The sequence below is a fragment of the Enterococcus sp. AMC1251 genome, assembly GCF_058216535.1.
In genome coordinates this window covers 2766817-2824487 of record NZ_CM177098.1, presented here as the reverse complement: position 1 = coordinate 2824487, position 57671 = coordinate 2766817, and the positions used below count along the sequence as shown (strand labels likewise).

General features: G+C 36.1%; 52 protein-coding genes, 2 tRNA genes, 3 rRNA genes and 3 pseudogenes (2 of these 60 only partly in view). 54 read left to right on the top strand and 6 right to left on the bottom strand.

Translation table 11 applies throughout. The annotated features are described in order from the left end of the window. Together AC4BBR_RS13320 and AC4BBR_RS13315 are read left to right on the top strand one after the other, a co-directional pair. Positions 1-186, top strand: the 3' end of a protein-coding gene (locus tag AC4BBR_RS13320) for a polyprenyl synthetase family protein (RefSeq protein WP_490459993.1). It extends 705 nt beyond the left edge of the window; 186 of the gene's 891 nt are visible here — the last part of the coding sequence; the start codon falls outside the window, past its left edge; its stop codon occupies positions 184-186. A 13-nt stretch (positions 187-199) separates the two neighbouring features. Then, positions 200-1015, top strand: a complete 816-nt coding sequence (locus AC4BBR_RS13315; RefSeq protein ID WP_490459992.1) for a TlyA family RNA methyltransferase — start codon at positions 200-202, stop codon at positions 1013-1015. A gap of 1031 nt (positions 1016-2046) precedes the next feature. Here the strand turns inward: AC4BBR_RS13315 and AC4BBR_RS13310 are convergent. Continuing rightward, a complete protein-coding gene (locus tag AC4BBR_RS13310; RefSeq protein ID WP_490459991.1) occupies positions 2047-2760 on the bottom strand; it encodes a hypothetical protein in 714 nt (237 codons plus the stop codon). 461 nt (positions 2761-3221) lie between these two features. Between AC4BBR_RS13310 and AC4BBR_RS13305 the strand changes: the two genes are divergently transcribed. The 7 genes and pseudogenes from AC4BBR_RS13305 (at position 3222) to AC4BBR_RS13275 (ending at position 10794) form a co-directional block, all read left to right on the top strand. Further along, positions 3222-3542, top strand: a complete 321-nt coding sequence (locus AC4BBR_RS13305; protein ID WP_490459990.1) for a PTS sugar transporter subunit IIB — start codon at positions 3222-3224, stop codon at positions 3540-3542. Beyond that, positions 3542-3868, top strand: coding sequence for a PTS lactose/cellobiose transporter subunit IIA (locus tag AC4BBR_RS13300; protein ID WP_490459989.1), 327 nt, complete (start codon positions 3542-3544; stop codon positions 3866-3868). The genes AC4BBR_RS13305 and AC4BBR_RS13300 overlap by 1 nt, the downstream gene beginning before the upstream one ends. A 4-nt stretch (positions 3869-3872) precedes the next feature. Further along, positions 3873-5117 carry a PTS sugar transporter subunit IIC gene (locus AC4BBR_RS13295; protein WP_490459988.1) on the top strand — a complete coding sequence of 415 codons (1245 nt, stop codon included), beginning with the start codon at positions 3873-3875 and terminating at the stop codon, positions 5115-5117. 2 nt (positions 5118-5119) lie between these two features. Then, positions 5120-6568 (top strand): annotated as a pseudogene (locus AC4BBR_RS13290) (glycoside hydrolase family 1 protein); the annotation flags it as partial. Between the two features lie 21 nt (positions 6569-6589). Further along, entirely contained in the window at positions 6590-8527 is a 1938-nt protein-coding gene (locus AC4BBR_RS13285; protein WP_490462125.1) for a BglG family transcription antiterminator, read from the top strand. 415 nt (positions 8528-8942) lie between these two features. After that, positions 8943-9662 (top strand): potassium channel family protein, encoded by a 720-nt coding sequence (locus tag AC4BBR_RS13280; protein WP_490459987.1) that lies wholly within the window; start codon positions 8943-8945, stop codon positions 9660-9662. 259 nt (positions 9663-9921) lie between these two features. Further along, positions 9922-10794 (top strand): hypothetical protein, encoded by an 873-nt coding sequence (locus tag AC4BBR_RS13275; protein ID WP_490459986.1) that lies wholly within the window; start codon positions 9922-9924, stop codon positions 10792-10794. A 796-nt stretch (positions 10795-11590) separates the two neighbouring features. Here AC4BBR_RS13275 and AC4BBR_RS13270 read toward each other — a convergent pair. Next, entirely contained in the window at positions 11591-12097 is a 507-nt protein-coding gene (locus AC4BBR_RS13270; RefSeq protein ID WP_490459985.1) for a phosphatidylglycerophosphatase A family protein, read from the bottom strand. A gap of 86 nt (positions 12098-12183) precedes the next feature. Here AC4BBR_RS13270 and AC4BBR_RS13265 point away from each other — a divergent pair, with 86 nt between their 5' ends. Then, positions 12184-12426 carry a DUF1450 domain-containing protein gene (locus AC4BBR_RS13265; RefSeq protein WP_490459984.1) on the top strand — a complete coding sequence of 81 codons (243 nt, stop codon included), beginning with the start codon at positions 12184-12186 and terminating at the stop codon, positions 12424-12426. Positions 12427-12467: 41 nt separating this feature from the next. Here the strand turns inward: AC4BBR_RS13265 and AC4BBR_RS13260 are convergent, their stop codons facing one another. Then, positions 12468-13481: an NAD(P)/FAD-dependent oxidoreductase gene (locus AC4BBR_RS13260; protein ID WP_490459983.1), complete on the bottom strand. Its 1014-nt coding sequence runs from the start codon at positions 13479-13481 to the stop codon at positions 12468-12470. A 226-nt stretch (positions 13482-13707) separates the two neighbouring features. On the opposite strand from AC4BBR_RS13260, the gene AC4BBR_RS13255 reads away from it, so the two are divergent. Then, positions 13708-14295 carry a peptidylprolyl isomerase gene (locus tag AC4BBR_RS13255; protein ID WP_490459982.1) on the top strand — a complete coding sequence of 196 codons (588 nt, stop codon included), beginning with the start codon at positions 13708-13710 and terminating at the stop codon, positions 14293-14295. A 121-nt stretch (positions 14296-14416) separates the two neighbouring features. On the opposite strand, the gene AC4BBR_RS13250 is transcribed toward AC4BBR_RS13255, so the two are convergent. After that, entirely contained in the window at positions 14417-15583 is a 1167-nt protein-coding gene (locus tag AC4BBR_RS13250; protein WP_490459981.1) for a MalY/PatB family protein, read from the bottom strand. Between the two features lie 207 nt (positions 15584-15790). Here AC4BBR_RS13250 and AC4BBR_RS13245 point away from each other — a divergent pair, with 207 nt between their 5' ends. From AC4BBR_RS13245 to AC4BBR_RS13080, 34 genes and pseudogenes are all read left to right on the top strand, one after another. Further along, positions 15791-16159, top strand: a complete 369-nt coding sequence (locus tag AC4BBR_RS13245; RefSeq protein WP_490459980.1) for a CvfD/Ygs/GSP13 family RNA-binding post-transcriptional regulator — start codon at positions 15791-15793, stop codon at positions 16157-16159. 64 nt (positions 16160-16223) lie between these two features. Beyond that, positions 16224-16595: a hypothetical protein gene (locus AC4BBR_RS13240; RefSeq protein WP_490459979.1), complete on the top strand. Its 372-nt coding sequence runs from the start codon at positions 16224-16226 to the stop codon at positions 16593-16595. Positions 16596-16727: 132 nt separating this feature from the next. Further along, positions 16728-17234: a GNAT family N-acetyltransferase gene (locus tag AC4BBR_RS13235; protein WP_490459978.1), complete on the top strand. Its 507-nt coding sequence runs from the start codon at positions 16728-16730 to the stop codon at positions 17232-17234. Positions 17235-17791: 557 nt separating this feature from the next. Then, positions 17792-19352: ribosomal RNA gene (locus tag AC4BBR_RS13230) — 16S ribosomal RNA — on the top strand. Between the two features lie 82 nt (positions 19353-19434). Beyond that, positions 19435-19507, top strand: a tRNA-Ala gene (locus AC4BBR_RS13225). A 178-nt stretch (positions 19508-19685) separates the two neighbouring features. Beyond that, positions 19686-22597: ribosomal RNA gene (locus AC4BBR_RS13220) — 23S ribosomal RNA — on the top strand. A gap of 98 nt (positions 22598-22695) precedes the next feature. Further along, positions 22696-22811 (top strand): 5S ribosomal RNA (gene rrf, locus AC4BBR_RS13215). Together the 16S, 23S and 5S rRNA genes with 2 tRNA genes alongside form the textbook arrangement of a ribosomal RNA operon. Positions 22812-22818: 7 nt before the next feature. Beyond that, positions 22819-22892, top strand: a tRNA-Asn gene (locus AC4BBR_RS13210). 264 nt (positions 22893-23156) lie between these two features. Continuing rightward, positions 23157-24170: an LTA glycolipid anchor biosynthesis glycosyltransferase, IagA/BgsA family gene (locus AC4BBR_RS13205; RefSeq protein WP_490459977.1), complete on the top strand. Its 1014-nt coding sequence runs from the start codon at positions 23157-23159 to the stop codon at positions 24168-24170. A gap of 47 nt (positions 24171-24217) precedes the next feature. Next, positions 24218-25441, top strand: a complete 1224-nt coding sequence (locus AC4BBR_RS13200) for a glycosyltransferase family 4 protein (RefSeq protein WP_490459976.1) — start codon at positions 24218-24220, stop codon at positions 25439-25441. Between the two features lie 31 nt (positions 25442-25472). Continuing rightward, positions 25473-26363: an NAD(P)-dependent oxidoreductase gene (locus AC4BBR_RS13195; protein WP_490459975.1), complete on the top strand. Its 891-nt coding sequence runs from the start codon at positions 25473-25475 to the stop codon at positions 26361-26363. Between the two features lie 100 nt (positions 26364-26463). Beyond that, complete coding sequence (locus AC4BBR_RS13190; RefSeq protein ID WP_010760442.1) at positions 26464-26694, top strand: YkuJ family protein; 231 nt, start codon at positions 26464-26466, stop codon at positions 26692-26694. Between the two features lie 426 nt (positions 26695-27120). Beyond that, positions 27121-27561: a fatty acid biosynthesis transcriptional regulator FabT gene (gene fabT, locus AC4BBR_RS13185; protein WP_010773373.1), complete on the top strand. Its 441-nt coding sequence runs from the start codon at positions 27121-27123 to the stop codon at positions 27559-27561. Between the two features lie 14 nt (positions 27562-27575). Further along, complete coding sequence (locus tag AC4BBR_RS13180; RefSeq protein ID WP_490459974.1) at positions 27576-28535, top strand: beta-ketoacyl-ACP synthase III; 960 nt, start codon at positions 27576-27578, stop codon at positions 28533-28535. A gap of 50 nt (positions 28536-28585) precedes the next feature. Then, positions 28586-28810: an acyl carrier protein gene (locus tag AC4BBR_RS13175; protein WP_010760445.1), complete on the top strand. Its 225-nt coding sequence runs from the start codon at positions 28586-28588 to the stop codon at positions 28808-28810. Between the two features lie 186 nt (positions 28811-28996). Then, the gene (fabK, locus tag AC4BBR_RS13170; RefSeq protein WP_490459973.1) at positions 28997-29953 is read left to right on the top strand and encodes an enoyl-[acyl-carrier-protein] reductase FabK; all 957 of its coding nucleotides are present in this window, start codon (positions 28997-28999) and stop codon (positions 29951-29953) included. 108 nt (positions 29954-30061) lie between these two features. Beyond that, positions 30062-30991, top strand: a complete 930-nt coding sequence (fabD, locus tag AC4BBR_RS13165; protein ID WP_490459972.1) for an ACP S-malonyltransferase — start codon at positions 30062-30064, stop codon at positions 30989-30991. 3 nt (positions 30992-30994) lie between these two features. Next, positions 30995-31732, top strand: coding sequence for a 3-oxoacyl-[acyl-carrier-protein] reductase (gene fabG, locus AC4BBR_RS13160; protein ID WP_490459971.1), 738 nt, complete (start codon positions 30995-30997; stop codon positions 31730-31732). A gap of 27 nt (positions 31733-31759) precedes the next feature. Continuing rightward, positions 31760-32995: a beta-ketoacyl-ACP synthase II gene (fabF, locus tag AC4BBR_RS13155; RefSeq protein ID WP_490459970.1), complete on the top strand. Its 1236-nt coding sequence runs from the start codon at positions 31760-31762 to the stop codon at positions 32993-32995. A gap of 1 nt (position 32996) precedes the next feature. Continuing rightward, positions 32997-33485 (top strand): acetyl-CoA carboxylase biotin carboxyl carrier protein, encoded by a 489-nt coding sequence (accB, locus tag AC4BBR_RS13150; RefSeq protein WP_490459969.1) that lies wholly within the window; start codon positions 32997-32999, stop codon positions 33483-33485. A 2-nt stretch (positions 33486-33487) separates the two neighbouring features. Continuing rightward, positions 33488-33907, top strand: coding sequence for a 3-hydroxyacyl-ACP dehydratase FabZ (gene fabZ, locus AC4BBR_RS13145; protein ID WP_490459968.1), 420 nt, complete (start codon positions 33488-33490; stop codon positions 33905-33907). A 7-nt stretch (positions 33908-33914) separates the two neighbouring features. Next, positions 33915-35285 (top strand): acetyl-CoA carboxylase biotin carboxylase subunit, encoded by a 1371-nt coding sequence (locus AC4BBR_RS13140; protein WP_490459967.1) that lies wholly within the window; start codon positions 33915-33917, stop codon positions 35283-35285. A gap of 14 nt (positions 35286-35299) precedes the next feature. Next, entirely contained in the window at positions 35300-36166 is an 867-nt protein-coding gene (accD, locus tag AC4BBR_RS13135; RefSeq protein ID WP_490459966.1) for an acetyl-CoA carboxylase, carboxyltransferase subunit beta, read from the top strand. A 2-nt stretch (positions 36167-36168) separates the two neighbouring features. Beyond that, a complete protein-coding gene (locus AC4BBR_RS13130; protein ID WP_490459965.1) occupies positions 36169-36954 on the top strand; it encodes an acetyl-CoA carboxylase carboxyl transferase subunit alpha in 786 nt (261 codons plus the stop codon). Between the two features lie 372 nt (positions 36955-37326). Beyond that, positions 37327-37854 (top strand): YqeG family HAD IIIA-type phosphatase, encoded by a 528-nt coding sequence (locus AC4BBR_RS13125; RefSeq protein WP_490459964.1) that lies wholly within the window; start codon positions 37327-37329, stop codon positions 37852-37854. Next, positions 37851-38966, top strand: coding sequence for a ribosome biogenesis GTPase YqeH (yqeH, locus tag AC4BBR_RS13120; protein WP_490459963.1), 1116 nt, complete (start codon positions 37851-37853; stop codon positions 38964-38966). Before AC4BBR_RS13125 ends, yqeH begins: the two co-directional genes overlap by 4 nt. 31 nt (positions 38967-38997) lie before the next feature. After that, the gene (yhbY, locus tag AC4BBR_RS13115) at positions 38998-39309 is read left to right on the top strand and encodes a ribosome assembly RNA-binding protein YhbY (RefSeq protein ID WP_086278671.1); all 312 of its coding nucleotides are present in this window, start codon (positions 38998-39000) and stop codon (positions 39307-39309) included. Between the two features lie 18 nt (positions 39310-39327). Beyond that, the gene (locus tag AC4BBR_RS13110) at positions 39328-39972 is read left to right on the top strand and encodes a nicotinate-nucleotide adenylyltransferase (protein WP_490459962.1); all 645 of its coding nucleotides are present in this window, start codon (positions 39328-39330) and stop codon (positions 39970-39972) included. Next, on the top strand, positions 39962-40555 hold the full coding sequence (gene yqeK / locus AC4BBR_RS13105; RefSeq protein WP_490459961.1) for a bis(5'-nucleosyl)-tetraphosphatase (symmetrical) YqeK: 594 nt from the start codon (positions 39962-39964) through the stop codon (positions 40553-40555). Before AC4BBR_RS13110 ends, yqeK begins: the two co-directional genes overlap by 11 nt. A 147-nt stretch (positions 40556-40702) precedes the next feature. Next, positions 40703-41041, top strand: a complete 339-nt coding sequence (gene rsfS / locus AC4BBR_RS13100; protein ID WP_490462124.1) for a ribosome silencing factor — start codon at positions 40703-40705, stop codon at positions 41039-41041. A 1-nt stretch (position 41042) separates the two neighbouring features. Continuing rightward, a complete protein-coding gene (locus AC4BBR_RS13095) occupies positions 41043-41780 on the top strand; it encodes a class I SAM-dependent DNA methyltransferase (protein ID WP_490459960.1) in 738 nt (245 codons plus the stop codon). 126 nt (positions 41781-41906) lie between these two features. Continuing rightward, positions 41907-43076: a nucleotidyltransferase gene (locus tag AC4BBR_RS13090; protein WP_490459959.1), complete on the top strand. Its 1170-nt coding sequence runs from the start codon at positions 41907-41909 to the stop codon at positions 43074-43076. A gap of 93 nt (positions 43077-43169) precedes the next feature. Then, positions 43170-43889, top strand: coding sequence for a YebC/PmpR family DNA-binding transcriptional regulator (locus tag AC4BBR_RS13085; protein ID WP_490459958.1), 720 nt, complete (start codon positions 43170-43172; stop codon positions 43887-43889). Positions 43890-44040: 151 nt separating this feature from the next. After that, a pseudogene (locus AC4BBR_RS13080) lies at positions 44041-45085 on the top strand (type I restriction endonuclease). A 498-nt stretch (positions 45086-45583) separates the two neighbouring features. On the opposite strand, the pseudogene AC4BBR_RS13075 reads toward AC4BBR_RS13080, so the two are convergent. Further along, positions 45584-45699: pseudogene (locus AC4BBR_RS13075) on the bottom strand (IS3 family transposase); the annotation flags it as partial. Positions 45700-46360: 661 nt separating this feature from the next. On the opposite strand from AC4BBR_RS13075, the gene AC4BBR_RS13070 reads away from it, so the two are divergent. The 3 genes from AC4BBR_RS13070 (at position 46361) to AC4BBR_RS13060 (ending at position 50565) form a co-directional block, all read left to right on the top strand. Further along, a complete protein-coding gene (locus tag AC4BBR_RS13070) occupies positions 46361-48565 on the top strand; it encodes a hypothetical protein (RefSeq protein WP_490459957.1) in 2205 nt (734 codons plus the stop codon). 62 nt (positions 48566-48627) lie between these two features. Then, on the top strand, positions 48628-49365 hold the full coding sequence (locus AC4BBR_RS13065) for a WxL domain-containing protein (RefSeq protein ID WP_490459956.1): 738 nt from the start codon (positions 48628-48630) through the stop codon (positions 49363-49365). A 120-nt stretch (positions 49366-49485) separates the two neighbouring features. Next, complete coding sequence (locus tag AC4BBR_RS13060) at positions 49486-50565, top strand: WxLIP family cell surface protein (RefSeq protein WP_490459955.1); 1080 nt, start codon at positions 49486-49488, stop codon at positions 50563-50565. A gap of 276 nt (positions 50566-50841) precedes the next feature. On the opposite strand, the gene AC4BBR_RS13055 is transcribed toward AC4BBR_RS13060, so the two are convergent. Then, positions 50842-51423 carry a YdcF family protein gene (locus AC4BBR_RS13055; protein WP_490459954.1) on the bottom strand — a complete coding sequence of 194 codons (582 nt, stop codon included), beginning with the start codon at positions 51421-51423 and terminating at the stop codon, positions 50842-50844. Positions 51424-51581: 158 nt separating this feature from the next. Between AC4BBR_RS13055 and AC4BBR_RS13050 the strand changes: the two genes are divergently transcribed. The 6 genes from AC4BBR_RS13050 to AC4BBR_RS13025 all read left to right on the top strand — a co-directional run. After that, entirely contained in the window at positions 51582-52433 is an 852-nt protein-coding gene (locus AC4BBR_RS13050; RefSeq protein ID WP_490459953.1) for an aminoglycoside 6-adenylyltransferase, read from the top strand. 413 nt (positions 52434-52846) lie between these two features. After that, positions 52847-54319: a L,D-transpeptidase gene (locus tag AC4BBR_RS13045; RefSeq protein ID WP_490459952.1), complete on the top strand. Its 1473-nt coding sequence runs from the start codon at positions 52847-52849 to the stop codon at positions 54317-54319. Positions 54320-54572: 253 nt separating this feature from the next. Beyond that, positions 54573-54740, top strand: coding sequence for an NUDIX domain-containing protein (locus AC4BBR_RS13040; protein WP_490462123.1), 168 nt, complete (start codon positions 54573-54575; stop codon positions 54738-54740). A gap of 256 nt (positions 54741-54996) precedes the next feature. Next, a complete protein-coding gene (thmT, locus tag AC4BBR_RS13035) occupies positions 54997-55176 on the top strand; it encodes a 2-hydroxymuconate tautomerase (protein WP_490459951.1) in 180 nt (59 codons plus the stop codon). 357 nt (positions 55177-55533) lie between these two features. Then, positions 55534-57474, top strand: coding sequence for a threonine--tRNA ligase (thrS, locus tag AC4BBR_RS13030; protein ID WP_490459950.1), 1941 nt, complete (start codon positions 55534-55536; stop codon positions 57472-57474). A gap of 151 nt (positions 57475-57625) precedes the next feature. Beyond that, positions 57626-57671, top strand: the start of a protein-coding gene (locus AC4BBR_RS13025; protein WP_490459949.1) for a penicillin-binding transpeptidase domain-containing protein. The gene runs 2075 nt beyond the window's last position; only the first 46 of its 2121 coding nucleotides appear in the window; its start codon is at positions 57626-57628; the stop codon falls past the right edge of the window.

Here is a 57671-nt window from a genome sequence, read left to right as displayed (position 1 = left end):
GTTGGACGTGATGAAGCCTTAAACAAAAGCACGTACCCAAGTTTGCTGGGATTAGAAGGTGCCAGAGAAGCGCTAAATGAACAATTAACAATAGGCAGCGATACGTTAGCTACAATTAAAAAAAACAGTTCGGAATTTCATTCTGAATTATTACAAGAATTCTTAGAACAATTGCGGTTAGGATAGAAAGAGGGCACTTATGAAAAAAGAGCGCGTCGATATTTTAGCGTTTACTCAAGGATTATTTGAAACAAGAGAAAAGGCCAAACGAGCAGTGATGGCAGGACTTGTTTATAACGATAAAAATGAGCGATTAGATAAACCTGGCGAGAAAATTTTGATTGAAACACCACTTCAAGTAAAAGGCCAAACATTGCCGTATGTTTCTCGTGGCGGGTTGAAACTGGAAAAAGCATTGGATGTATTTGAATTAGATGTGACGGACAAAATCATGTTGGATATTGGTTCCTCTACGGGAGGATTTACTGATGTGGCTTTACAAAATGGCGTACGCTTGAGCTATGCTTTGGATGTTGGCTACAATCAATTAGCATGGAAAATTCGTCAAGATGAACGAGTCGTTGTGATGGAACGGACGAATTTCAGATATAGCACACCAGAAGACTTTAAAGAAGGTATTCCAGATATGGCCACTATTGATGTATCATTTATCTCTTTGAAATTGATTTTACCTCCCTTGCATAAAATTTTGAAATCAGATGGTAAAGTGGTTGCATTGATCAAACCCCAATTTGAAGCTGGCAAAGAACTAGTAGGAAAAAAAGGGATTGTTCGTGAACCTGAAACACATGAATTTGTTTTAAATGATATCCTTTCATTTGCTAAAGAACATGGATATTCAGTTAGTGGCTTAGATTATTCGCCTATTACTGGTGGAGAAGGAAACATTGAATTTTTAGCTTACTTGACTTCAACAGATGGTAAAGGAATTAGTGAAGATGTAGTTGATATCGAAAAAATTGTGAAAACTGCGCATCAACAATTAAAAAAATAAAAAAATGGCTCTGTGTCAACTAATGTTGGTGAACAAACTCCAAATAATTAAATCGAATAGCTATGAATGGAAGCGTAGAGGGAAAATTCATCTACGCTTCTTTGTTTATCTGAAAAAGCACTATTCTCTAATGCGTTCAAGATGAGCTTGGAATGGAAAAATAAAGTAAGCAAGTTGGTAGAAGAACCAAAAAACAGTTTCACTTATTACAACAAGCTATTCAACCTGTACCAGATGCATTTTCTGAGAGTGAGGCCCAGCCATTTGATTCCTTAAAAAATCAGGAAAAAATGATGTGGTTGATCTATTAGTCCGAGATCGCATGAAAGAAGTTTGTAATTTGACAATATCATTTCCCAATATGCATTGTTAGTCAAGTTTAATATTTAAAATGGATGAAGCGGTTTCAAAAGCGTTAAATGTCATCGTTTTTCATAGTTTTATCATTCGTCTGATAAAGAAGAATATGGAAAAGAATACTAGTATGCAGGGAAATGAGATAAATAAAATTATAAAAAACAATTCATTATGAGTATTTAGGGTCAAATTAAGATTGCTCATAAAATCTGAAATAAATTTGTTAACAATTTTTCTTCCAATGACAGCAGAAAGAGGTAAGAGTAAACTCAAGCAAATGACAGGTTGAATGGCAAATTCAAAACTCAATGTAGGAAAAGAAATTCCAATAAAACTCATTGTTAGAATATCATTTTTTTGAATTAAGAAAAATGACCGAAACGTATTTTTAGTATATAAAATTAAAAAAGTAAATAGGGTACAAAAAATAATAGCTATTAAGAACTGAAAAATATTTATAGGAATCAAAGCGATAAAATTTTTTTCGTCTGCTAATAAGATTTTCCAAGAATGAAAAAAGTTTAATAAATAATAACTGGTAAAAATAAAACAACCAATTAAGAAAATTATAATAAAGGTCAAAAATAATTCTTTTGTTCTAAATAAATTCTTTAGAGCATTTTCAATAGAGTATAGTATGCGATATATTCTGATCCGCCCCTTTTTTTATTCTATCATCCGCTAATTCTTTTTAAATTCCAAGCTTTTTCTGGAACTTCAGTATCATTTTCAATGTTAATAGGTGTAATGGTTAACTTAGAATTATCATAGTTTGAGAAAAGATAATTCATTGTTGAGTTCTCATTAGTAAAATGAAATTCGGCGTTTTTTCTTTCAGAAATGAGAGACAGAAGTTCAATTTTTGTGGAACCATCATTTTTAGTAATTATAATATTATATCTACTAAAGTCGAAGGAGGTTTCAATTCGAATAGACTTGATGGAATCATTCTCAAGCGGTTTCCAATCACCTAAGATATTAGTTCTGGACATCTTTACTTCTTTCATCAGTGTGAGAGGAGCTAAGGATCCACCAACGAGGGGTTCATTCGAAGATTGTTCTATCTCATAAGAACGATGTACTATTAAACTGTTTTTTTCGATGACAAAGTCGTAATGAAATTTTTCATCATTCTTTTCATGACTATAGATTCTGTTATCTTCAGTAAAATCAATTATCAAAATTGTTGAATTAAAATCAATTATTCTATTATCACTTGTAATTATATAGTTATCATAATCGTAACTATCATCTTTCCATTCTCCGACAACTTTTTGGATTGTCTTAGTATCAATCTTTTTTTTATCAATTTTTGGTTCCGATTCTTGCCTACAACCAATTAAGATAACTAAAAAGAGAAGCAAAAAGAAGTAATTTAATTTTTTCATAACTCCTCCTAAATAGAGCGTGGACTTACTACAAACTATTTTTATAGATTAACTATATCATACTAAATATAGATATCAATATAGTGGTTAAAAATAGGCTATAAAAATTCAACACCGTTTCAATATGATACTAACTATTATTTTAATCTACTCAAAAACGGAAAGAAAAGACTCTTCTATCAAGTTCTTGCTTTCTCAACATTTTCGATTATGGGAATGTCTTATTTTATTTGTATCTACCCATTTTTCCTCTCTTCCTAGTAATAGGAAAGATAAATAAATGTATTTGCTTCATACGCTTGCTATGATGGATTTAACAATAAAGTTACCGATCTGTAGGGTCTAGCTTCTTGAAGAAGAAATAAAATAGAGCATGACAAAAATCGTCACAATCAATGTTTCTTGTCTTTCAGTTGAAGTTGGATAAACCCATTACGTTTTTTAAGCAAGGAGGAATTTTTATGACTGAAAAAATTTTATTAATGTGTGGCACAGGAGCCTCATCAGGATTTATGGCGGCTGCAGCTAGAACAGCAGCAAAAAAGAAGGAACTAGATTATGAGATAAAAGCACGTAGCGAATCGGAACTTTCTGAGAATTTATCAGAATATGATTTATTACTAATTGCTCCGCATTTAAAATACATGATAGATGATGTGAAGGAAATTTGTACCACTGAAGGAATTAAATGTGGACTAATTCCGCAACGTGTCTATGGAGCATTAGATGGTAACGGTCTAATTAATTTTGCGAAAAAAACGTTGCAAGAGGAGGCAGAATAATGAAATCTATTGATAGAGAAGGATTAAACTTATTATCGATGCAAGTCATCTTGCATGCGGGGAATGCACGTGATTATATTTTTCAGGCAGTTGGTAAAGCATCGAGCGGATTTTTTAACGAGTCAGAAGAATTATTGCAATTGGCAAGTAAAGAAATTATTGAAGCTCATAAATCTCAAACCGATACCTTACAAAAAGAAGCTGACGGACTAACAGTTCCTTATTCCCCCTTATTTGGTCATGCTCAAGATACTTTGATGACGGTTATGTCCGAAATAAATATGATGAAAGAAATTATTAAAATTTATCAAAAAATAGGAGGATAAAAAAATGGATAAATTTATGGAGTGGATGACGGATAGATTTTCTCCCAAAGTAAATAAGATTGCTAAAAATAGTTGGGTAGCTTCCATTCAAGATGCAATTTTAACATCAATGCCACTAGTTTTCATTGGCTCTTTTGCAACGATTTTTTCAATTGTACACGATTATTGGAATCTGTTTCCGGACCTTTCGATGATTAGTACATTTTCATTTGGATTATTCTCATTATTTCTTTCCTTTTTGATTCCACAATCTGTGATGAAACATAAAAAGCATATTGATGTTGAAAAACAGGCAAGTTTAGCAGGAGTTGCTTTTTTTTTAATCATTGTCTTTCCAAGTATTAGTGCTGAAGGAATTATTTCTTTTGATTTGAATTTATTTGGAACGGGTGGAATGATTGCAGCACTGATTGCAGGAACATTTGTTGGAGTTGTGATGCACTTTTTTTCTAAATGGAAATTGATTGGTGAAGAGTCAGCGATTCCAGATTTTGTAGCAGTTTGGTTTAACACACTGATCCCCATTACACTTATTTTGTTAATCGGTTGGTTCTTTACTTTTCACTTGCAAATAAATCTTTCTGAAGCAATTAATAGTTTATTTGAGCCTTTAATTCATTTAGGTGGTGGCTTCTGGGGCTTTTTGATCATCAACTTCTTGGCTTTTTCTTTTTTGTACACATTTGGTATCTCAAGTTGGGTGCTTTATCCTGTGCAAATTGCAATTACACTTCCTGCAATTGCTCAGAATCAAAGGGCAGTCGCAGCAGGTGGTTCAGCCTCTTTGATTTATACCAGCGAAGCCGTTAATTTATTTTTAATCGGTGGCGGAGGTACAACCTTATCTTTATGTATTATGCTGGCATTTATGGCGAAATCTTCTAGATTACGTATGATTGGGAAAGCGTCAATTATTCCTTCTGTTTTTAACATTAATGAACCGATTATTTTCGGTACACCGATTGCGTTCAATCCGATTTTAATGATTCCCATGTGGATTAATGGCTTGCTTGGACCGCTGATTGTTTGGTTCTCATTAAATCTTGGACTCGTGCCAATCCCTTATCAACCTTTTCAGTTATGGTATGTACCAACAGTCATTCAAAGTTGGATTATGACAAGATCAATTGCAGGAATTTTATTAGTTTTCGTTATTTTTATTGTCTCATGGTTAATTTATCTACCATTTTTTAAAATTTATGATAAACAAGCACTTGCAATAGATAAAGAGTTAATGGAGGAAGAATAAATATGAGAGCAAATAAATATGCAGATTTTCCTAAAGATTTTTTATGGGGAGGGGCTATTGCTGCGAGTCAATCCGAGGGAGCTTATACAGTCGACGGTAAAAAACCTAATTCTTCGGATGTACAACCTTATTTGAAAGGCTTGTCCAATGAAGAAATTCAGAGATTAGAAAAACAAGGTATGACATCAACAATGGTAAAAAAAGGTTTGGAAGATACTAGCCACTTTTTCCCAAAACGTTACGGTATTGATTTTTATCATACGTATGATAGCGACTTAGAATTATTGGCGGAAATGGGTCTTAAAGCTTTTAGAACGTCAATTGATTGGTCTCGGATATTTCCAAATGGGGATGAAAGCCTACCAAATGAAGTGGCTTTAGAATATTATGAAAAGCTGATTGATAAAATACGTTCGCTAGGAATGGAGCCTATTATTACAATGCTTCATTATGAAATGCCTATTCATTTAACGTTAAAGTACGGTGGCTGGACAAATAAAGAAGTAATTCAACTGTTTGAACGATATGGTAAATGCTTATTAGATCGATTTTCCCATAAGGTGAAGTATTGGATTGTAATAAATCAAATTAATATGATACAGGTAGAACCATGGTTATCATTAGGTATTTGTAAGGACAAATACGAAAATATAGAGCAAGCAGAATATCAAGGAGTGCATCATCAATTAGTAGCAGCAGCTAAAGTCAGAGCTTATGCAAAAACACTTGATGCAGATGTACAGGTAGGTACAATGGTAGCAGATGGCACAACGTATCCGTACTCATGCAAACCTGATGATATTGTATTAGCCATGCAACATAATCGCATGCAATATTTTTTCACTGATGTGCAATTTAGAGGCGAATACCCTAAATTTGTTTGGAACTATTTTAAAGAAAATCAAATTTCCGTTGATATAACAGCAAACGAATTGCGTATTTTAAAAGAGAACCCCATGGATTATTTAGCAATTTCCTATTACTTTTCTCAAATGGTGGATTCAGCTAAAAATATAAATAAAGCTGATTCTATTACGCCTAATCCTTATTTAGCTTCTAATCCTTGGGGCTGGGAAATTGATCCGCAAGGCTTATACAATACGCTCTCTCAATACTGGGATCGATATCAAAAGCCAATTCTCATTGCTGAAAATGGTTTAGGTATGTATGATAAAATTGAGGATGATATAATACGTGATGATTATCGTACTAGTTATTTAGGTGACCATATCGAGCAAGTTGGTCGCGCGATTTATGATGGCGCAGAAATTATTGCATATTGTGTTTGGGGACCCATTGATATCGTCAGCTGCTCCTCACAACAAATGTCAAAACGTTATGGTTTTATTTATGTGGATATAGATGATGACGGGAATGGGACAAAAAAGCGTATGAAAAAAGAAAGCTTTGATTGGTATAAATCTGTGATTGAATCAGGCGGTGCAAAAATTTATAAAAAGGAAGAGTGTTTGATGAACAAAATAGATACGCTCATAAGTTATTTGCGTAAACAGGAGACTGAAAATTATGTGTCAGCTAAGAAGCTAGCGGAAATTATAGGTGTGACAGATAGAACGATTCGTTCTTACATTCAGAAAATCAATGCTGAAGATCCGCTTCTGATTGAGTCTAGTCGTGAAGGTTATCGCATGAATCTATTTAAAAGCATCCACTCTATTCATCCAAAAGGTAATTCAATGAATAACCGTCGCTTTCATATTCTTCGTCGGCTTTTTAAAAGTGGAGATAGAGGGATAGAGTTGTTTGATTTAGCAGACTCACTTTATGTTTCAGATGCTACGATTCGCTCTGATTTAGCTGCGCTTAGTTCGATAGCTAAGAAGTATAAACTGAAGATTTATCAAAAGCAAAGCCGATATATTTTAACAGGAAGTGAAAAGAAGAAACGTGATTTAATAGTGGAATTGATTAAGGAGCAGCATTCGCAAGGGACGTCTTTTAGAGAGGATATTCAGAAATTTCTTGGAGATTTAAATTTAAGCAATGTGATGAAGATTTCTCGTAAGGCGTTTAAAAAGTATGATCTCTTACTGAATACTTACTTTTTTCAAAATTTTATTCTTCATTTAGTTGTAGCTATTGATCGCTCCAAAGTCAAATCAGCTGAGTTAAATGAGTCGAAAACATCCAATAAATTACTAGTTAATTATCAGCATTCTACGACTGAAAAAGTGATTAATTTAATTTGTGAAGAGTTAAAAAAAAACTTTAACATAGAGCTACATAGTCAGGATAGGTTAGAGCTAGTAGTATTATGTTACTCAGAAATCAAGCATGATCCTCAAGTTTGCGATGGTTATATCAGTAAAGAACTATATCCGATATTAGATACCGTTTTAGAAGGAATTTCCACTGTCTATTTATTAGATTTTTCAGATAATCAGTTTCGACAAAAATTAATTTATCACGTACAAAATTTGTATAATCGTGCACAAGAGAATCGTTCCTTTAGAAATTTTAACTTGCTCGATATTAAAATAAAATACCCGATTCTTTTTGATATTGCGGTTTATATGGCATCGTTATTGTCAGAGCAATTGAAAATTGAGATCAATGAAGATGAGATTTCCTTTCTTGCTTTGCATATAGGCACCTTTATAGATAATAAGACGGAGGAAGATAAAAAGCTCCAAACCGTTATTGTGACACCTTCTTATTTGCATATGGAAAAAAAGATAACTTCAAAATTGTTGGAAAACTTTGCGAAAGATCTTAAGATTATGAATGTTTATGAGGATTTTTCACAAACTGAGAACTTAATTAAAGCTGATTTGGTGCTGACGACTTTTGGAAAAAACGAGATTCCTAACTTGTGTATGTATAAAGAAATTGTCACGATCAAGGAGTTTGTTACTAATAATGATATAAATAAGGTAAGATTGAAAATCGAGCTGATTTATTATGAAAAGTATCGACAGTTTTTATGGGAGACACTTCCCGAATGGATTTCAGAGGATTTCTATTTGCAGTTGCACCAGGATCTAGATCGAGGGCTGATTTTTGAGAAGATTATGGCTGTTTTTTTAGAGAATGGCTATGTTGAAAAAAAATTTAAAAAGGAGTTAGAAGAAAGGGAGCTACTTTCTTCCACAGCTTTTCCAAGTAAAATTGCGATTCCCCATGCAATAAAGTATGATGCATTGCAAACAGGAATTATGGTGATTCAGTCAAGTGGACGGATGGATTGGGGTGGTAAAAAGATTGAATTGGTGCTTGCTTTGGCAGTTAGAAAAAGTGATTCACTAGTATTTAATCGGATTTTTCCAAGAATCATTGAAGTTGTAGCTGAAGTTTATCATGTTGATTATCTAGCGAGAAGTGAAGGGAAAGAGATATTTATTAAACGTTTGATTGATTTGCTTACACGTGATGGTTATTATAGTTTGTGAAGATTTAGGAGTGCTCTAATCCGAGGACTCTTTTTTTGATTGATAAACTCCACAAGAAAAAGTAATAAAGCATATTGTGAATAGGAGTATACGTATATAGCTTTCCATTTAGCGAATGAATTTTTTCTTTTTATATCTCTGTGACAAGTTGCCTAGTATTTAGTTGAGATTTTTAATATTAAGATAGATAATGTGATTAGATGTTTAAAGTAAAATTTTTTAATAATTTTTAATAATAATGAAGTAAACGAAAAAAACAAATCTAAATTGCTTAATAAATTTAGAAAAATGCAGGATAAATTCGAAGTAATGGATTGAAGGAAAGTACTATTTCAAATACCAGAAACAAACGAATAAACGTATGAACAGTTCTTAAATGCAAATAATTATATATTTTTAGAGGAGATGAATTAATTTGAGTCAAAAGACTTCACATAAACTTTATGTCATAGGTGATTTTACACTAACTTTTTTTTGGATATTTCTTTTTATATTGAGTTTGGCAGGTATAATTAACATTAGCAGTTTTCCTTATAATGTAATAGATACCTCTATATTGCTATTATTCACTATTAGTTATTTAGTGAGGTTAATACTATCAACGAATAAAAAAAAGTACTTCATAGAGAATATATTCGATTTACTAGCAATCATTCCTTTAAGTTTTTTGAATATCGGCATCTTAGCAAAATCAAATAGAATATTTAGAATCGTAAGTTTATTAGCAAAATTAGGTCATAACAAGAATAGTATTTTATATAGAAACGGATTTATATACGCATTGTATGCTAGTGCTTGTATTGTATTTGTAGGAAGTGGTTTTTTTAGTGTGGTTGAAAACATCAGTTATGAGGACAGTATTTGGTGGAGCATTGTAACAATGACGACCGTAGGCTATGGAGATATAGTGCCGGAAACGGGCTTGGGGAAAATTATAGCTGCTATAACAATGCTGTTTGGTATCGGCTTTATTGGTATATTAACATCCACAATAACAAATTATTTTAAAGACAAAAAAATGAATAAGAAAAAGACTATAATGACAAACGAAGGTATAGAACAGTTAAATAATAAAGTAGATGAATTAACAAAATTAGTTGAAAATTTATCCGAAAAATTAGAAGATAAAAATTGAACGAGACAATATCATTTGTTTGAACAATGATTAATGAGAATAACGATTAATTAACGATTCCTGACGTTTATTCATTAAGTATCAACTTTACGAGAAGGGTATTCCATCGATGTCTTCCGACATTTTAAAGATGGAATATAGCTTCTCTTTCTTTGTTTCCATTTTTTTATGCCTGCCATTGAATCGATTAATCTTATGAAGTGAGTATTCTATTATTTAATGATAAACTAAAGAAAAGAAATTACTAGGAGGACGAAAAATGAAAAAGAAATACATCTATTCGTTGATAATACTCGCAGGTCTATCTCTAGTTGCTTGTGGAGGGAAAGGTAAGAGTGCTGAAAGTTCAACTACAGCTAAAAGTACCGAAAAAACTAGTCAAACCGTCAAATCAACGAGTAAAGCAACTACAAAATCCAGTACAAGCCAAACGTTAACAAAATCGTCATCATCAGAAACAAAGACAAGTGAAAGCCAATCTGCGGTTAAAACAGAAAATAGTGTACCTGCAAAACAAGCGGATACCATTTTAAATCAGCTAAATAAAGACTTTCCAAATGACCAGTTACCACAAGCAATATTAACAAGCCAAACAGCTGAGTATTTGACTGCTGCAACTACGGGTACTGCTGATCAAGGGAATTTTAGAATTTTATACTATGCTGAAAACCATGGGATTGCGATCAATGATCTTGTAGTCAATGACTTACAACCAATCGCCTCATTCGAGAAAAAATCCTATGCTTCAAATGCAGCTGCTGCAGGAGCTGTCAATCAAATTATTGATAATGGTGGAAGTCAGATCGATTTAGGGTATGGAATTACGGGATATCAACAAGGTGCCGCAGGTTCTAGCTTTTTATCATGGCAAGAAGGAAATTGGAGCATGGTTGTTAGAGCTTCAAATATAGGGGGAGAAGTAGCTGAACCTTTAGCAAAAGAAGCTGTGGCTTATTTAGAGACTGCGATGCTCCCAGCTCCTCAAAATGTTGGACAAATATCTTTAACAGCTAGTGTAAGTGATAATTATCAAACAAATTCGGTGGTTTGGCAAAAAGGGATGACAGTCTACACGATTCAACACCTTGATCCATTACAAGCACTCAAAATGACTGTATCGACAAGTCAGTAATCATAATCAATGATTTTTAAGTAATTAAACTAAATAATCTTAGGTTAACAAGAATTTCTACTTATTTAAAAAATAATGATAAAAGCCTTCCGTTTATTATTTATTAAATAAAATCGATTTTTAATGAAACAACAAAGTAGAATCAGCATTACGAAACATTCATCCATCTTGTACAATAATTACAGGATGGAAGTGAACGAATAAAATAAAAAAAGCACTTCCCAGTTTGGTGAACGCCAAACTGGGAAGCCCTGAAAAGTCAGCGGACACTGACTGATCAAGTTACTCTCGTCAATACAAAAGCACTAACATGATTTATTGTACTCAAGTCTCAGAAAAATATCTATCCCTAAAAATACACGAGAAGATGAATATTCTAGCTTTTACTAGTTAAACAATACAACGGTATTGGAAGAAATTCTGATGCCGTTTTTTTAATTTTTTACTTCTATTTCTTGCTTTTAACATCCTTGTTGATTACATGTAGGTATGATTTAACGACTGATGTATGTTGAATAAAGTTTACCACTATAGGCATTTGATTTATCTATTGGGGAAGAAAATCAATTACCGAAAAAAAGGTTCATTTAAAATCAGAAGGAACTCTTTTTGCCTATAGTGGTAACTTTAAACATAAGTATAAGAGGATGTCGTATACTTTAAACTTATTATAATGTAAGAGTTACTATCGATGCAATTGAAAAGCTATTAAAAATATAAAAAAGAGCAGAATTCTTTGTATAAGTAGGTACTAACATTGATTAAGAAATTTTATATTATCTTTTTGTACGAAAAATCATTGTGTGATCACGCTTTTATCAGGTTGAGAATGAGCTAACCGACTAGCTGCAGCTGCAGCGATAGCACCGACGATATCATCTAAAAAAGTATGAACATGAGGTCCTTCGTGAGAATTCAATTTGGCTAAAATACCAGGTTTTACTTTATCAATATAGCCATAATTTGTAAAACCAATTGAGCCATAAACATTCACGATCGAAAGTGCTAAAATTTCATCAATACCGTAAAGACCTTCATCTTCTTCTAAAATTTCTTGTAAAGGATGAAGTAATTTTTTTTCTTCAGCTAAAATATCCAATTGAATACCAGTAATGATCGTGTTGTGGACTTCGCGTTTCGATAAAACACTATCAATATGTTTTATACAAGTTGTTAAATCAAGATTTTTCATGTAAGGTTTTTGCAAAAAGAAAACAAGATCTGCCAAATCTTCTATCTCGACACCTCGGTCTTTTAACAACTGACGAGCCTTCTTCTCTAACGTTTCACCTTTTATTACCAAAATAAAACTCCTCCAATGCATCATTTTTAAACTTATAATACATCAATGGTATACTATCTAAAGATAAAAAGGCAAGGAGAAAATCAATGAATCCACTAATAGAGTGTTGTGAACAAAATTTAGCTAAAGGCGGAGAACTGCTATTAAATGATCTATTCATAGAAGAAAATGGCGACGTGATTTCTTATTCTTGTATGAATGAGTGTGTTCTTTGTGCCCAAACATTCTTTGTTTTATTTGAAGGAGAACGTATTACGGGGGGCACACCAGAAGAGCTTGTTGAAAATATAAAGAAAGCTATTTTACTTTGGCAGGAAGAAATGAAGTAAAAAAATGGAACTTACTGATAAACGGCAAGTTCCTTTTTTTATTAAAGCATTTTCGCTTCTTTTCCTTCAAATAGACTAGTACTATGCATAGGTTGTGTTCTTGTATCTGGCTTAATAAAATGCAGTGCATTATTTACTGCAGTAGGAGCTTCACCGAATCCTGTGGCGATCAGTTTTACTTTTCCGTCATAATTACAAATATCACCAACAGCGTAAACTCCAGGAATATTTGTCGACATATCCGAATTAACTTCGATCGCGTTTCGACTAACATCTAATCCCCAGTCCTTTAAATGACTCAATGATGAAGTAAATCCATAATTAATGATTAAAGAATCCAAATCAAGTTTTTCAAAATTATCTGCTTTGGTTTCTTTCAATTGAATACCTTTGAATGAATTATTCTCTATTAATAGCTGATCGATAACATAAGGTGTGTAGATGGCTACATCAGAGTTTTTCAAATTATCTACACTGTGTTCATGTCCACGAAACTCAGGTCGACGATGAATAATCGAAACTTCTTCTGCAATTGGCTCCAACATCAAAGCCCAGTCAATTGCAGAATCGCCACCACCAGCTATAGCAATTTTTTTCCCAGAAAATTTATTCATATCTGTAACATAATAATGAACGTGATTACCTTCCAATTCTTTAGCGCCATCAATCGTTAGGCGTCGTGGTTGAAATGAGCCGTTTCCGATTGCGAAAATAACTGCTTTTGAGTAGTGAACACCTTTTGATGTCTCAATACGCAAGTGACCATCTTCTTGAACCAAATTGTTCACTTCTTCTTCTAAACAAGTTTTATGAGCAAAAGGAGCAATTTGTTTTTCCAAATTTCCGATCAGTTCACTGGCTTTAATTGCGGGAAAACCGGGAATATCATAAATATATTTTTCAGGGTAAAGCGTAGAAAGTTGTCCTCCAAGTTGGGGCAAACTATCAATGATTTTTGTTTTCGCTTTACGAATCCCTGCATAAAAAGCGGCGAAAAGACCAACAGGACCTGCGCCAACAATAGTTAGATCATAAATGTTTTTTGAATCAGACATCAATATTACCTCCAGTTACTATAATAAAAAAGTTTTCGACTATGATAAAATGAAACCAAAAATGCAGTATATCGTTTTTCACAAAATATCATTAGTAACAGAAAAAAGCAAGTAAGAGTTTGTGAAAAAAGCTTCTCTTTAAAGAGTATCAAAGATGTTGGAATTTTCAAGTGAAGTTGTTTATGATATTATGAGTAAGTAAAAAATTAACGAGGAGGAAATAACTATGTCAGAATTTCCACAATTAAACTTAGCGAATGTAAAAGGTCCCAAAGCTGTGATAAAAACCAACCGTGGAGATATTACTGTTCAACTTTTTCCAGAAAATGCACCTAAAACAGTTGAAAACTTTGTTCAACTAGCGAAAAAGGGCTATTACGATGGTGTGATTTTTCATCGTGTTATTCCTGATTTCATGATCCAAGGTGGCGATCCTACCGGAACAGGTATGGGTGGCGAAAGTATTTATGGCGAAAAATTTGAAGATGAATTTTCAAAAGATGTGTTCAATTTACGTGGTGCACTATCAATGGCAAATGCTGGTCCAAATACTAACGGCAGCCAATTTTTCATCGTAAACAATCAAAATGTTCCAGCAAATATGATGGGGCAACTTGAAGGAGCAGGATTTCCTACAGAAGTGATTGAAGCCTACAAAAAAGGCGGAACCCCCTGGTTGGATTTCCGTCATACAGTCTTTGGTCATGTTGTAGAAGGTATGGATGTAGTCGATGAAATCGGTGGAGTACAAAGAGACTCTCAAGATCGTCCAACATTTGATGTAGTCATCGATACAGTCGAAATTAGCGAATAACAGCCTTACAATTTCCAAAATGAGGTTGGGACAGAAGAGTTTGCTTCTGCTCCTGCCGTTTATTCGGATTTTAGGTGACTGGGTTGTAACTCATAGAGTTATTTCCCAGTCACTTTTAGTTTTATTCAAAAGAATATTTGATTCTCCGTAACCCTTCTAAAAGTGTTTCTTTCGGACAAGCAACATTTAAGCGCATATGTTGTGTACCAGTTGGACCAAAAGTGATCCCTTGATTTAGTACGACTTTCCCCGTGTGTACGAGTTGTTTTTGTAGTTGAGTGTCAGTCAAATTAAAAGCTGAAAAATCTAGCCAGATCAAATATGTTCCTTCTGGATGCATCATTTTAACTTCAGGAAGTTCAGTTTTCAAAAATTTACTAACGATATCAATATTTTCTTTTAGATAAGCTAGTAACTCTTTTAACCAATTATCGCCATATCGATAAGCAGCTTCAGTTCCTACATAGCCGAAAGTATTAATCTCATTCTGGAAATTTTGTTCTTGAGCTTCGATAAATTTTTTGCGTAAATCATGATTTTCGATGAAAACCATTGAGTTTTTAATGCCAGCTAAATTAAACGTTTTTGTTGCTGCAGTCAAAGTAATCGAGAAGTCTTTAAATGTTGAATGAACATTCATGAACGTTGTAAACACATGAGGATCGAAAATTAAATCTTGATGGATTTCATCGCTGACGACAAGCACATCATGTTTCGCACATAGTTTACCAAAATCCTCCAGCTCATTTTTCGTCCAAACACGTCCACCAGGATTATGAGGATTACAAAGAATGAAAAGACGCACATTTTCAGCAACGATTTGTTTTTCCAGCTCTTCTAGATCCATAATAAAGTGTTCTTGGGCTATTAGTAAAGGACTACGAACCAGTTTTCGATTGTTTTGTTCAACAACTTTGGCAAAGGGAGGGTAAACAGGATCATGAATTAAAATTGTATCACCAGGTTCAGTATATGCTTGGATAGCCAAAGAGAGGCTAGGTACAACGCCGCTATTGAAAAGAATCGCCTCTTTACTAACAAAATAATCATGATGGCGTTTCTGCCAGCTTTGGATTGCTTCATATAATGAATCTGGGGCAGAAGAATAACCTAAAATACCTTGTGCCACTGTACTCTTTAATGCATCAAGTACCTGCGGATTCGCTTTAAAATCCATATCAGCTATCCAAAGTGGTAATAAGTCTCCTTCTTTATATGTGTCTTTAATGGAATCCCACTTAGAACAATTCGTATCACGGCGGTTATATACTACATCAAATTCTACCATTCAAATCTTCCTTTCTATTTGAAAACATTTTTCGTTAACCAAGACTTAACTATAGTATAATGTAGTTTGAATAGAATATGAACAAAAAAATTAATAATAAATAATGTAATAATACTGGAAATAAATTCATGCACTTTTTAAAGGAACATGATATTATTTTAATTGAGAAAATCATTTTGATTGGATAACGAAAAGAGGATAAATAGTATGGAATATAAAATAGGGATGATTCTTGAGGGAGCTATTACAGGTTTACAGCCTTACGGTGCGTTTGTTTCATTAAATGATACAATTCAGGGATTGATACATGTCTCAGAAGTACAAGCTGGTTATACTAAAAACATTCATAGTTTATTGACCGTTGGACAAAAAGTGCACGTTCAAGTAATCGATATCGATGAATATTCAAAAAAAATCAGTTTGTCATTGAGGACGTTGGAGAGCCAAATACAACAACCAAATCATCGACGAAAAAAATATTTCACGAATAAAAATAAGAAAATCGGTTTTGAAACCTTAGAAAAAGAGCTTCCGATTTGGACTGATGAAGCAATGAATGCACTGCTTGAGAAATAATTCTGTTTTTTTTCAGAAAATATGGTACAATTTCCCTAGTTTATGAAAACAAAAATTAATTGAGGTGGATGTTTTGTCTAACAAAAAAGTCGCTGGTACTATTATGCTGAACTTAAATGACGGTTCGAAAAAGTTTCTTGTTCATCCCGTTGGGGAGTCAATGGCGTTTGTTACAACAAAAGTTTCTGAAGATATGACAGGATTAGCGAGCATGTTGCAAGTTTTTAAAGAAGAAATTCAACTAGATGTTACTTCAATTAATTTGGTCGAGTTAACAAATGCACATACAGATGCTGAAAATATGCCTTTATTTGTGTTTGAAATGAATGAGGAACATGTAGTTCCTAAGATTGATGACAGGTACGTATGGGAAAAACCATCTGAATTAAAAAATTTACTAGCTTCTTATGATATTGAAGGAGTACCGATGTTTTAAAACAAAACAGATACATAAAAAATAAGAAGATGTTATTATTGTACACTTTTTATTCCTGATTTTAGGACGGAACAAAACTAAACACTAGTTTTGTCCCGTTTTTTTAAATACATTTTGTAGAGGATAATTATTATGAAATTAAACAAGGCAACAATAGAAGAAACACAAATAGCTATGTGTTTATTGAAAGAAAGTGCTGAATGGCTTAAAGAAACAGGAAGTGATCAATGGTCAGATATTTTACAAGGAGAAGACAGGCATGGGTTAGTAGAGGCTGTTGCAAAAGGTGAAGTTTACTTCTTCTATAATAGTAAGAATCAATTAATAGGAATGACGATTGCTTGGAAAACACCATCTGAGTGGGACAAACTACTTTGGAACAATTTTGGATTTGATCAAGCAGCCTACTACCTACATCGCGTAATTGTTCGTCCGATGTATAGAGGAAAATCTTATGGGAAAGAATTGTTGAATACTTTAAAATCGAAATTTAGTGATGAAGTATCTGAGTTGCGTTTGGATTGTTTAGCCAGTAATCAGAAATTAATACAGTTCTATCAAGAAAATGAATTCATAAACATTGGAAGTGCAAGAGATTCGAATAATGAAAAATTCGAACTATTTTCTTATGATTTTTGAGAAACAATCGTGATTAATTGGTATTTCAACAAAAATGGCAAGCTTAAATCAAATTTATATCTCAAATACGAAAGTGTAGATAGTGAGAAGAAATATAAGCGAAAAGATTTTAAACTTTTAAGAAAAAAATGGTTGACCAACAAAGAAAAACTTGGTATATTATATCTTGTCGCAAGGCACTGATGAAATGCGCTGAATGACAAAAATAGAATAACGTTTCAGGTTCTAAAAAAACTTGAAAGATCAGGAAGAAAGTTGTTGACAAATAACAAATAACCTGATAAACTAATGAAGTTGTCGCAAAACATTCGATAACATCAAGCAGAAAAAACTTTGAAACTTTTTAAAAAAAGTGTTGACATTGAATCGGAGATTTGATATGATATAAAAGTTGCTGCGAGGTAACACAGTAGACCTTTGAAAACTGAACAAAGTAAGACGAACCAAATGTGTAGGTTGTTTTTACAACGGTAAAAACAAACAACAATTTTTAACAAAGCGAAGCAATATGCTAGCAACCAAATGAGCTTAACAATCTTCGGATTGTGTTCAACTTTTATTATGAGAGTTTGATCCTGGCTCAGGACGAACGCTGGCGGCGTGCCTAATACATGCAAGTCGAACGCTTCTTTTCTACCGAGTGCTTGCACTCATTTGAAAAGAGGAGTGGCGGACGGGTGAGTAACACGTGGGTAACCTACCCATCAGAGGGGGATAACACTTGGAAACAGGTGCTAATACCGCATAATAGTCAACACCGCATGGTGTAGATTTGAAAGACGCTTTCGGGTGTCACTGATGGATGGACCCGCGGTGCATTAGCTAGTTGGTGAGGTAACGGCTCACCAAGGCCATGATGCATAGCCGACCTGAGAGGGTGATCGGCCACACTGGGACTGAGACACGGCCCAGACTCCTACGGGAGGCAGCAGTAGGGAATCTTCGGCAATGGACGAAAGTCTGACCGAGCAACGCCGCGTGAGTGAAGAAGGTTTTCGGATCGTAAAACTCTGTTGTTAGAGAAGAACAAGTAGGAGAGTAACTGCTCTTGCCTTGACGGTATCTAACCAGAAAGCCACGGCTAACTACGTGCCAGCAGCCGCGGTAATACGTAGGTGGCAAGCGTTGTCCGGATTTATTGGGCGTAAAGCGAGCGCAGGCGGTTTCTTAAGTCTGATGTGAAAGCCCCCGGCTCAACCGGGGAGGGTCATTGGAAACTGGGAGACTTGAGTGCAGAAGAGGAGAGTGGAATTCCATGTGTAGCGGTGAAATGCGTAGATATATGGAGGAACACCAGTGGCGAAGGCGACTCTCTGGTCTGTAACTGACGCTGAGGCTCGAAAGCGTGGGGAGCAAACAGGATTAGATACCCTGGTAGTCCACGCCGTAAACGATGAGTGCTAAGTGTTGGAGGGTTTCCGCCCTTCAGTGCTGCAGCTAACGCATTAAGCACTCCGCCTGGGGAGTACGACCGCAAGGTTGAAACTCAAAGGAATTGACGGGGGCCCGCACAAGCGGTGGAGCATGTGGTTTAATTCGAAGCAACGCGAAGAACCTTACCAGGTCTTGACATCCTTTGACCACTCGAGAGATCGAGCTTTCCCTTCGGGGACAAAGTGACAGGTGGTGCATGGTTGTCGTCAGCTCGTGTCGTGAGATGTTGGGTTAAGTCCCGCAACGAGCGCAACCCTTATTGTTAGTTGCCATCATTCAGTTGGGCACTCTAGCGAGACTGCCGGTGACAAACCGGAGGAAGGTGGGGATGACGTCAAATCATCATGCCCCTTATGACCTGGGCTACACACGTGCTACAATGGGAAGTACAACGAGTCGCTAGACCGCGAGGTCATGCAAATCTCTTAAAGCTTCTCTCAGTTCGGATTGTAGGCTGCAACTCGCCTACATGAAGCCGGAATCGCTAGTAATCGCGGATCAGCACGCCGCGGTGAATACGTTCCCGGGCCTTGTACACACCGCCCGTCACACCACGAAAGTTTGTAACACCCGAAGTCGGTGAGGTAACCCTTGTGGAGCCAGCCGCCTAAGGTGGGATAGATGATTGGGGTGAAGTCGTAACAAGGTAGCCGTATCGGAAGGTGCGGCTGGATCACCTCCTTTCTAAGGAATATTACGGAAACTTACACATTCGTCGATACTTTGTTCAGTTTTGAGAGGTTTACTCTTAAATTAATAGCATTATGGGGCCTTAGCTCAGATGGGAGAGCGCCTGCTTTGCACGCAGGAGGTCAGCGGTTCGATCCCGCTAGGCTCCATTAGTAACCGTTAGGTTATTAAGATTGTTCATTGAAAACTGGATATTGAAGTAAAAAAGTAATCAAAACAAACCGAGAACACCGCGTTGAAGAGTTAATTAACTGTTCGAAGCTTATTTTATTGGTGACGCCTCTATCGCTAGAGAAACGAACCAAACAATTGATCGTAAGATCATAAGGTTAAGTGAATAAGGGCGCACGGTGGATGCCTTGGCATTAGGAGCCGATGAAGGACGGGACTAACACCGATATGCTTTGGGGAGCTGTAAGTGAGCTATGATCCAGAGATTTCCGAATGGGGAAACCCAGCATCTTTTATAGGATGTTACTTTCCAGTGAATACATAGCTGGTTAGAGGTAGACGCAGAGAACTGAAACATCTAAGTACCTGCAGGAAGAGAAAGAAAATTCGATTCCCTGAGTAGCGGCGAGCGAAACGGGAAAAGCCCAAACCAACAAGCTTGCTTGTTGGGGTTGTAGGACTCCGTTGTGGTAGTCTGTCAAGATAGTCGAAGAACTTGGAAAGGTTCGCCAAAGTGGGTAATAGCCCCGTAGACGAAATGTTGGCAACACCTAGGAGGATCCTGAGTACGGCGGAACACGAGAAATTCCGTCGGAATCCGCGGGGACCATCCCGCAAGGCTAAATACTCCCTAATGACCGATAGTGAACCAGTACCGTGAGGGAAAGGTGAAAAGCACCCCGGAAGGGGAGTGAAATAGATCCTGAAACCGTGTGCCTACAACAAGTCAAAGCCCGTTAATGGGTAATGGCGTGCCTTTTGTAGAATGAACCGGCGAGTTACGATTGCATGCGAGGTTAAGGTGAAGAGCCGGAGCCGCAGCGAAAGCGAGTCTGAATAGGGCGAATGAGTATGTAGTCGTAGACCCGAAACCATGTGATCTACCCATGGCCAGGTTGAAGGTGTGGTAAAACGCACTGGAGGACCGAACCCACGTACGTTGAAAAGTGCGGGGATGAGCTGTGGGTAGCGGAGAAATTCCAAACGAACTTGGAGATAGCTGGTTCTCTCCGAAATAGCTTTAGGGCTAGCCTCGGAATTAAGAATGATGGAGGTAGAGCACTGTTTGGACTAGGGGCCCATCTCGGGTTACCGAATTCAGATAAACTCCGAATGCCATTCATTTATATCCGGGAGTCAGACTGCGAGTGATAAGATCCGTAGTCGAAAGGGAAACAGCCCAGACCACCAGCTAAGGTCCCAAAATATATGTTAAGTGGAAAAGGATGTGGGGTTGCACAGACAACTAGGATGTTGGCTCAGAAGCAGCCACCATTTAAAGAGTGCGTAATAGCTCACTAGTCGAGTGACCCTGCGCCGAAAATGTACCGGGGCTAAACATATTACCGAAGCTGTGGATTACACCTCTGGTGTAATGGTAGGAGAGCGTTCTAAGGGCGTTGAAGGTCGATCGTGAGGACGGCTGGAGCGCTTAGAAGTGAGAATGCCGGTATGAGTAGCGAAAGACGGGTGAGAATCCCGTCCACCGTATGACTAAGGTTTCCTGGGGAAGGCTCGTCCGCCCAGGGTTAGTCGGGACCTAAGCCGAGGCCGAAAGGCGTAGGCGATGGACAACAGGTTGATATTCCTGTACCAGTTGTTTTTGTTTGAGCAATGGAGGGACGCAGGAGGCTAAGGAATGCATGCGACTGGAAGTGCATGTCCAAGCAGTAAGTCTTGAGTAGAGTCAAATGCTTTACTCTGTACGGACAAGCTGTGATGGGGAGGGAAATAATAGTACCGAAGTTCCTGATGTCACACTGTCAAGAAAAGCTTCTAGTGAGAAAACAACTGCCCGTACCGTAAACCGACACAGGTAGTCGAGGAGAGTATCCTAAGGTGAGCGAGCGAACTCTCGTTAAGGAACTCGGCAAAATGACCCCGTAACTTCGGGAGAAGGGGTGCTGACTTCGGTCAGCCGCAGTGAATAGGCCCAAGCGACTGTTTATCAAAAACACAGGTCTCTGCAAAATCGAAAGATGAAGTATAGGGGCTGACGCCTGCCCGGTGCTGGAAGGTTAAGAGGATGGGTTAGCTTCGGCGAAGCTCAGAATTGAAGCCCCAGTAAACGGCGGCCGTAACTATAACGGTCCTAAGGTAGCGAAATTCCTTGTCGGGTAAGTTCCGACCCGCACGAAAGGCGTAACGATTTGGGCACTGTCTCAACGAGAGACTCGGTGAAATTTTAGTACCTGTGAAGATGCAGGTTACCCGCGACAGGACGGAAAGACCCCATGGAGCTTTACTGTAGCTTGATATTGAGTGTTTGTACCACATGTACAGGATAGGTAGGAGCCGATGAACCCGGAACGCTAGTTTCGGTGGAGGCGCTGGTGGGATACTACCCTTGTGTTATGAACCCTCTAACCCGCACCACTTATCGTGGTGGGAGACAGTGTCAGGTGGGCAGTTTGACTGGGGCGGTCGCCTCCTAAAGAGTAACGGAGGCGCCCAAAGGTTCCCTCAGAATGGTTGGAAATCATTCGCAGAGTGTAAAGGCAGAAGGGAGCTTGACTGCGAGACTTACAAGTCGAGCAGGGACGAAAGTCGGGCTTAGTGATCCGGTGGTTCCGCATGGAAGGGCCATCGCTCAACGGATAAAAGCTACCCTGGGGATAACAGGCTTATCTCCCCCAAGAGTCCACATCGACGGGGAGGTTTGGCACCTCGATGTCGGCTCGTCGCATCCTGGGGCTGTAGTCGGTCCCAAGGGTTGGGCTGTTCGCCCATTAAAGCGGCACGCGAGCTGGGTTCAGAACGTCGTGAGACAGTTCGGTCCCTATCCGTCGCGGGCGTTGGAAATTTGAGAGGAGCTGTCCTTAGTACGAGAGGACCGGGATGGACTTACCGCTGGTGTACCAGTTGTTCTGCCAAGGGCATTGCTGGGTAGCTATGTAGGGAAGGGATAAACGCTGAAAGCATCTAAGTGTGAAGCCCACCTCAAGATGAGATTTCCCATTTCTTTAAGAAAGTAAGACCCCTGAGAGATGATCAGGTAGATAGGTTGGAAGTGGAAGTGCAGTGATGTACGGAGCGGACCAATACTAATCGGTCGAGGACTTAACCAAAGAAACGAAATAAAAAAGTATTTCGGGCTGTTTGATTACTACTTCAATCCAGTTTTGAGTGAATAAAAAGCACTCAATTAAATAGCAACAACACCCAGTGTGGTGGCGATAGCGAGAAGGATACACCTGTTCCCATGCCGAACACAGAAGTTAAGCTTCTTAGCGCCGATTGTAGTGAAGGGTTTCCCTTTGTGAGAGTAGGACGTCGCCACGCTAATTATTCCGGCATAGCTCAGTTGGTAGTAGCGCATGACTGTTAATCATGATGTCGTAGGTTCGAGTCCTACTGCCGGAGTAAAAAACGAAGACTTAATAAGTTTTCGTTTTTTTTTATTTCTATAGTAAAATAAATTTTATTATTTGATAGAATAAGAAATTGATAAATTTATTATCTCAGTCTAACAGTTTTGTCATATAATGAAGCTATTTTTGGGGAGAATAGCTTTCTCAGGCTATTTTTTGATATAATAATTGTAAGCTGATAGAATTAGGACTTTAGATTGAGTGAGGGACTCTTTAACCTATGTTATAATAGTTTAAAGAAGTTAGGAGGAGCAATGTGAAGATTCTATTATATTTTGAAGGTGAAAAAATATTAGCGAAGTCTGGAATAGGACGAGCGTTAGATCATCAGAAGCGGGCGCTCTCTGAAGTGGGGATAGAGTATACATTAGATGCAGATTGTACAGATTATGACATTTTACATATTAATACTTATGGAATCAACAGCCATAGTATGGTAAATAAAGCAAAAAAAATGGGAAAAAAAATTATTTATCACGCACACTCAACAGAGGAGGATTTTCGGAATTCATTCATTGGATCAAATCAGATATCTCCTTTAGTTAAGAAATACTTAGTTAGTTTGTATTCTAAAGCCGATTATTTAATTACACCTACCCTGTATTCGAAGGACTTATTAAAAGGTTATGGTATAACAGTTCCGATTGCTTCAATTTCAAATGGAATTGACTTGAATCGATTTGAATATTCTAAAGAAAAAGAAGAAAAATTTAAAGAGTATTTTAAAATAGAAAATAACCAAAAAATAATTATTTGTGTAGGTCTATATTTTGAAAGAAAAGGAATTATTGATTTTGTTGAACTAGCAAGAAAATTTCCGGACTATCATTTTATCTGGTTTGGGCATACGCCGATGTATTCTATTCCTAGGGCAATTCGAACAATTGTTAAAGAAGAACATCCAGCAAATGTAGACTTTCCAGGCTATATTAAAGGTGATATCATTGAAGGTGCTTATTCAGCAGCAAATCTCTTTTTCTTTCCTTCTTATGAGGAAACGGAGGGGATTGTCATCTTAGAAGCTTTAGCCAGTAAACAGCAAGTATTGGTGAGAGATATTCCTGTATATAAAGGGTGGCTTGAGGATAAATTGAATTGTTATATGGGAAAGACGAATGACGAATTTGCCTATTTAATCGAAGCACTTGTTGAAGATAAAATACCGAATACATGTCAAGCGGGTTATGCAGTTGCTAAACAGAAGAGTATTGAACGGATTGGACTTGAACTAAAAGATGTTTATGAAAAGGTTCTGAGTAGTGAAAGTTAAGCGAAAAAAGAGCAAACACAGCAGTAAAAATAATGGAGGTGAACAAATTGAAATTTGGTTTTTTTACTGATACATATTTTCCTCAAGTTAGTGGTGTTGCAACATCCATTAAGACACTAAAAGAAGAGTTAGAGCAAAAAGGTCATCAGGTTTATATTTTTACAACTACTGATCCAAATGCAAAAGACATTGAAGAAGATGTTATTCGGATGCCCAGTGTTCCTTTTGTGTCATTCAAAGATCGCCGAATTGTCGTACGTGGTATGTGGTATGCTTATCTAATTGCTAAAGAGTTAGACTTGGATTTGATTCATACACATACTGAATTTGGTGCTGGCTTATTGGGCAAAATGGTAGGAAAAAAACTTAAAGTTCCAGTTATCCACACATACCATACTATGTATGAGGACTATCTACATTATATCGCAAAAGGAAAAGTTGTACGTCCAACACATGTAAAGTATTTTTCTCGTTTTTTTGCAAATCATACAACAGGAGTAGTGTGTCCAAGTGAAAGAGTGATCGATAAATTAAAAGAATATGGCGTAACGTCACCGATGAGAATCATCCCGACAGGAATCGATATTAAAAAATTCGAAAGACCTGATATTACATTTCAAATGAAAAAAGAACTTCGTGAAGAATTAGGTTTAACGGATGATAATATTATGCTATTATCTTTGAGTCGTATTTCATATGAAAAAAACATTCAAGCAATTGTACAAGGGTTACCTACTATTTTTGAACGTTTTCCAAATGCGCGTTTTGTCATTGTGGGAGACGGTCCATACGTTGAGAAGTTGCGTTGTTTGGGTGAAGAGTTAGGAATAAATGATAAAATTCAATTTGTTGGTGAAGTACCAAATGATCAGGTTGCTATTTACTATAAGGCTGCTGATTACTTTGTCAGTGCTTCAACTTCTGAAACACAAGGATTGACTTACACGGAGGCGATGGCTTCTGGTGTTCCGTGTGTCGTTGAAGGAAATGCGTATTTAAATAATTTATTTGATCATGAAAGCTTGGGGATAACATTCAAAAAAGATGCTCATTTTGCTTCTGCCTTCATTAATTATGTTGACTCTGAGATCAAATCAGATGAAACTATTTTAAAGGAAAAGTTATATGAAATATCAGCAACTCATTTTGGAAATAAAATGTTTGAATTTTATGAAGAGATGATCAAATACTACGATCAACTTATTATAGATAAAGAAGCTGCAGTTTCAATTGAACGAATCAAGGTCAAATTAACTTCTTTAAGAAAATAGATGTTCATACTTAAAAATGGAGGGGATAACTATGCCACAAATTGGATTCATTGGAACAGGAGTTATGGGTGCAGCAATTGTCAGAAATATGATGAAGCAAGGTTTGGAAGTAAATGTTTATAATCGAACAAAGAATAAAACGGATGAGCTAGTACAAGAAGGCGCTGTTTGGCAAGATACTCCAGCGGCAATCACTGCAAGTAGTGACATTATTTTTACAATGGTAGGTTTTCCAAACGATGTTGAGACTATCTACTTTGAGGAGAATGGTATTTTTTCGCAAGATATTACGAATAAGATACTCGTTGATTTGACCACAAGCACCCCAACATTAGCCAAAAAAATAGCGGTGAAGGCAAATGAATTAGGTGGTATAGCATTGGATGCTCCTGTATCAGGAGGGGATTTGGGAGCTAAAAATGGGACCTTGACGATCATGGTTGGCGGAGATCAAGCAACGTATCATCAAGTAGTTCCAATTTTTGAAACATTTGGGAAAACTTTTACATTACATGGTACCTCTGGAAAAGGTCAACATACTAAAATGGCCAATCAAATCATGATAGCTGGAACAATGACTGGTATGACTGAAATGATGGTTTATGCGAATAAAGCCGGTTTAGACTTAGACAAAGTTATTGAAACTCTGTCTGGTGGAAGTGCAGCAAATTGGTCACTAAGCAACTACAGCCCAAGGATTTTGAAAGAAAATTATTCTCCTGGTTTTTTTGTAAAGCATTTTATAAAAGATTTAAAGATTGCCTTGGATGAGGCAGAGAAAATGGATCTTGAGTTACCTTCAACTAAATTAGCTACAGAACTTTATGAAAAGCTTGCTAATAAAGGACTTGAAAACGATGGAACACAAGCGCTGATCAAGCTCTGGTGGACTGATGGAAAGCAGCCGACAGTCAAAAATTAAAGAACAGCAAAAAAATTAAAAAAAATGACGAAAAATCATGCAAGATAGACAATGTTTTGTTACAATGGTACAGAACTAGTTTTTAAAGGGAGGCCCATTTATGAAACATTCACAACTTGTGGCGATTATCAAGCGACTTGAAGCGATGACTGAAGCAACTGACAACGAAATTCAAGTTCGTCGTTTTGAACGTGAAGGTGCTGAAAAATGCATTGTAACTTATGATAAATCAACTGAAACATTTGAATTAACAGAAACTGATTCTCAACAAAGTTATCAATTTGATAATATTGATATCGTTGCGATGGAAATTTATGATTTAATTCAATAATTAGTAAATTTTAGTAAGTATTTAACAAAATTAATCACAATAATCGAAAATCCTGTGGCGTACAATTTTGTACGCCACAGGATTTTTTTATATTTGCAGTGACTAACATAGCAAGAAGTGCTTCAGCAGTTGTTTAATAGTTTTTTCTATAAATATTAATGGGAACAAAATTTATCTCTTATCAATGATTTCAAAGTCATAATTGGACATTCTTTTTCAATACAAATTCAAAATATTATTTGATAGTCAAACTAAAATAAATTACAGTCAATTCAACATAGCTGGTCAATTTTAGTTATGAAACGAACTTATTTTTGATTAAAAAAAATAAAAAATCAACTATTTTACTTGCAATCTCTTTTTATATACGATATAGTTTGAACATCAAATGATTTGATAATCAAAGTATATGGATGGTGCGCACATATGGAACCTAATTTAGAAACAGTCAATGATTATCTTGTCAGTGTCTTTAACGATATTTTGACGATTGAAGAATCTGAATTAAAGAAATCACAATTTAATGACTTATCCATTACTGAAATGCACACAATTGAAGCAATTGGAATGTATAAGAAAAAGACTTCTTCTGAAGTTGCCAAAGAATTGTCAATCACTGTTGGAACATTGACCGTAGCAATCAATAACCTTGTGAAAAAAGGTTATGTTGAACGCATACGAAGTGAAGATGATCGTCGAGTAGTCAAGTTAGGTTTGACCAAAAAAGGAAAATTACTTTTTCGTGTTCATCAGCACTTCCATAGAGAAATGGTTAAGAGAATTTTAAACGGAATGGATAAAACGGAAGAACAAGCTTTATTAAAAGCATTGAAGAATCTTCATGATTTCTTAAAGGAATATAAATAAAAGTGAGGACCAAGATGAATCAACATGCAAAAATAACTTGTACGAGCCGTTATGCTCCTGAAAATGTAGTATCCAATGATCAACTTGCGACGATGATGGATACTTCCGATGAATGGATTTCCAGTCGAACTGGCATACGTTCAAGAAATATTGTTACAAATGAAAACACTTCGGACTTATGTATCAAAGTAGCTGAAAAGTTACTAAAAAAATCTGGAAAAAGCGCTGAAGAGTTGGATTTTATCCTTGTGGCAACGATGACGCCAGATTATGGTACACCTTCAGTTGCTTGCCTTGTTCAAGGGAGTATTTCAGCTACTCGAGCATTTGCTTTTGATATCAGTGCTGCATGTAGTGGTTTTGTCTATGCATTAAGTATGGGTGAAAAATTGATCAGTACTGGGAAAAAGCTTGGTATGGTCATCGGTGGTGAAACGTTATCTAAAGTCCTTGATTGGGAAGACCGCAGTACGGCTGTACTATTCGGTGATGGAGCAGCAGGTGTACTATTGGAAGCAAGTAATGAAGAGCATTTTCTAAACGAAAAACTGCAGGCTGATGGCGGCAGAGCTAGGTCACTAACTTCTGGTTATTTAGAAAATAAGAGTCCTTTTTATTCTGGAACAGCTGAAAGTTCTGGTTATCTACAAATGGCTGGCAGAGATATTTACGATTTTTCATTGAATGATGTAACGAACAATATTCGGGAAATTGTAGAAGAAGATGTAGATTATTTATTGTTACACCAAGCAAACAAACGAATCATTGAAAAAATATCGAAAAAGCTCAAAGTTCCAAGAGAGAAATTTCTCACAAATATGGAATATAATGGCAATACCTCTGCTGCAAGCATCCCGTTATTATTGGATGAATCAGTAGAAAAAGGAGTGCTTCAATTAGGCTCCAAACAAAAAATTGTGTTAACAGGCTACGGCGGTGGTTTAACGTGGGGTTCAATACTCATAACGCTGTAAAACTGTGACTATATAAACTAAAAAAAGAAAATTATTGGAGGAATATACACATGGTATTCGAAAAAATTCAAGCAATTATTGTAGAAGAATTAGGTAAAGAACCTGAGGAAGTAAAATTAACAACAAACATTCAAGAAGAATTAGATGCGGATAGCTTAGACTTATTCCAAATCATCAATGAAATCGAAGATGCTTTCGATATAAAAATCGAATCTGAAGATGGTATCACGACCGTTCAAGATTTAGTAACATATGTAGAAAAACAAAAAGCATAATAATCAAAGCAATTAGGTGAAATAGAGAAGTTGGATGAACCAAGTTCTGCGAGATTCTCAACAATTGCTGAAGAGCCTGGCTTTTTCACACTGCTCATTGAAATTAGAAAGGCTGGTACTAAACTTATTGAGTTTTGTTCCAGTCCTTTTTTGCTTAATTATTCTATAATTTGAAGGATGTAATTTATGCAGTCGAAGATATGTGAATTGATTGGAATTGAATACCCCATTTTTCAAGGTGGTATGGCTTGGATTGCAGATGCTTCTTTGGCAGGTGCCGTTTCAGAAGCAGGAGGTCTTGGAATTATCGCAGGTGGTAATGCGCCAAGAGAAGTTGTTCAAGCTGAGATCAAAAAAATCAAAGAAATGACAGATAAACCTTTCGGAGTTAATATTATGCTGCTCTCACCTTTTTCACAGGATATCGTAGATTTAGTTTGTGAAGAGAATGTACCAGTAGTTACAACTGGAGCTGGTAATCCTAGCAAATATATGACTCGTTTTAAAGAACATAATATTAAAGTAATTCCAGTGATTCCTTCTGTTGCTTTAGGTGCTAGAATGGAAAAAATAGGTGCTGATGCGGTGATAGTTGAAGGAATGGAAGCTGGGGGACATATTGGCAAATTAACAACGATGAGTATTGTACCGCAAGTTGTAGATGCGCTAACAATTCCAGTGGTTGCAGCAGGTGGTATTGGTGATGGACGTGGAATGGCAGCGGCTTTAATGTTGGGGGCTGATGCCATTCAAGTGGGTACACGTTTTTTAGTCGCAAAAGAATGTACTGTACATGAAAATTATAAAGCTAGAATCATCAAAGCTAGAGATGTTGATACGACAGTGACCTGTCAACATTTTGGGCATCCAGTACGAGCAATTAAAAATAAGTTGACCAATGAATACGATCGATTAGAAAAAAACGAACTGAAAAAAGATGATCCAGATCTTGTCCAATTTGATAAATTAGGGCAAGGAGCTTTGCGTAAGGCGGTTGTGGAAGGTGATGTAAACCATGGATCAATTATGGCTGGACAAATTGCAGGTTTAGTAAAAAAGGAAGAAACTGCAAAAGAAATTATAGAATCTTATATTAGAGAAACGAAAGAAGTCATGACGACTGAATGTAGTCGATGGTTGTGATAAGGATCTTTTGGTAATGAATTGTAAATATGTTCAGAGTATGAAGTCTGGTCTACTAGGGAAAAGATTGAACCAGTCTGCTACGCTTTTAAAGTAAGGAGTAAATTAATGAAAACAGCTTTTGTATTTAGTGGACAAGGTGCTCAGTATAGTGGCATGGGCAAGGAATTGTTTGATCATGAGAAAATTATTCAAGAAACATTTCAAGAAGCAAGTGATATATTAGGCTATGATATGGCGAATCTTTGCTTCACTGAGAATGACCAACTAAATGAAACGATGTACACGCAGCCAGCTATTTTAACAGTCAGTATTGCGTTCTATCGTCTGTTACAATCTAGAGGATATCAGCCAGATGTTGTGGCTGGGTTAAGTCTAGGGGAGTATAGCGCACTTGTTGCTAGTGGAGCGATTTTATTTAAAGAAGCAGTTCAATTAGTTGCAAACAGAGGGAAATTCATGACTGAAGCTGCGCCAACAGGAACGGGAAAAATGGTTGCAGTAATGAATGCCGAACGTTCGTTGATTGAAAAATGCTGTCATGAGGCGAGTACTTTCGGGGTCGTTTCTCCAGCGAATTATAATACACCTCAGCAAATCGTAATCGGTGGAGAAGCATCCGCGGTTGATAAAGCAATTGAATTATTAACAGAATCAGGTGTGAAGCGAATGATCCCATTAAAAGTAAGCGGTCCGTTTCATACAGCGTTATTAAAGCCTGCTTCTGAAAGATTAGCGATCGAATTAGAAAAAATAAATTTTGCAGAAATGACGATTCCTGTGATCAGTAATACTACCGCACAAGTAATGGAACAGTCAGATATAAAAGAATTATTAGAAAAACAAGTAATGTCTGCGGTTCGTTTTGCGGATAGTATCGAAACAATCAAAAAAATGGATGTTGATGTAATTATAGAAGTTGGACCAGGTAAAACATTGACTGGTTTTATCAAGAAGATCGATAAAGAAATTAAAACAGCTCGCGTAGAAGATGAAAAAACATTGTCTGAAACACAAGGCTTGTTGGATGGGAGGTAACGAATGGACTTAAAAGGGAAAAACGTATTTGTTACAGGTAGCACACGGGGAATTGGGAAATCTATTGCTTTAGCCTTTGCGAAAGAAGGGGCAAACATTGCTTTGAATGGACGGGGAGAAATTAGTGCGGATCTAATTGCTAAAGTAGAATCTTTTGGTGTTCAATGTATCGGTGTTTCTGGAGATATTGCTAATTTTGATTCTGCTGGAGAAATGATTCAAACAGTTGTTGATAGTTTAGGGTCAATTGATGTTTTAGTTAATAATGCTGGCGTTACTAATGATAAATTATTATTGAGAATGTCAGAGGAAGATTTTACTAGCTGTATTCAAATCAACTTAACTGGAACATTTAATGTGACTCAACATACAATAAAGAAAATGATGAAGCAACGTAGTGGGAGTATCATTAATATATCTAGTGTTGTTGGATTGATGGGGAATATCGGTCAAGCAAATTACGCAGCAAGTAAAGCTGGAGTGATTGGTTTAACTAAATCTGTGGCAAGAGAAGTTGCTGCACGTGGCATCACGTGCAATGCTATTGCACCAGGATTTATTGAAACTGAAATGACAGAAATTTTATCTGATAAAGTAAAGGAACAGATGAATCAACAAATTCCATTACAATCATTCGGTCAAGTAGAAGATGTTGCAAATACAGCTATCTTTTTAGCGAAAAGTCCATATATTACGGGACAAGTCTTGAATGTAGATGGTGGCTTAGTTATGCACGGCTGATAAACAAGAATGAAAGGAGCGATAAGAATGAATCGCGTAGTGATTACAGGTTATGGTGTGGCATCTCCGATTGGTAACGATGCTAAAACTTTTTTAGAAAGTTTGAAAACAGGAAAAAATGGAATTACGCCAATTACGAAATTTGATGCAAGTAAAACAGGGATTACATTAGCTGCAGAAGTAAAGGAATTTCCTTTTGATAAGTATTTTGAAAAAAAAGATGCTAAACGAATGGACTTGTTCTCACTGTTTGGTATTTATGCAGCATTAGAAGCGATGGAAATGAGCGAACTAGAGACAGAGAAAATTAATGTTGACCGTTTTGGTGTCATGGTGGGTTCGGGTATTGGCGGACTTCAAACAATCCAAGATCAAGTAATTAGAATGCGTGAAAAAGGACCTCAAAGAGTAGCTCCATTATTTATACCGATGGCAATTGGTAATATGGCAGCTGGAAATATTGCCTTGAGAATAGGTGCTAGAGGTATTTGTTCTGCTACTGTAACAGCTTGTGCTACAGCGAATAACTCAATTGGTGAGGCCTTTAGAAACATTAAACATGGGTATTCAGATGTAATATTAGCAGGAGGAACAGAAGCTACAATTACTGAAATTGGAATTGCTGGTTTTGCTTCGTTAACAGCTGTTACTTCAGAAGAAAATCCTAATAGAGGATCGATTCCTTTTGATAAAGACCGCAGTGGCTTTGTAATGGGGGAAGGCGCTGGGATTTTAGTTCTGGAATCTTTAGAACATGCTCAAAAAAGAGGGGCTAAGATATTAGGGGAAGTCGTCGGTTATGGTTCAAATTGTGATGCTTATCATATGACGTCACCAAGACCAGATGGAAGTGGAGCTGCTAAAGCTATGCAACTAGCAATCGAAGAAGCAGCAATCGATCCTTCTAAAGTAGGATATATTAATGCTCACGGAACAAGTACGCCTTCAAATGATGTTGCAGAAACCAAAGCGATTCAAACTGCGTTGGGAGAAGCTTCTAAAAATGTTCGTGTCAGCAGTACCAAAAGTATGACTGGACATGCACTAGGCGCGACAGGTGGTATCGAAGCAATTGCAACGTTGAATGCGTTGCAGTATCAATTTATTCCACCAACGATTAATATTGATCAGCTTGATGAAGCAATTGAAATCAATATTGTCACAAATGACAGCCAAAAATATAAATTTGATTATGCCTTAACGAATTCTTTTGGTTTTGGTGGTCATAATGCAGTACTTTGTTTAAAACGCTGGGAGGATTAAGATGAATATCAATGAAGTGAAAGAATTATTAACTCAGTTTGATCAATCGACATTAACTGAATTTGATCTTAGAGAGGGTTCCTTTAGTCTTTATATGAATAAAAATAAAGTATCACAAAAAAATTCGTCTGGCGAAGTAATTAATAGTACTAAGACAAACCATGAAGGAATAGACGCTACGAGTCAAATGAACGAAGTGAAAACGCCTGTTAATGAAACTGTAAAACCAGAAATAAAATCAGAAAATATAGACGAGATCGTCTCCCCAATCGTAGGTGTTGTCTACTTAAAACCAGCACCTGATAAAGAAAACTTTAAACAAGTTGGTGATTCAGTGAAAAAAGGTGATATTGTTTGTATCGTTGAAGCGATGAAGCTTATGAACGAGATTACAGCAACAGTTGATGGTGTGATCACGGAAATCTTGATACAAAATGAAGATGTTGTTGAATTTAATCAACCACTTTTCCATGTATCTAAGGGAGTGTAATAATGAATATTCAAGAAATCAAAGAAATTATTCCTCATCGCTATCCTTTTCTATTATTGGACACAGTTGAAGAAATTGTTGTAGGCGAAAAAGTTATTGCGAAGAAAAATGTTACAATCAATGAACCTTTCTTTCAAGGTCATTTTCCAGGAGAGCCAGTTATGCCGGGTGTTTTAATTCTTGAAGCTTTGGCACAAGCAGGGGCTGTAGCTTTATTGTCTATGTCGGACTTTAAAGGTAAGACAGCTTATTTTGGTGGTATCGATAAAGCCAAATTCAGACAAAAAGTTGTTCCGGGTGATACGTTGATGTTAGAAGTAGAAATTATGAAAGTAAAATCAATAGCCGGCATCGGCAAAGGAACTGCGACTGTGAATGGAAAAAAAGTAGCGGAAGCAGAATTAACCTTTATGATTGGATAGGTGAGCTATGTTTTCAAAAGTTTTAATTGCAAATAGAGGAGAAATCGCTGTTCGGATCATTCGAGCATGCCGCGAATTAGGTGTGCAGACTGTTGCTGTGTACTCAGAAGCCGATAAAGAAGCGTTACACACACAGCTTGCTGATGAGGCTATTTGTATTGGCCCCGCTAAAGCTGCTGATTCATATTTAAATGTACAGAGTGTACTAAGTGCAGCAATCGTAACCAACGCTGAAGCGATTCATCCTGGTTTTGGTTTTTTATCAGAAAATAGTCAATTTGCGGCAATGTGTGAAGAATGCAATATTACGTTTATTGGTCCAAAAGCTGAGACGATTGATGCGATGGGGAACAAAATCAATGCACGTGCTTTGATGCAAGAAGCTAATGTCCCAGTTATTCCAGGAAGTACTGGTGTAATTAGTTCAGTTGAAGAAGCTTTAATGATCGCTGATAATATCGGTTATCCAGTTATGCTAAAAGCAGCAGCCGGTGGCGGAGGTAAAGGGATTCGTAAAGTGATGAGTAAAGAGGAATTACCTCAGCATTTCACCTCCGCACAGCAAGAAGCAAAAGCAGCTTTTGGAAATGATGATATGTACTTAGAAAAAATCATTTACCCAGCTCGTCATATTGAAGTACAAATTTTAGGAGATCAGTATGGACATGTGATCCATTTAGGCGAACGTGATTGCTCTTTACAAAGAAATAATCAAAAAGTTCTTGAAGAATCGCCATCGATCGCGATTGTACCTGGAAAACGTCAGTTAATAGGTGAAACGGCTGTCCGAGCAGCAAAAGCTGTTCATTACGAAAATGCTGGAACGATTGAATTTTTGATGGATAAATCGGGTGAATTTTATTTTATGGAAATGAATACACGAATTCAAGTGGAGCATCCTGTTACAGAAATGGTTACGGGAATCGATCTTGTTAAAGCACAGTTGAAAGTGGCTTTCGGTGAAGAACTACCTTATACACAAGAAGATATTACGATCACAGGTCATGCTATCGAATGCCGAATCAATGCTGAAAATCCTGCCTTTAATTTTGCGCCTTCTCCGGGTAAAATCAAAAACTTATTGCTTCCAAGTGGAGGCATGGGATTAAGAGTAGACAGTGCAATGTATTCAGGTTATACGATTCCACCTTTTTATGATTCGATGATCGCTAAAGTAATCGTTCATGGAAATGATCGAATGGATGCGTTGATGAAAATGCAGCGTGCGCTAAATGAAATCGTAACAGATGGAATCATCACAAATTCAGAATTTCAGCTAGATTTGATTACGCATGAAAATGTGTTAGCTGGTGATTATGATACAAGTTTTTTACAAGAAACGTTTTTACCAAATTGGGAACCAGAAAGCGATAATTAAAAAGGAGCAAGTGTATGGCTTTATTTAAAAAGAAAAACTATATTCGAATCAATCCGAATCGCGCGGGCGACCAATCTTCTGTAAAAAAACCTACAGTTCCAGATAACATGTGGGCGAAATGTCCTTGTTGTAAACGTACGCTCTATACAAAAGATATGGGGGCAGAAAAAGTCTGCCCTTATTGCGGTTATAGCTTTAGAATTGGTGCTTGGGAACGACTTGCATTGACGATAGATGAGAAAAGTTTTGAAGAATGGGACACAGACTTAGTCACCAAAGATCCGTTAAATTTCCCTGATTATCTGGATAAAATTAACAAGATGCAGGAAAAAACTGAACTACACGAAGCCGTTTTAACTGGAAAAGCTAAAATTGCTGGTCAAAAAATCGGTATCGGCGTGATGGATGCTAATTTTATTATGGGAAGTATGGGAAGCGTTGTAGGGGAAAAAATTACTCGTTTGTTTGAGCGAGCAACAGAACAACGCTTACCAGTAATCATTTTTACAGCTTCAGGGGGAGCTAGAATGCAGGAAGGAATTTTTTCTCTAATGCAAATGGCGAAAATTTCCGGTGCACTTAAACGTCATAGCAATGCAGGCTTACTTTATATCACGGTGTTAACTGATCCGACAACAGGTGGTGTTACAGCTAGTTTTGCGATGGATGGCGATGTTATATTAGCCGAACCGCAAAGTTTGATTGGGTTTGCTGGACGTCGGGTGATTGAGCAAACGATTCGTCAAGAATTACCGGATGATTTTCAAAAAGCAGAGTTTTTACTCGATCACGGATTTGTTGATAAGATTGTTCCAAGAAATCAACTACAAGAAGCACTGAGTAAATTAATAAAGATTCATACGATGAAAGGGTGGAAATAACGATGGAAAAAACAGCCAATGATATTGTCACCTTAGCTCGTGCGCAAGATCGTTATACTACTTTAGAGTATATTGCTGCAATCTTTAATGATTTTATGGAATTTCATGGTGATCGTTATTTTGGCGACGATTTAGCTGTTGTAGGTGGTGTTGCAACACTAGAAGACAAACCTGTGACGGTAGTCGGAATTCAAAAAGGACGTAACTTACCTGAAAATATCGAACGAAATTTCGGTGCACCTCATCCAGAAGGGTATCGTAAAGCATTACGTTTAATGAAGCAGGCAGAAAAATTTGGTCGACCAATAGTTACGTTTATTAATACAGCAGGAGCATATTGCGGTATTGAGGCAGAAGAACGTGGTGAAGGTGAGGCAATTGCTAAAAATTTGATAGAGATGTCTGATTTAAGTGTGCCAATCATCGCAATTATTATTGGTGAAGGCGGAAGTGGCGGCGCATTAGCGCTTGCCGTAGCGGATGAAGTTTGGATGCTAGAACATACGATTTATGCTGTACTTTCACCAGAAGGTTTTGCTTCGATTTTATGGAAAGATGGCAGTCGGGCTAAAGAAGCAGCAGAATTAATGAAGATTACAGCCTTAGAATTAAAAGAACTAACAATCATTGATCGAGTGATTCCAGAAGAAATGAATGGTGAAGCGTTAGAACAACCGAAAATCAACCGAATGATTCAAAAAGCACTTATTAGTAAATTTTCTGAACTTTCTCAGCTAGAAACAGATAGACTGCTGGAAAATCGCTATCAGCGTTTTCGTAAGTATTAAGTAACAAAAAATATGAATCAGGCCATTATTCATAATGAGCTTGGTTTATTTTTTTATTATTTCTTTGATAAAAAGCGGTAAAAAATTTTTAGTATTCATTCACTAATGCTACAACGACGCAATTTTAGTTATTCTGTAATTAACAATGCTATTTTCTCTGTGTTAAATAGTTCTTCATAAAATATTACTATTTTTTCGTACTTGATAAATTTTGGGAAATTGTGTTTACAATAGATATTTAGATTGGATGAATTTATGGTTGGCATTTATAGAAATTTTCACTAAAATGCAGTATAATACAAATTGGAGGAGTACTAGCTTAGTGCTCCTTTCATTATGAGAAAGTTCATCGTGGAGATGAGAGGAGTTACTATGTTTTCAAAATTTAAACCAACTTGGATGGTTGATGCGATTTATAAAATCACACCGAACCAATTAAAAAAATTAGGGATCAAAGCTGTATTAACTGATTTGGACAATACCTTAATTGCTTGGGATAACCCATATGGTACAGAAGAATTATTGACATGGATTCTGGAAATGAAAAATGCAGGTATTCCTGTTGTTGTTGTTTCAAATAATAAATCTAGCCGCATCAAACGAGTAGTAGAAAAATTTGAACTAGAATATGTATCTAGGGCATTGAAGCCATCAACTAGAGGGTTTAGAGAAGCTGAAAAGAAATTAAATATGAAACCAGAAGAATTAGTGATGGTTGGGGATCAGATCATGACCGATATTCGTGGTGCGAATGCTGCTGGAATTAGAAATATTTTAGTTCGTCCAATCGTTGATACAGATGGATGGAATACAAAAATAAATCGTTTTTTTGAACGGAAAATCATGAAGCATTTAGCGAAGAAACATCCAGATATGGTATGGAAAGGCGGACTAGAATGAGTGAGCGTGAAGTAATTCAGTGCATCGGTTGCGGTGCAGTCATTCAAACAGAACAGTCAGATAAACTAGGATACACGCCAAAGGCTGCTTTTGAAAAAGGGATAGAGACAGGCGAAGTTTATTGTCAACGTTGTTTTCGGCTAAGACATTACAATGATATTCAAGATGTTCAGCTGACTGACGATGATTTTTTACGTTTATTAAACGAGTTAGGCAAAGAAGATGCATTGATCGTGAATGTCGTCGATATTTTTGATTTTAATGGTTCGTTAATTCCTGGTTTGCATCGTTTTATTGGCGATAATCCTGTTTTGATGGTAGGGAATAAAGTCGATATTTTACCTAAATCATTAAAGAAGCCTAAGATGATTCAATGGATGAGAGAACGTGCTCATGAAGAAGGTTTACGTCCTGTTGATGTATTATTGACAAGTGCTAAAAAACCGCAGGAAATGGAGCACTTACTTAAAACGATCGAAAAATATCGTGATGGTAAAGATGTTTATGTGGTCGGGGTAACGAATGTTGGTAAATCAACATTGATCAATCAAATCATCAAACAGACAGCTGGAGTTCAAGATGTTATTACAACATCGCAATTTCCGGGAACAACATTGGATAAAATTGAAATTCCTTTAGATGATGGCCATTTTTTGATCGATACACCGGGAATTATTCATCGCCATCAAATGGCGCATTACCTTGGTAAAAAAGACTTAAAAATTATCGCACCGCAAAAAGAGATCAAACCTAAGGTGTATCAACTAAACCCTGAACAAACATTATTTTTAGGTGGGTTGGCCCGATTTGATTTCATTCAAGGAGAGCGTAGTTCATTTATTGCCTACGTATCAAATGATTTAGCAATTCACCGAACTAAATTAGTGACAGCTGACGCCTTTTATGAGAAACATGTTGGCGGCTTGTTACAACCACCACGTCCTGATGAAGTGGCAGAATTTCCTGAATTGGTTCGTTTTGAATTTTCTATCAAAGAAAAAACAGATATTGTTTTTGCCGGACTAGGCTGGATCACGGTCACAGAACCATGTGTGGTTGCTGGCTGGGCACCAAAAGGCGTCGATGTTTTAAGAAGAAAAGCCTTGATTTAATCATAAGTGAGAATAGAGAGAAGGAAAATTAGTGGATTTAAGAGGAAAACAAAAGCGTTTTTTACGCAGCCAAGCGCACCATTTACAACCGATTTTTCAAATTGGTAAAGGTGGCTTGAACTCTGCGATGGTGGTACAAATCAATGAAGCGTTAGAAAAACGTGAATTGATCAAAGTCACTTTGCTACAAAATACCGATGAGATTGCTGAAGATGTGGCAGTTGCATTAAAAGCAGATATTCATTGTGATATCGTTCAAATCATCGGCCGGGTATTAGTTTTATTTAAACCATCATCTAACGAAAAGTATCAAAAGATCTCTAAAGAAGTTAAAGCAATTTAAAATTTGGAGGTAAGAAAAATGGGGACAAATACGAATGCAGTATTAAAAGCAGAAGTAATTGTGGAAGAAGCAGAGCTTTTTCAAAAGCGTAAACAGGTAGGAATATTAGGTGGAAATTTTAATCCGGTTCATTTGGCACATTTAGTGATGGCTGACCAAGTGCAACAACAGCTTGGGTTGGACAAAGTCTATTTGATGCCTACTTATTTACCACCTCATGTAGATGAAAAAAAGACGATCGATAGTCAACACCGATTAGCAATGCTAGAGCTTGCAATTGCGGATAATCATAATTTAGCAGTTGAGCCGATCGAGTTGTTCCGTAAAGGAAAAAGTTACACTTATGACACGATGAAAGCTTTGACACAAAATAATCCCGATATAGATTACTATTTTATCATTGGCGGAGACATGGTAGAATATTTACCAAAGTGGTATAAAATCGATGAATTGCTGACATTGATTAATTTTGTGGGAATTCGCCGTCCGAAATATGGAACTGTTACACCGTATCCGATTATTTGGGTGGATGTTCCTCAAATGGATATTAGTTCAACGCTGATTCGGGGAAAAATTAGCAATGGTTGTTCTACGCGCTACTTATTGCCTGATAGTGTGATACACTATATAGGAGAGAAGGAGCTGTATGTAGATGGATTTTAGCGGAAAATATACGACATTTAAACGCGAAGAATTAATGCAAGAAGTTCAGATGCATATGAGTGAACGACGTTTTCAACATGTGGTAGGTGTAGAGGAAATGGCTATAGCTTTAGCAGCTAAATACGGTGCTTCCAAAGAAAAAGCAAGTATTGCGGCACTGACTCACGATTACGCTAAAGAACGTCCAGATGAAGAGTTTGAAATGATTATCAAACGAGACGGCTATGATCAAGAATTGCTTCATTATGGCAATGCCATTTGGCACGGACTTGTTGGTGCCAGTATGGTTCAAAAGGAACTAGGTATAGAGGACGAAGAGATTTTAGAAGCGATTCGTTTGCATACGACAGGTGCTGCCAAAATGAGTTTGCTGGATAAAATCATTTATGTTGCTGATTACATCGAGCAAGGTCGAAACTTTCCTGGTGTAAAAGAAGCACGGGAATTGGCTTTAGTTGATCTGGATGAAGCAGTTGCATATGAAACAAAACATACATTACTGCATCTTATTGAACAAGAACAAAAAATTTATCCCAAAACAATTGAGACCTATAATTATTGGGTAGTAAGAAAAGCTGATTGAACTCGTCCAGCATCGACAGAAGTCATCTTTTTACGAGAAGCCAGATTAAGAAAAAGCTGAGCAAAGCGTTTGGCTTCAAGTTAGAAAAAAACAAATCAAAAATTTGAAATTAAATAATAGGAGGAAACCATCATAGATAGTCAACAGATTTTAGAGATCGCTGTAAAAGCAGCAGATTCGAAACGAGCAGAGGAAATAGTTGCTTTAGATGTGCATGAAATCTCACTTTTAGCAGATTACTTTATGATTTGCCAAGCAACAAGTGAACGTCAAATCAATGCTATTGTAGAAGAAATTATTGAAAAAGAAGAAGAAGCAGAGGTAGAAGTAAAACGTGTTGAAGGAAAAGATGGCGGTAAATGGGTATTGATCGACTTAGGCGATATCATCGTTCATGTATTTCAATCAGCAGAACGTGGCTTTTACAATTTAGAAAAGCTTTGGTCTGATGCACCAATGGTCGATCTTCACGCTTGGGTCGAGTAATATGGCATATGAAACATTTGCTTTTGTTTACGATGAAGTAATGGATGATAGTCTTTATGATCAGTGGCTAGAATTTTCAAAACGTCATTTACCAGAAGGAAAAATGGATGTTTTAGAAATGGCTTGTGGAACTGGAGCATTAGCTGTAAATTTTGCAAAAGCAGGATTTACGGTAACAGCATTGGATTTGTCAGAAGAAATGTTGATGATGGCCAGTAAACGAGCAGCGGAAGAAGAGGTTCATGTTCAGTTTGTTCAAGGGAACATGATGGATTTATCTGAAATGGGTCAGTATCATGCGATTACATGTTTTTCTGATTCGCTGTGTTATATGGCAAATCGTCAGGAAGTCCAACAAGTATTTGACGATGTCTACCAAGCGTTAGAAGAAGAAGGCGTCTTTATTTTTGATGTTCATTCGATTTATCAAGTAGACAAAGTATTTCCAGAGTATAGCTATCATTATCAAACAGAAGAATTTGCCTTTTTATGGGATAGTTATCCTGGTGAAAAAGAGCACAGTATTGAACATTTTCTAACGTTCTTTGTAAAAGAGCATGAGAGTGACGAAGTGTTTATCCGTCAAGATGAATTGCATCAAGAACGGACTTATACAATGGAAAACTATCTGATGATGCTAGAAAGTGCAGGGTTTATGAATGTTGAAGTCTATGCTGATTTCACAGACGATGCTCCAGCAGAAGAAAGCAAACGTTGGTTTTTTGTTTGTAAAAAATAGTTTAAAAAATGAGCGGGGCAGAACTTTTCAAAGTTTTGCTCGCTTATTTTTCTTTTGTTTCAGTAATAAAACAAACATGGTATGATGGAGTTCTAATAGAAATGATCTGGACGAAGGAGAATAAAAATGAAAAGTTGCGGTATTATTGTTGAATACAATCCTTTTCATAATGGACATCAGTACCATGCAAAAATGGCGCGAGAAATAAGTGGAGCAGATGTTGTAATTGCAGTAATGAGCGGAAATTTCTTACAACGAGGGGAACCTGCTATTATCGACAAATGGACACGAGCCAAAGAAGCCCTGAATCATGGTGTTGATTTAGTTATTGAATTACCGTTTGCGTATGCTGTACAATCAGCAGATTACTTTGCTGCAGGTGGAATTAAGCTACTTCAGGCGTTACAATGTGAGGCATTATGCTTTGGCACCGATAACCAAACAGAGATGGATTATGAACTGTTTGGGAAGTTTGTGAATAAGAACAAGGCAGAAATCGATCAAACGTATCAACAAATCAAAAATAACGGTATGAGTTATCCACAGCAAATGACAGAAGTTTTTCGTAAGCTTTATCCACAAAATGGATTGGATTTTTCTTCACCTAATCATATTTTAGGATTAAGTTATGCCAAAGAAAATGCCGCGTATGAAAAACCGATGACGTTATATCCTTTAAAACGTGAACAAGCAGGTTACCATGATACTAACATATATCAAAAGTTTGCTAGTGCTACTGCAATCAGGAAAGCTGTTTTCTCAGGCGAATTAGATCAAATCAAACAAGTTCTTCCAGAACAAGTTGCAATAGATTTGGCGAATTCAGCTACTGTTTCTTGGGAAGATTATTGGCCATTATTAAAGTATAAATTGATCAGTAGCACGATCACAGAGTTACAAGAGATTTATCAAATGAAAGAAGGAATCGAATATCGTTTGCAAGAAGCGGCTAAGTCTTCTGACTCTTTTCATATGTTTATGGAACAGGCAAAAACAAAACGTTATACGTGGACGCGCTTGCAGCGAATTGCGACGTATATTTTAAATAATGTGCAACAACAAGAAATAGAAGATACTTGGAATCATAGTCATTTACAAGTTCTGGGCTTTACTGAACAAGGACAACGTTTTTTACGAGAAGAAAAAAAGAATCTAGCCTTGCCTCTGATCACAAAAGTGTCAAAGAGTTTGAATTCTCAATTAGCGTTGGATATCCGTAGTAATCAACTTTATCAATTAGGCGACGATCGCATTTTAGAGCAAAGTTTTGGCCGTTTTCCAATTCGTAGCTCTTAAAAGCAAAAAACACTTAACAAAAGTCCGTTTGCCAAGTATAATGATAAAGGCACTACAATCAAAAATAATAATGAATGAAAGCGAAGTGAGAATATGGGTCGTAAGTGGGCAAATATTAAAGAGAAAAAAGCTGCCAAAGACGCAACTAACAGCCGAGTTTATGCAAAATTCGGGATTGAAATATACGTAGCAGCGAAATCGGGTGATCCTGACCCTCAAGCAAATCAGAAATTACGGTTTGTTATCGAGCGCGCAAAAACATATAATGTTCCAAAACATATCATCGATCGAGCAATCGAAAAAGCCAAAGGTTCTGGCGATGAGCAATACTCTGAATTACGTTATGAAGGATTTGGACCAAATGGCTCAATGGTTATCGTTGATGCCTTGACAAATAATGTAAATCGGACAGCTTCAGATGTTCGTGCGGCATTTGGTAAAAATGGTGGAAATATGGGTGTCAGCGGTGCTGTAGCTTATATGTTTGATCATACAGGTGTCATTGGGTTTGAAGGAAATGACGCTGATGAAATTCTTGAATATCTGATGGAAAAGGACATGGATGTTCGTGATGTTACAGAAGAGGAAGGTCAGATCATTGTCTATACTGAACCAGAAGACTTGCATGCAGTGCAAGAAGCGCTAAAAGCAAAAGGGATCGAAGAGTTCTCTGTAGCAGAATTAGAAATGATTGCACAAAATGATGTAGAATTAACTGGGGAAGATTTAGAACAATTCGAACGAATGATTGATGTTCTAGAAGATCTTGATGATGTTCAAAAGGTTTATCATAATGTTGATTTAGGTGAGTAAAAAAGTATAAGAATCCTTATTTGTAAGGGTTCTTTTTTTATTTACAAAAATGAGTGTAATCTTTTCCAATTCAAGTGTCATGGATTAGGAGATAGCAATATAATATAATATTATTGTAAAAATAATATATCAAGAAGTGGGGTAATGAAAAGTGGAAATAGAAAAATTCAAAGATGACCTAAAATCGATAGGTAAAAGAGTTTTAAAATTAAAGGACAATATAGGAACTGAAGAAGCTACAAAGACGTCACTTATAATGCCTTTTTTCAAATTTTAGGTTATGATATCTTCAATCCAATTGAATTTGTACCAGAATTTACAGCTGATGTAGGTATAAAAAAGGTGAGAAAGTTGACTATGCGATTGTAATAGATAGTGTACCAACTATGTTGATTGAAGCTAAATCTATCACTGAACCACTAACAAAACATGACTCACAATTATTCAGATATTTTGGAACGACAACATCCCAATTTGGTATACTAACAAATGGAGAAATATATAAGTTTTTTACTGATTTAGAAGAGCCGAATAAGATGGATTCTTCACCGTTTTTGACAATTGATATTACGAATTTGAAAGATAGTCAAATACCTGAAATTGCGAAATTTCATAAAGACAATTTTGATGTTGATAAAATAACTAATAGTGCTTCTGAATTAAAATATTTAAATACATTAAAGACATTTTTAACTATTCAACTAAATGAACCATCTGAAAAATTTGTAAAATATTTTGTTGGTGAAATTTATGGTGGAGTAAAAACAAAGGCAACTTTGGATAAGTTTAAACCTCTAATAAAAAAAGGACTAAATCAATTTATTAATGAGAAAGTTAATGATAAATTGAGTGCTGCTCTCAATACTTCTGTTTCAGGTAAAGAAGAAGAGGTAATTCAGGAAGATGTTTATGAAGATATAGTTACTACACCAGAGGAGTTGGAGGCTTATACTATAGTTAAACTTATTCTCAAAGATATAGTAGTTTTAGATAGAATTTTTTATAGGGACAATAAAAGTTATTTTAATGTATTAATTGACGATAATATTAGAAAATGGGTATTAAGATTTTTTACATCTAGTTCAGGGATGAAAATTGAGTTAAATAATTCAAGTAGGACTGTTTTTGAAATAAGCAACCCAATTGATATTACAAATCATTCAAAAGAGATAATTAAAATTGTTGAAGCTTTCTGAAATTATTCCTGAATATTTCAGTATCTTTCTATGGGAAAATAAGAATGAATGGTTCTGTTGTAAGTTTCAAAGATAATTTATAATATTCAGAATCAAATTTCCTACTAAGCTGAAATGTCCAATAATATCTTAATTTCTGTGCAGACAGAAAAGGGGTTGCTTCATATCCCAACGTTTATTAGCATTTAGGGTGTGAAACAAAAGTGATTTTTTAGTTTTGTTTCACACCCTTTTCTGATAGCTTAATCGAACAGTTTTCATCCATTTCTTGTAAATAAAAGGAGTGTCTGTTTTTCTTCTGCTAATATTACCCTAAAAACCGAGCGTTAGTTCTAAAAAATTAAGAAATACCTTTTTAAACTTTCAAAATAGTAACATTTTTATTGATAAAATCTATAGGGTGTAACATTTTGCATTGATTTCATTTTACGATTGCCCTTGACAGGATAGACATTACTTAAGTTCATTGGCAATGGCGTGTGATTCGCTTATTTAAACAATCGGTGTTTGATATTTCAACGAACCATGGAGACGTAGGTGGTTCAACCAATGTACATAATCAAATAATATTTAGGTAAAGTTGTAAATTTGTGGGAATAAATAACTTCTACTTTTTTTTGATTTTTGCGTTTATTCTACAATTACATTATCATAGTGCTTTCATTTTCGGATGAGTGATTGTTCAATTCCAAAGGCGCATAATATTTTATTGATTATCCTCTGTCTATATGAAAATACTATACAAAGGTTAACTTAAAAACGTTATAGATTAACCTAATTTTTCATTTTAAATATAAAAACCCTTCATACACACACTATACGAAGGGAAACACAATATGAAAAAACTAAGAACAAATTTATAATAGCATTTTTATTATAAATTCTCAAATATTTCGAATTTCATCAAAATATTTGAGAATTTAATAAGGCTTATGGCTATAAAATAGTCTTTTTGTTTATATTATGTGTATGTTTGTTTGCGAATAATTGAGTAGTATTTTGTAATCACGAGAATGTTTCGTGGTGAATTATTTTAGTGATATGCGATTTGGATTTTATTATTATTTTTATAATAGTATTGTCGAACGACGTATTATAAAAAGGACGATTGCAAATATTTTACTTTATTTTACTCATAGTATAGAATTAATATAAGATAATAATTTTTTTATTTCTTTTTTTCATAATATATTTTTCAGGTTATATTTTTAAATTATTTGATAGTTTCAGAAATCTAGTTTGCTAAATAATCGCTAGTCAATGGGGGGCTTCATTGTGAAACATAAATGGTTATTTCTATTTTTAGCTGGCTTGATGTTGAGCGTTCTAAAAATCGATGTGTATCAAGTTTTTGCAGAAGGCGGAGTAGTGAAAGAACAGACTGAAATAAAAGATGAAAAAAACGATATATTAGATATTATGGAAGAACGTTTGGTTAGTGTAGGTTCGGGTGCACTTAGCGGAACCTATACAACCGGTGGAACTAGCCAGTCGATTATTACAATGACGTATACCTATACACCTACTTTAGATTTATCTCTGGGGGGGCAGCCAAGGATTATTCTCCAATTGCCTGCGGAAATAGCGAATCAAATTAATGACAGTACGACTAAACAGCAGAAGTTTTTATCTTTGCTTACAGGAACCGTGACACTTCCTGCCCCAATAATTGGAAGTATCTCTTATAATATTCAGGATACGACTCGTGGGTTTGCATTAGCATATAGTAGTGCTTATAATTCAGTTTATGTAACATTTCCAACTAATCTCGTAGGTTTATTAGGCCTTAGCCGCTGGGCAGTTAGTTTCAACTTTGACGTAGCAGTTTTGTATCAAAACGGTATTACGATTCCACCAGCAAGTAATGGATTAAACTATCCTATTAAAGGGGTATTTGGTTCTTCAACAGATGGGTTGAACATTATAAATTTAGTTATAGGAAATGTTTCTCAATCAGGATTCATCGAGTTGCCCTCTATGTCAATAGGAACGAGTGTGCCCAATGTCACAGCGCCCATTTTAAATAGTCCACTTCTAAATTTACAAACAACTGTAAGTGGTAGGATTCAGCAAGCTCAAAATAGTGCGTATAATTATACCGTTCAACTGACTATTACACGTTCTGATGGCACGTCTGCACCGATAGTTGTTAGCAATATACCTGTAGATGCGTCTGGAAATTTTAGCACAATTCTAGGTTCAGCTTTACAGTATGGAGATAGTGTTTCGGCGCTGATTATTGCGCAATCAAAGACAACAAGTAACTATATTCAAAGTCCATCTTCTGTCTCGCAAGCAGTTAGTTGGCCAGTTCAGCCAGTGACATCTAGCACCGCAGTACCAGGAACTACTCTACTTTCTGGAACTGCTGTACAAACGAATGCTGGTACTTATCAAGTAGCATTGCAAATAAACGCAGGAACAGTATACACTGCGCCATTGAATGCAAATGGAAGTTTTCAGTTTTCTAATTTGCCGATGTTTAATGGTGGGGAAACCATCAACCTATCAGTTCAAGGATTAAGCAATCGAACTGGAGCCGTTTTAGTAACTAGTACAGGCTACAACCAGAAGATTCCTTATTTGAAACCAGCTATTTCAGTTTTACAGACGGTCGAAAGATTAAATGCTCAAGGAAATTGGGAAGTAGCGCCTTCCGTTGTTACAGGACAAACCGTTCGCTATACCTTGACTACGACGTTGATTAATCAGCCGGCAACTTGGAGTCAGCAAATGTTAAAAGCTTACGTTCCAAATGGACTAACGCAACTAAGTCCAGTAACATTGATCAGAATCTCAAATACGGGTGTGCAAACGCCAGTATTAGGTACGCAACTTTTAACAGATTCTACCTTAAATATGCAATATTGGTATTATCAGAATTCTCTATCCATCAATAATTTTATACAGCCGAATACGAGTTTCAAACTGCAGTACACAGGAGTTGTAGCGCAAAATATGACCGGACAATCGTTGCCTTTTTCCAGTATTATTGGCGGAGCTGACGGTGATGGGATAGCAATTACTCCGCAAACTAATGCAAACTCGATCTCAGTAGGGGATGGAACATTGCGCTTTGTTCAATCACCTCAACAAATTTCATTTAAAAATATCCCTGTACCGAGTAAAACAACGACTTATAGTCCAAGCTTAGTGGATACTTCTCTGATCGTTGCTGATGGACGAATAGCTAAGAGTCAGTGGCACTTACTTGTTAGAGAAAATCAGCCGATGAAATCTACAACTACGAATAAAACAATCAATCAAGCGTTTGTTTATCGAAAAAATGGTCAAGATACTTCAATAACGACAATTGCTTCGGAGGCTTACGCATACACTTCTCCGGATGATAATAATGTAGTCATTTCATGGAATCAGCAAAATGGTGTGTTTTTAAATCTGACTCCTAGTGTGAATATAAATGTAAATGAATCTTATACAGCGCAATTACAATGGATATTATCAGATGCACCGTTATAATTTGGGTTTTACTTCTTACAAAAATAAGAAGTTAAAATAAAACTAGAAAGAAGGAAGTAAAAATGAAAAAGAGTTTAGGTTATTTGTCTATTGTTGCTGTAATTATATCATCTGGTTTTATTGGAGGAACAGTTGTAGAAGCGGTTAATGTAGGTTCTTTAACGTCAAATGCAGATATTACCTTCTCACAAGATACAACGATAACAACGCCAGTTAATCCAACAGATCCTGCTTCACCTGTTACGCCCAATCCAGCCGATCCGCACCAACCAGGAACTGGAGGACCATTGAGTTTGGATTATGTGTCTAATTTTCATTTTGGTACGAAAGTGATTCAAACAATTGACGCAACTTATTATGCTCAATTGGATCAAGTTCAAAATGCTTCATCTACACTGATTAGTGTTCCTAACTATGTTCAAGTAACGGATAAACGTGGGTTAAATCTGGGGTGGAAACTAACAGTTAAACAAAATGGTCAGTTCCAAACAACTAGTGCTACACCTTCAGTATTAACGAACGCTCAGATGAGTTTGGTAGCCGCAACACCGAATTCTACTCAGCTGATCGCATTAGCACCTATATCAGTACCTGTGACCCTTGACCCTACAGGAGCGGCATCTTCTCCAGTAGCAACAGCAGCACTTTCTACTGGTGTTGGAACTTGGACGCTTGCATTTGGATCAGGAGCGGGAGCGGCACAAGGTGTTAAACTAACTGTGCCAAGCGCAACGTCAAAAGTTGCAGGACAACAATACAAGACCACACTGACTTGGACATTGAATGATAGTCCACTTTAATAAATGTGCTATTTGAGATTATGTTCTGATACAACTTGATAGGGTATGCTGAAAAGAACCTATTTTTTGAATAGCGTTCTTTTCAGTATAATTATAGGGAGTTATGAAGGAGTTTTAAGGATGTACAAAAAGTTAGCTAAGTTTTTGTTTGCTATTAGTTTGTTATTACTATTATTTAATTTCGGTTTATTCGCTCATGCTAGCGAAATCGATTTTAGTGTCAAAGCAATTTTACCCGATAACCAACGAAGTAAGGAAATCAGTTATTTTGATTTAAGAGTATTACCGGAGCAAACGCAAGCACTTAGTGTAGAGCTAACAAATGATACTGAAGAAGATATTACAGTTTATGCTTCAGCAAATTCAGCAATTACAAATGATAATGGCGTTGTTGATTACTCTTATAATGATACAAAAAAAGATTCGTCAGCCTTATTTACATTCAATGAAATTGCCTCGATCCCTAAAGAGATTCATTTACCAAAAAAATCAAAACAAATAGTTGAGTGCACAATAAATATTCCAGAAGATCCGTTCGATGGCTATGTTTTAGGTGGTCTTTATTTTGAGCAAAAAGAAGAGAAAGAAATGAAGAGTGAGGGTGCTTTGGCAGTCGGCAATCGGTTTTCTTATGTTGTGGGTGTCTTATTGAGCGAGACAGATCAGGAAGTCAGACCAGAATTAGCGTTAAATGAGGTCAAAACGACACAATTAAATGGCAAGAATGCAGTTATTATGAATATCCAAAATAAGAAAGCTGCAATGATTAAAAAATTGCAGATAGATGCCAAACTGTACTATGAAGATGAAACAAAACCACGCTATGAAAACCATCAAGAATCTTTAACCATGGCACCAAACACGAATTTCAATTATAAAATTGATTTAAAGGATCAGCCTTTTGTTGCAGGAAATTATACTGTTAAAATCAAAGCAAATGATGGTTATAGAGATTGGATATGGGAAAGAAAGCTTAAAATAAAGGAAACCGAAGCAAAAAAATATAATGCGACAGCTACCAACTTGCCACCAGAGCAGAAAAATCAGTTTCCATGGACAATTGTTCTTGCAATAGGAGCGTTGACTCTGGCGGTAATTATAGGGATTATTTATTATTTTAATAAAAAAATGAAAAAAGAAAAGAAAATACAACAGGATAGATTCGAAGAGTTAAAAAAGACTATAGATGAAAAGAAATAATGAAAATTTGTCTATGATGAAAAGTCGAATTTAGAAGTTAAAAAAGATCAATTCTCTATTGTCCGCAAAATATTAATATTAAATTCACTTTCGCTTAGTACTATATAACTACTTTAACAAAACTCTTTTCCGTTTTTAACTGCTTTCCCGTCCTTTCTAAAAGGACGGGGTTTCTATTATGAAGCATTATAATTGGGCTTGAGGTTAAGTTAGAAGGCGTTCCTTCTGCTGTAACCGTTTATTCGGATTCCTACATCCAGCGAAGAAAGAATAAACTCAATAATCAAAAAGTAAGCCATAACCCAAAGCAATTACCTCTCTAACATATGTTTTAAAAGCAGCAGAAGATTTAGAAACTGCTGGAAGCCCGCTAAGTTCAGAAATCCCCAAACGTTTTGCTAATAATTTTGAGCGATACATATGGAAATCGCTAGTAACGATGACGGTATTCCCTAGTGCTTGTTTTTTTAGGGAATTTTGAATATTTTCTTTAGTACGTGTGGAGGTATCTTCAGTCAGAATTTGCTTTTGAGAAATACCGTTAACTCTTAGATATTCTGCCATCACATTGGCTTCGCTATCTGGTTCATCGGAGCCTTGACCGCCGCATACGATGGCCGTTGCAGTAGGATGTTTTTTTAAATAAGGGATGGCTGCATCCAGTCTTTCTTTCAAAACTGTACTTGGATAAGCAGTATTTTTTGAGGTACCTTTTACTTGCGCACCTAAAATAAGGACAGTATCTGGAGTCTCTGTCGGCTGATCTTTTGTTCCAGTTAAAATCAAGAAAAGTACGAGAGCAGCATAAATAATTCCTAAACCTATAATAACCAACATAATTCGTTTCACCCATTTCATAATGGCACAACCTTTCTCTTCCAGTGTAGTAGATAAACGAATTGAATAGTGCTCACACGCTCTTTTTTAATGGTTTTTTAATGATTTTAAGAGAAAGTGTAACAAAGCTAACTGATTTGCTTTATACTTTATGTAAGAGGGAAAAAGTGAGGTGCAACGTGAGAACAGAGAAAGAAATGTTTCGATTAATTTTAGATACAGCAACAAATGATTCTAGAGTGTTAGCTGTAGGGATGAACGGTTCACGGACAAATAAACGAGTGCCAAAAGATTTATTTCAGGATTATGATATTGTTTATATTGTGGAATCCGTGAACAGTTTTGTTAAAGACCCGTCATGGATCGATAAATTGGGTTCGCGTTTAATTATGCAGACACCAGAAGATATGACTTTGTTTCCACCTACTGGAAATGGAAGGTTTACTTATTTAATGCTATTTGAAGATGGTAACCGGATTGATTTAACTCTTTGTCCAAAAGAGCAGGCTGATACTTGGAACGAAGGAGACCCTTTGGCTGAAATTTTGTTAGATAAAGAACAATTATTACCTAACTTAATTGATGCAACTGATCAAGAATATTGGATTAAGTGTCCTAATCAGGAAGAATTTTTGGATTGTTGTAATCAGTTTTGGTGGGTCAGTACGTATGTAGTGAAAGGCTTGTGTCGAGATGAATTGTTTTATGCAGCAGATCATTTAAATGAATACTGTCGAAAAGAGCTGTTACGTTTGTTATCGTGGCAAGTAGGAGCAGAACATGGTTATCATTTCAGTGTTGGGAAAAATTACAAATACTTGCCAGATTATTTGACAGGTGAACAATATGAAGGGCTCTTAAAAACGATGAATCTTTCTAGTATTTATTTGGCTTTCGAAGCGCTAATTTCATTACAAAATCAGTTTGACTTCTTTGCACAGGCATTTTCACAAAAAAATAGCTTTAGCTATGATCAAAGAACAGCCGAAAAGGTTATGAAGTATACAATGGATTTTAGTGTTGATCTTTAAAAATAACTACATCTTTCAAACAAAATGTGCGAGGTTAGGGGATATTTTAAAGTTTATTGTAAATAAATTAGAATTTTTGTAAGTATATTGTCAAATAGTCTTTTTTCCCCTCCCCTATCTGTGGTAGAATGATAAGTGCACTGTATCGAATTTTGATGGTTGTGGTTTCCTGTTTAATAAAAAAATTTAAGATTCAGCATTTATACATAAGAAACATGAATTTTTTCTCATATGTAAGCAGATTAATTGAAGATTTGGGTAAATCTAACTAAACTAGCTTTAAAATGAAATTAATAAATAGAAAAACATCAAGAAAATCAGAGGAAGAGATTTTTCCTTTTATTTTATTTCTAAAACAGGGAGAAGCATTAATCAAAGTAAGCATATAAATCAAAAAAAAGGAAGATAGCGCAATGGAGAACGAAGAATCAGTTAGCCGCTCGGCAAAAAATGCAAAGACACCTAAAAATAATAAACACCCGAATAAAAAGCCGAAGAAGTGGTTAGTGCCAGTTGTTGGTTTTCTGATTTGTTTAGCACTAGTATTTACTGGGGGACTTGTTTATTTTCAATCACATTTTTTTGTCGCTGCAAAGGCCAATGGTATTGATATCAGTTTATTGAATGCAAAAGATGCGAAAAAGAAGTTAGAAGAGCTGAATAAAGCGGAATCTGTCGTAATCAAAGTGAATGATAAAGAAGAAAAAATTGAGTTACCTGAAAAATATGAAATTACAGAAGAGTACTTGAAACAAAATATTAGTGATCGTTCAATCAAATTGCCAATTAATGAAGATTACAAAACAGAATTGAAAAATAAGTTAAATGAGCTTACCTTTGAAGAAGGAACACCAAGTCAAGATGCTCGGATTGAGAAAATTGATGGCAATTATCAAATCGTACCTGAACAAGTTGGAACGACTGTTGACAAAGAGGCGTTGATGAATCAAGTATTAAAAGATGTTGATGAGAATAAAGGTGACTATGTTTATGATGCCACAGCATTCTATCAAAAACCGGCAGTAACAAAAGATGATAAGGGACTGCAAGAAAAATTAACTATATTATCGAAAAAGGAAAATAAAGCGATCACGCTCGATATTAATGGCGAAAAATTGGCTATTACCAAAGAAGAACTGCAGTCATTTATGGATACTAAAGGAGATGTTGATCCAAATAAAGTTTATGCTTGGGTGGAACAAACGAATCAAAAATATGGTTCAATTTTCAAACCAATTATCTTTAAAAATGTTCATGGCGTAACAACAAAGTATAAAAATAATGGCAGTTACGGTTGGGATATCAACATGCCGCAAACAAGAGATTTAATTGTTCAAGCTATCAATAGTGATAAAGACACTGAAGAAATAACCGTACCGATTGATGGGGATGTAAATCAATCGTCGACAGTTGATAAGGATTATGTAGAAATCGATTTAAATGACCAAAAAATGTATTTCTTTAAAGATGGTGTAAAAGTTGTTGAAACAGATGTAATCACTGGTCGTTACAATAAAGGGACTGCAACAGTTCCAGGGTTCCACACTCTTTTGTATAAAGACACAGATACAAAATTAGAAGGTGAAATGTTGGATGGTTCAAAATATAGTGTACCTGTTAAATATTGGATGCCATTGAAGAGTTTCGGCGGTGTGGTGACACAAATCGGGATTCATGATGCAGATTATAAAGCAGAATATTTCGGAAACAAAGAAGCATACAAAACGAATTTTGGTAGTAATGGTTGTATCAATACACCAGGAGCAGCTGTTGCTCAAATCTTCAACGGTGCTTATGCAGGGATGCCAGTGATTGTTTATGGGCATATCTATGATGATGCACCAGGAGAATTCGATAAACCAGTTGATTATGGTGAACCAGCTTAAAAAAAGTAGTAAAAGAAGTCCACTTGGGCTTCTTTTTTAATAATAAAAAATTGTTTGTATAAGAAAAAAGATGAGAGAAATGCTTGATGTTTATGATTTAAATCATATGAAAACATGAAAAAGAATTGAGCGAGGAGGAACTTTCTTAGAAAATGAATTCCAATTAGGAGTATGTATTATTGTCACAAACCAGAATAAAGAATTTATGGTCACACAAAGATATCCTAAAAAACAAATGGGACTATATTGAGAAATTCCAGGAGGAGCAGTCGAATCAGGTGAAAGAAGTGAGTTAGCGCCTGTTCGAGAATTAAGTGAAGAAACAGGATTGACTGTAAAGGAAGTCGAACTCGAATTATTGATACGACGGTTTATAAGCCGTTCCACTTTACGCTGGTGCCTCAAGAAAATGATGTCATAGCAATATGTTTTATGAGTTTTAATGAGATAAAAAAATACAGACATTAGGATCGATTCACCGCTTTTGATTACGAAATTTGTAAGAAGTTACAGCAAAAAAAACAATAAATCAGCCTCAAGTAGAACTTTTCATCAGGAGCAAAATATTTATGAATTAAGAGGTATTCTTGTTTATTTTGAATCCTGAAAAATAAACAAGAGAGTAAAAAAAGTGGTAACATTGTAAATAGGAAGAAAAAATGAACGGAGGAAAAATAATGCCATTTATTCATGTAGAATTAATTGAAGGTCGAAGTCAAGAACAGCTAACTAATATGGTTAAAGAAATCACAGAGGTCGTATCTAGAAATACAGATGCTCCCAAAGAGAACATCCATGTTATCGTCAATGAGATGAAAAAAGATCGTTACGCGCAAGGCGGTCAATGGAAAAAATAATCATTTTGAAGAAATGCTTGCTTTTTATTTGAAGAAGTGTTTAAATTAATTTATAAATGATTGATGAGAAAGACAACTGAACTTGCAAGCAGTCTTTTAGAGAGGAAAATCTTGGCTGAAAATTTTCCAGACCCGCACAAGGAATGACCACTTTTTCCAACCTTTGTCGAAACAAAGGCGGTCGTACCGTTAACACGCTTGAGGAACATGGCTGTTTGCTGTGTTTAAACATAGGTGGAACCACGAATTTTTCGTCCTAGTATCTGATTTAGTTTGGATGCTAGGATTTTTTGCATTCTTGCAAAATTTGAAAAAAACGATCTTTTCAATCATAATTTACTAAAGGAGGAAACAAACATGTCAATCAACATTACTTTTCCAGATGGCGCAGTCAAAGAATTTGAGGCTGGTTCGTCAACATTAGACATTGCTAAAAGTATCAGTAACAGTTTAGCTAAAAAAGCATTAGCAGGAAAATTCAATGGCACATTAATAGATTTAGTTCGTCCAATTGAAGAAGATGGAACAATTGAAATTGTGACACCAGATCATGAGGATGCACTAGGTATTTTACGTCATTCTTCAGCTCATTTAATGGCCAATGCACTACGTCGTTTATTCCCAAAAATCAAATTCGGTGTAGGCCCAGCGATTGATTCTGGTTTTTACTATGATACAGATAATGGTGAAAGCCCAATAACAGCAGAAGATTTACCAGCAATTGAAGCTGAAATGATGAAAATCGTCAAAGAAAATAATCCAATCGTCCGCAAAGTTGTTTCTAAGAGCGAAGCTCTAGAGTTATTTGCAGATGATCCATACAAAGTTGAATTGATTTCTGAACTTCCAGAAGATGAAGTGATCACAGTTTACGATCAAGGTGATTTCATTGATTTATGTCGAGGGGTTCATGTACCTTCTACTGGTCGCATCCAAGTATTCCAGCTATTATCAGTAGCTGGAGCTTATTGGAGAGGAAATTCTAATAACCAGATGATGCAACGTATATACGGAACTGCTTTCTTCGATAAAAAAGATTTAAAAGAATTTATCAAAATGCGTGAAGAAGCCAAAGAACGTGATCACCGTAAATTAGGGAAAGAGCTTGATTTATTTATGCTTAACCCAGATGTTGGTTCAGGATTGCCATTCTGGTTACCTAAAGGTGCAACAATTCGTCGTACAATTGAGCGTTATATCACAGATAAAGAAATCAGCTTAGGCTATCAACATGTGTATACACCAATCATGGCCAATGTTGAGTTTTATAAAAGATCTGGTCACTGGGATCACTATCATGAGGATATGTTCCCGCCAATGGATATGGGGGATGGCGAAATGTTAGTCCTTCGTCCAATGAACTGTCCGCACCACATGATGGTTTATAAAAATGATATCCACAGTTACCGTGAACTACCGATTAGAATTGCAGAACTTGGTATGATGCACCGTTATGAAAAATCTGGGGCTTTATCAGGGTTACAACGTGTACGTGAAATGACATTGAATGATGGGCACACCTTTGTTCGCCCAGATCAAATCAAAGAAGAATTCTTACGTACATTGAAATTAATGGTCGAAGTTTACGCTGATTTTGATGTGACCGATTATCGTTTCCGTTTAAGCTTAAGAGATCCTAACAACAAAGAGAAATATTTTGACGATGATGCAATGTGGGAAAGATCTGAAACAATGATCAAAGAAGCGGCTGATGAAGCGGGGATTGATTATTTTGAAGCAGAAGGTGAAGCAGCTTTTTATGGTCCTAAACTGGATGTTCAAGTGAAAACTGCATTAGGGATGGAAGAAACTCTCTCTACAATTCAAATCGACGCACTTTTACCAGAACGTTTTGATTTGACTTACGTAGGAGAAGATGGCGAAAATACACACCGTCCATTGGTTATCCACAGAGGAATCGTTTCAACGATGGAACGTTTCGTAGCATATTTAACTGAAGTATACAAAGGCGCTTTCCCAACTTGGTTGGCGCCGATCCAAGCGACAATTATTCCAGTATCGGTTGAAGCTCATTCTGATTATGCGTATGAAGTGAAAAAACGTCTACAAGAACAGGGCTTACGTATCGAAGTCGATGATCGTAATGAAAAAATGGGTTATAAGATTCGTGCCTCTCAAACACAAAAAATTCCTTATCAAATTGTTGTTGGAGATAAAGAGATGGATGATGCAACGGTTAATATTCGTCGTTATGGCAGTAAAGAAACAGAAGTGATCGATTTAAATATCTTTATCGATAGTATGGTCGCTGATGTAGCGAATTATAGTAGAAGATAGTTAAAAAAAGACAAGGCGATCATTGCTTTGTCTTTTTTTATTTGATAAAACTTAAATATTTTCTTAGTAAGAGGATTCCCTCTATTTTTTTTCGCATTTTTTCGTTACAATAGAGAAGCGAGACTTTTCTCATATGGAGGATGAACGATAGATGAAAAAAATGAGCTTTTTAGATAAATTAAAAAATGATAATGAAG

What these genes read in the sequence shown, in the direction of transcription:
- AC4BBR_RS13315 (WP_490459992.1), top strand. Translation starts at nt 200, where the DNA reads ATGAAAAAAGAGCGCGTCGATATTTTAGCGTTTACTCAAGGATTATTT.
- AC4BBR_RS13310 (WP_490459991.1), bottom strand. Translation starts at nt 2,760, where the DNA reads ATGAAAAAATTAAATTACTTCTTTTTGCTTCTCTTTTTAGTTATCTTA.
- AC4BBR_RS13305 (WP_490459990.1), top strand. Translation starts at nt 3,222, where the DNA reads ATGACTGAAAAAATTTTATTAATGTGTGGCACAGGAGCCTCATCAGGA.
- AC4BBR_RS13300 (WP_490459989.1), top strand. Translation starts at nt 3,542, where the DNA reads ATGAAATCTATTGATAGAGAAGGATTAAACTTATTATCGATGCAAGTC.
- AC4BBR_RS13295 (WP_490459988.1), top strand. Translation starts at nt 3,873, where the DNA reads ATGGATAAATTTATGGAGTGGATGACGGATAGATTTTCTCCCAAAGTA.
- AC4BBR_RS13285 (WP_490462125.1), top strand. Translation starts at nt 6,590, where the DNA reads ATGAACAAAATAGATACGCTCATAAGTTATTTGCGTAAACAGGAGACT.
- AC4BBR_RS13275 (WP_490459986.1), top strand. Translation starts at nt 9,922, where the DNA reads ATGAAAAAGAAATACATCTATTCGTTGATAATACTCGCAGGTCTATCT.
- AC4BBR_RS13265 (WP_490459984.1), top strand. Translation starts at nt 12,184, where the DNA reads ATGAATCCACTAATAGAGTGTTGTGAACAAAATTTAGCTAAAGGCGGA.
- AC4BBR_RS13260 (WP_490459983.1), bottom strand. Translation starts at nt 13,481, where the DNA reads ATGTCTGATTCAAAAAACATTTATGATCTAACTATTGTTGGCGCAGGT.
- AC4BBR_RS13255 (WP_490459982.1), top strand. Translation starts at nt 13,708, where the DNA reads ATGTCAGAATTTCCACAATTAAACTTAGCGAATGTAAAAGGTCCCAAA.
- AC4BBR_RS13250 (WP_490459981.1), bottom strand. Translation starts at nt 15,583, where the DNA reads ATGGTAGAATTTGATGTAGTATATAACCGCCGTGATACGAATTGTTCT.
- AC4BBR_RS13245 (WP_490459980.1), top strand. Translation starts at nt 15,791, where the DNA reads ATGGAATATAAAATAGGGATGATTCTTGAGGGAGCTATTACAGGTTTA.
- AC4BBR_RS13235 (WP_490459978.1), top strand. Translation starts at nt 16,728, where the DNA reads ATGAAATTAAACAAGGCAACAATAGAAGAAACACAAATAGCTATGTGT.
- AC4BBR_RS13195 (WP_490459975.1), top strand. Translation starts at nt 25,473, where the DNA reads ATGCCACAAATTGGATTCATTGGAACAGGAGTTATGGGTGCAGCAATT.
- AC4BBR_RS13190 (WP_010760442.1), top strand. Translation starts at nt 26,464, where the DNA reads ATGAAACATTCACAACTTGTGGCGATTATCAAGCGACTTGAAGCGATG.
- fabT (WP_010773373.1), top strand. Translation starts at nt 27,121, where the DNA reads ATGGAACCTAATTTAGAAACAGTCAATGATTATCTTGTCAGTGTCTTT.
- AC4BBR_RS13180 (WP_490459974.1), top strand. Translation starts at nt 27,576, where the DNA reads ATGAATCAACATGCAAAAATAACTTGTACGAGCCGTTATGCTCCTGAA.
- AC4BBR_RS13175 (WP_010760445.1), top strand. Translation starts at nt 28,586, where the DNA reads ATGGTATTCGAAAAAATTCAAGCAATTATTGTAGAAGAATTAGGTAAA.
- fabK (WP_490459973.1), top strand. Translation starts at nt 28,997, where the DNA reads ATGCAGTCGAAGATATGTGAATTGATTGGAATTGAATACCCCATTTTT.
- fabD (WP_490459972.1), top strand. Translation starts at nt 30,062, where the DNA reads ATGAAAACAGCTTTTGTATTTAGTGGACAAGGTGCTCAGTATAGTGGC.
- fabG (WP_490459971.1), top strand. Translation starts at nt 30,995, where the DNA reads ATGGACTTAAAAGGGAAAAACGTATTTGTTACAGGTAGCACACGGGGA.
- fabF (WP_490459970.1), top strand. Translation starts at nt 31,760, where the DNA reads ATGAATCGCGTAGTGATTACAGGTTATGGTGTGGCATCTCCGATTGGT.
- accB (WP_490459969.1), top strand. Translation starts at nt 32,997, where the DNA reads ATGAATATCAATGAAGTGAAAGAATTATTAACTCAGTTTGATCAATCG.
- fabZ (WP_490459968.1), top strand. Translation starts at nt 33,488, where the DNA reads ATGAATATTCAAGAAATCAAAGAAATTATTCCTCATCGCTATCCTTTT.
- AC4BBR_RS13140 (WP_490459967.1), top strand. Translation starts at nt 33,915, where the DNA reads ATGTTTTCAAAAGTTTTAATTGCAAATAGAGGAGAAATCGCTGTTCGG.
- accD (WP_490459966.1), top strand. Translation starts at nt 35,300, where the DNA reads ATGGCTTTATTTAAAAAGAAAAACTATATTCGAATCAATCCGAATCGC.
- AC4BBR_RS13130 (WP_490459965.1), top strand. Translation starts at nt 36,169, where the DNA reads ATGGAAAAAACAGCCAATGATATTGTCACCTTAGCTCGTGCGCAAGAT.
- AC4BBR_RS13125 (WP_490459964.1), top strand. Translation starts at nt 37,327, where the DNA reads ATGTTTTCAAAATTTAAACCAACTTGGATGGTTGATGCGATTTATAAA.
- yqeH (WP_490459963.1), top strand. Translation starts at nt 37,851, where the DNA reads ATGAGTGAGCGTGAAGTAATTCAGTGCATCGGTTGCGGTGCAGTCATT.
- AC4BBR_RS13110 (WP_490459962.1), top strand. Translation starts at nt 39,328, where the DNA reads ATGGGGACAAATACGAATGCAGTATTAAAAGCAGAAGTAATTGTGGAA.
- yqeK (WP_490459961.1), top strand. Translation starts at nt 39,962, where the DNA reads ATGGATTTTAGCGGAAAATATACGACATTTAAACGCGAAGAATTAATG.
- AC4BBR_RS13095 (WP_490459960.1), top strand. Translation starts at nt 41,043, where the DNA reads ATGGCATATGAAACATTTGCTTTTGTTTACGATGAAGTAATGGATGAT.
- AC4BBR_RS13090 (WP_490459959.1), top strand. Translation starts at nt 41,907, where the DNA reads ATGAAAAGTTGCGGTATTATTGTTGAATACAATCCTTTTCATAATGGA.
- AC4BBR_RS13085 (WP_490459958.1), top strand. Translation starts at nt 43,170, where the DNA reads ATGGGTCGTAAGTGGGCAAATATTAAAGAGAAAAAAGCTGCCAAAGAC.
- AC4BBR_RS13065 (WP_490459956.1), top strand. Translation starts at nt 48,628, where the DNA reads ATGAAAAAGAGTTTAGGTTATTTGTCTATTGTTGCTGTAATTATATCA.
- AC4BBR_RS13060 (WP_490459955.1), top strand. Translation starts at nt 49,486, where the DNA reads ATGTACAAAAAGTTAGCTAAGTTTTTGTTTGCTATTAGTTTGTTATTA.
- AC4BBR_RS13055 (WP_490459954.1), bottom strand. Translation starts at nt 51,423, where the DNA reads ATGAAATGGGTGAAACGAATTATGTTGGTTATTATAGGTTTAGGAATT.
- AC4BBR_RS13045 (WP_490459952.1), top strand. Translation starts at nt 52,847, where the DNA reads ATGGAGAACGAAGAATCAGTTAGCCGCTCGGCAAAAAATGCAAAGACA.
- thmT (WP_490459951.1), top strand. Translation starts at nt 54,997, where the DNA reads ATGCCATTTATTCATGTAGAATTAATTGAAGGTCGAAGTCAAGAACAG.
- thrS (WP_490459950.1), top strand. Translation starts at nt 55,534, where the DNA reads ATGTCAATCAACATTACTTTTCCAGATGGCGCAGTCAAAGAATTTGAG.